This is a genomic window from Streptococcus sp. M334, assembly GCF_000187745.1.
Classification (GTDB): Bacteria; Bacillota; Bacilli; order Lactobacillales; family Streptococcaceae; genus Streptococcus.
The window spans coordinates 49,278-106,948 of the sequence record NZ_GL732487.1; the positions used below are offsets into that span (position 1 = coordinate 49,278).

Annotated in this window: 50 protein-coding genes, 1 other RNA gene and 2 pseudogenes (1 of these 53 only partly in view); 21 read left to right on the forward strand and 32 right to left on the reverse strand. The window is 39.1% G+C overall.

Annotated elements, in window-relative coordinates; translation table 11 throughout:
- From HMPREF0851_RS08960 to HMPREF0851_RS08990, 8 genes are all read right to left on the reverse strand, one after another.
- Window positions 1–874: N-acetylmuramoyl-L-alanine amidase family protein (locus HMPREF0851_RS08960; RefSeq protein WP_000771088.1), on the reverse strand; the 874-nt coding region annotated here is incomplete at its 3' end.
- 98 nt (window positions 875–972) lie between these two features.
- Window positions 973–1,662: a DNA-binding response regulator gene (locus HMPREF0851_RS08965; protein WP_000518022.1), complete on the reverse strand. Its 690-nt coding sequence runs from the start codon at window positions 1,660–1,662 to the stop codon at window positions 973–975.
- Window positions 1,663–1,673: 11 nt separating this feature from the next.
- Complete coding sequence (gene gndA, locus HMPREF0851_RS08970; RefSeq protein ID WP_000158769.1) at window positions 1,674–3,098, reverse strand: NADP-dependent phosphogluconate dehydrogenase; 1,425 nt, start codon at window positions 3,096–3,098, stop codon at window positions 1,674–1,676.
- 75 nt (window positions 3,099–3,173) lie between these two features.
- On the reverse strand, window positions 3,174–4,574 hold the full coding sequence (gene mapZ, locus HMPREF0851_RS08975; RefSeq protein WP_000163146.1) for a cell division site-positioning protein MapZ: 1,401 nt from the start codon (window positions 4,572–4,574) through the stop codon (window positions 3,174–3,176).
- Between the two features lie 12 nt (window positions 4,575–4,586).
- Window positions 4,587–5,744 carry a THUMP domain-containing class I SAM-dependent RNA methyltransferase gene (locus HMPREF0851_RS08980; RefSeq protein WP_000711363.1) on the reverse strand — a complete coding sequence of 386 codons (1,158 nt, stop codon included), beginning with the start codon at window positions 5,742–5,744 and terminating at the stop codon, window positions 4,587–4,589.
- 84 nt (window positions 5,745–5,828) lie between these two features.
- Window positions 5,829–6,210: RNase P RNA component class B (rnpB, locus tag HMPREF0851_RS15695), an RNA gene on the reverse strand.
- A gap of 20 nt (window positions 6,211–6,230) precedes the next feature.
- Entirely contained in the window at window positions 6,231–6,560 is a 330-nt protein-coding gene (gpsB, locus tag HMPREF0851_RS08985; protein WP_000907308.1) for a cell division regulator GpsB, read from the reverse strand.
- Between the two features lie 72 nt (window positions 6,561–6,632).
- A complete protein-coding gene (locus HMPREF0851_RS08990; protein WP_000196205.1) occupies window positions 6,633–7,160 on the reverse strand; it encodes a DUF1273 domain-containing protein in 528 nt (175 codons plus the stop codon).
- Window positions 7,161–7,225: 65 nt separating this feature from the next.
- On the opposite strand from HMPREF0851_RS08990, the gene recU reads away from it, so the two are divergent.
- Together recU and pbp1a are read left to right on the forward strand one after the other, a co-directional pair.
- Window positions 7,226–7,822, forward strand: a complete 597-nt coding sequence (recU, locus tag HMPREF0851_RS08995) for a Holliday junction resolvase RecU (RefSeq protein WP_000248750.1) — start codon at window positions 7,226–7,228, stop codon at window positions 7,820–7,822.
- Window positions 7,819–9,996 (forward strand): penicillin-binding protein PBP1A, encoded by a 2,178-nt coding sequence (pbp1a, locus tag HMPREF0851_RS09000; protein WP_001041323.1) that lies wholly within the window; start codon window positions 7,819–7,821, stop codon window positions 9,994–9,996. Before recU ends, pbp1a begins: the two co-directional genes overlap by 4 nt.
- Window positions 9,997–10,134: 138 nt before the next feature.
- On the opposite strand, the gene HMPREF0851_RS09005 is transcribed toward pbp1a, so the two are convergent.
- From HMPREF0851_RS09005 to HMPREF0851_RS09025, 5 genes are all read right to left on the reverse strand, one after another.
- Complete coding sequence (locus HMPREF0851_RS09005) at window positions 10,135–12,114, reverse strand: peptide ABC transporter substrate-binding protein (protein WP_000857587.1); 1,980 nt, start codon at window positions 12,112–12,114, stop codon at window positions 10,135–10,137.
- Between the two features lie 525 nt (window positions 12,115–12,639).
- Complete coding sequence (glf, locus tag HMPREF0851_RS09010) at window positions 12,640–13,740, reverse strand: UDP-galactopyranose mutase (RefSeq protein WP_000272528.1); 1,101 nt, start codon at window positions 13,738–13,740, stop codon at window positions 12,640–12,642.
- Window positions 13,741–14,072: 332 nt separating this feature from the next.
- On the reverse strand, window positions 14,073–16,031 hold the full coding sequence (locus tag HMPREF0851_RS09015) for a peptide ABC transporter substrate-binding protein (protein ID WP_001093126.1): 1,959 nt from the start codon (window positions 16,029–16,031) through the stop codon (window positions 14,073–14,075).
- Window positions 16,032–16,235: 204 nt separating this feature from the next.
- Window positions 16,236–18,203, reverse strand: coding sequence for a peptide ABC transporter substrate-binding protein (locus HMPREF0851_RS09020; RefSeq protein WP_000837400.1), 1,968 nt, complete (start codon window positions 18,201–18,203; stop codon window positions 16,236–16,238).
- A 171-nt stretch (window positions 18,204–18,374) separates the two neighbouring features.
- Window positions 18,375–19,985, reverse strand: a complete 1,611-nt coding sequence (locus HMPREF0851_RS09025) for a glycoside hydrolase family 13 protein (protein WP_001156773.1) — start codon at window positions 19,983–19,985, stop codon at window positions 18,375–18,377.
- A 152-nt stretch (window positions 19,986–20,137) separates the two neighbouring features.
- Here HMPREF0851_RS09025 and HMPREF0851_RS09030 point away from each other — a divergent pair, with 152 nt between their 5' ends.
- Both HMPREF0851_RS09030 and HMPREF0851_RS09035 read left to right on the forward strand, forming a co-directional pair.
- A complete protein-coding gene (locus tag HMPREF0851_RS09030) occupies window positions 20,138–21,622 on the forward strand; it encodes a DUF1846 domain-containing protein (protein WP_000743607.1) in 1,485 nt (494 codons plus the stop codon).
- 93 nt (window positions 21,623–21,715) lie between these two features.
- Entirely contained in the window at window positions 21,716–22,198 is a 483-nt protein-coding gene (locus tag HMPREF0851_RS09035) for an S-ribosylhomocysteine lyase (RefSeq protein WP_000032557.1), read from the forward strand.
- A gap of 210 nt (window positions 22,199–22,408) precedes the next feature.
- Here the strand turns inward: HMPREF0851_RS09035 and HMPREF0851_RS09045 are convergent, their stop codons facing one another.
- The 5 genes from HMPREF0851_RS09045 to rsmH form a co-directional block, all read right to left on the reverse strand.
- Window positions 22,409–24,514, reverse strand: a complete 2,106-nt coding sequence (locus HMPREF0851_RS09045; RefSeq protein ID WP_000794309.1) for an ATP-dependent Clp protease ATP-binding subunit — start codon at window positions 24,512–24,514, stop codon at window positions 22,409–22,411.
- A gap of 339 nt (window positions 24,515–24,853) precedes the next feature.
- Window positions 24,854–25,834, reverse strand: a complete 981-nt coding sequence (mraY, locus tag HMPREF0851_RS09050; RefSeq protein WP_000470841.1) for a phospho-N-acetylmuramoyl-pentapeptide-transferase — start codon at window positions 25,832–25,834, stop codon at window positions 24,854–24,856.
- A 1-nt stretch (window position 25,835) separates the two neighbouring features.
- A complete protein-coding gene (gene pbp2X / locus HMPREF0851_RS09055; protein WP_000872184.1) occupies window positions 25,836–28,088 on the reverse strand; it encodes a penicillin-binding protein PBP2X in 2,253 nt (750 codons plus the stop codon).
- A gap of 3 nt (window positions 28,089–28,091) precedes the next feature.
- A complete protein-coding gene (ftsL, locus tag HMPREF0851_RS09060; protein WP_000227824.1) occupies window positions 28,092–28,409 on the reverse strand; it encodes a cell division protein FtsL in 318 nt (105 codons plus the stop codon).
- 9 nt (window positions 28,410–28,418) lie between these two features.
- On the reverse strand, window positions 28,419–29,369 hold the full coding sequence (rsmH, locus tag HMPREF0851_RS09065; RefSeq protein ID WP_009014267.1) for a 16S rRNA (cytosine(1402)-N(4))-methyltransferase RsmH: 951 nt from the start codon (window positions 29,367–29,369) through the stop codon (window positions 28,419–28,421).
- A 165-nt stretch (window positions 29,370–29,534) separates the two neighbouring features.
- Between rsmH and HMPREF0851_RS09070 the strand changes: the two genes are divergently transcribed.
- From HMPREF0851_RS09070 to HMPREF0851_RS09100, 7 genes are all read left to right on the forward strand, one after another.
- On the forward strand, window positions 29,535–29,729 hold the full coding sequence (locus HMPREF0851_RS09070; RefSeq protein WP_001082471.1) for a helix-turn-helix transcriptional regulator: 195 nt from the start codon (window positions 29,535–29,537) through the stop codon (window positions 29,727–29,729).
- Window positions 29,730–29,744: 15 nt separating this feature from the next.
- A complete protein-coding gene (locus HMPREF0851_RS09075) occupies window positions 29,745–30,287 on the forward strand; it encodes a DUF3278 domain-containing protein (protein ID WP_000712347.1) in 543 nt (180 codons plus the stop codon).
- 10 nt (window positions 30,288–30,297) lie between these two features.
- Entirely contained in the window at window positions 30,298–30,540 is a 243-nt protein-coding gene (locus tag HMPREF0851_RS09080) for a hypothetical protein (RefSeq protein ID WP_000711751.1), read from the forward strand.
- A 9-nt stretch (window positions 30,541–30,549) separates the two neighbouring features.
- Window positions 30,550–30,873 (forward strand): hypothetical protein, encoded by a 324-nt coding sequence (locus tag HMPREF0851_RS09085; RefSeq protein WP_000838776.1) that lies wholly within the window; start codon window positions 30,550–30,552, stop codon window positions 30,871–30,873.
- 26 nt (window positions 30,874–30,899) lie between these two features.
- Window positions 30,900–31,478 carry a DUF3278 domain-containing protein gene (locus HMPREF0851_RS09090; protein ID WP_000711241.1) on the forward strand — a complete coding sequence of 193 codons (579 nt, stop codon included), beginning with the start codon at window positions 30,900–30,902 and terminating at the stop codon, window positions 31,476–31,478.
- On the forward strand, window positions 31,475–31,951 hold the full coding sequence (locus HMPREF0851_RS09095; RefSeq protein ID WP_000203049.1) for a glutathione peroxidase: 477 nt from the start codon (window positions 31,475–31,477) through the stop codon (window positions 31,949–31,951). The genes HMPREF0851_RS09090 and HMPREF0851_RS09095 overlap by 4 nt, the downstream gene beginning before the upstream one ends.
- Window positions 31,952–32,267: 316 nt before the next feature.
- Window positions 32,268–38,180: a YSIRK signal domain/LPXTG anchor domain surface protein gene (locus HMPREF0851_RS09100; protein ID WP_001083128.1), complete on the forward strand. Its 5,913-nt coding sequence runs from the start codon at window positions 32,268–32,270 to the stop codon at window positions 38,178–38,180.
- Between the two features lie 121 nt (window positions 38,181–38,301).
- Here HMPREF0851_RS09100 and HMPREF0851_RS09105 read toward each other — a convergent pair.
- Together HMPREF0851_RS09105 and HMPREF0851_RS09110 are read right to left on the reverse strand one after the other, a co-directional pair.
- Window positions 38,302–39,066: pseudogene (locus HMPREF0851_RS09105) on the reverse strand (IS3 family transposase); the annotation flags it as partial.
- A 440-nt stretch (window positions 39,067–39,506) separates the two neighbouring features.
- On the reverse strand, window positions 39,507–39,827 hold the full coding sequence (locus HMPREF0851_RS09110; RefSeq protein ID WP_000111944.1) for a helix-turn-helix domain-containing protein: 321 nt from the start codon (window positions 39,825–39,827) through the stop codon (window positions 39,507–39,509).
- A 141-nt stretch (window positions 39,828–39,968) separates the two neighbouring features.
- On the opposite strand from HMPREF0851_RS09110, the gene HMPREF0851_RS0103960 reads away from it, so the two are divergent.
- From HMPREF0851_RS0103960 to HMPREF0851_RS09155, 9 genes are all read left to right on the forward strand, one after another.
- Entirely contained in the window at window positions 39,969–40,229 is a 261-nt protein-coding gene (locus HMPREF0851_RS0103960; protein WP_001196275.1) for a hypothetical protein, read from the forward strand.
- A gap of 171 nt (window positions 40,230–40,400) precedes the next feature.
- Complete coding sequence (locus HMPREF0851_RS09115; RefSeq protein ID WP_000342115.1) at window positions 40,401–40,655, forward strand: hypothetical protein; 255 nt, start codon at window positions 40,401–40,403, stop codon at window positions 40,653–40,655.
- A 105-nt stretch (window positions 40,656–40,760) separates the two neighbouring features.
- Complete coding sequence (locus HMPREF0851_RS09120; RefSeq protein ID WP_000760488.1) at window positions 40,761–41,363, forward strand: hypothetical protein; 603 nt, start codon at window positions 40,761–40,763, stop codon at window positions 41,361–41,363.
- Between the two features lie 170 nt (window positions 41,364–41,533).
- Complete coding sequence (locus tag HMPREF0851_RS09125; protein ID WP_001218420.1) at window positions 41,534–41,914, forward strand: hypothetical protein; 381 nt, start codon at window positions 41,534–41,536, stop codon at window positions 41,912–41,914.
- A 10-nt stretch (window positions 41,915–41,924) separates the two neighbouring features.
- The gene (locus tag HMPREF0851_RS09130) at window positions 41,925–42,476 is read left to right on the forward strand and encodes a hypothetical protein (RefSeq protein ID WP_000809546.1); all 552 of its coding nucleotides are present in this window, start codon (window positions 41,925–41,927) and stop codon (window positions 42,474–42,476) included.
- 3 nt (window positions 42,477–42,479) lie between these two features.
- Window positions 42,480–43,202, forward strand: a complete 723-nt coding sequence (locus HMPREF0851_RS09135) for a hypothetical protein (RefSeq protein ID WP_000581665.1) — start codon at window positions 42,480–42,482, stop codon at window positions 43,200–43,202.
- Between the two features lie 336 nt (window positions 43,203–43,538).
- The gene (locus HMPREF0851_RS09145; RefSeq protein ID WP_000045592.1) at window positions 43,539–44,183 is read left to right on the forward strand and encodes a replication protein; all 645 of its coding nucleotides are present in this window, start codon (window positions 43,539–43,541) and stop codon (window positions 44,181–44,183) included.
- 33 nt (window positions 44,184–44,216) lie between these two features.
- Window positions 44,217–44,396: a helix-turn-helix domain-containing protein gene (locus tag HMPREF0851_RS09150; RefSeq protein WP_000248036.1), complete on the forward strand. Its 180-nt coding sequence runs from the start codon at window positions 44,217–44,219 to the stop codon at window positions 44,394–44,396.
- Window positions 44,397–44,488: 92 nt separating this feature from the next.
- Window positions 44,489–45,538 carry a site-specific integrase gene (locus tag HMPREF0851_RS09155; RefSeq protein ID WP_000190808.1) on the forward strand — a complete coding sequence of 350 codons (1,050 nt, stop codon included), beginning with the start codon at window positions 44,489–44,491 and terminating at the stop codon, window positions 45,536–45,538.
- A gap of 56 nt (window positions 45,539–45,594) precedes the next feature.
- On the opposite strand, the gene rpsI is transcribed toward HMPREF0851_RS09155, so the two are convergent.
- The 5 genes from rpsI to HMPREF0851_RS09180 form a co-directional block, all read right to left on the reverse strand.
- On the reverse strand, window positions 45,595–45,987 hold the full coding sequence (gene rpsI / locus HMPREF0851_RS09160) for a 30S ribosomal protein S9 (RefSeq protein ID WP_000075964.1): 393 nt from the start codon (window positions 45,985–45,987) through the stop codon (window positions 45,595–45,597).
- Window positions 45,988–46,005: 18 nt separating this feature from the next.
- Window positions 46,006–46,452 carry a 50S ribosomal protein L13 gene (gene rplM / locus HMPREF0851_RS09165; protein ID WP_001044624.1) on the reverse strand — a complete coding sequence of 149 codons (447 nt, stop codon included), beginning with the start codon at window positions 46,450–46,452 and terminating at the stop codon, window positions 46,006–46,008.
- Window positions 46,453–46,667: 215 nt separating this feature from the next.
- Window positions 46,668–47,867 (reverse strand): ABC transporter permease, encoded by a 1,200-nt coding sequence (locus HMPREF0851_RS09170; protein ID WP_001245369.1) that lies wholly within the window; start codon window positions 47,865–47,867, stop codon window positions 46,668–46,670.
- Complete coding sequence (locus tag HMPREF0851_RS09175) at window positions 47,864–48,757, reverse strand: ABC transporter ATP-binding protein (protein ID WP_000895301.1); 894 nt, start codon at window positions 48,755–48,757, stop codon at window positions 47,864–47,866. Before HMPREF0851_RS09175 ends, HMPREF0851_RS09170 begins: the two co-directional genes overlap by 4 nt.
- Window positions 48,758–48,949: 192 nt before the next feature.
- On the reverse strand, window positions 48,950–49,834 hold the full coding sequence (locus tag HMPREF0851_RS09180) for a helix-turn-helix domain-containing protein (RefSeq protein ID WP_001267156.1): 885 nt from the start codon (window positions 49,832–49,834) through the stop codon (window positions 48,950–48,952).
- Between the two features lie 237 nt (window positions 49,835–50,071).
- On the opposite strand from HMPREF0851_RS09180, the gene HMPREF0851_RS09185 reads away from it, so the two are divergent.
- Complete coding sequence (locus tag HMPREF0851_RS09185) at window positions 50,072–50,581, forward strand: hypothetical protein (RefSeq protein WP_001066468.1); 510 nt, start codon at window positions 50,072–50,074, stop codon at window positions 50,579–50,581.
- Window positions 50,582–51,175: 594 nt separating this feature from the next.
- On the opposite strand, the gene pheT is transcribed toward HMPREF0851_RS09185, so the two are convergent.
- From pheT to HMPREF0851_RS09215, 7 genes and pseudogenes are all read right to left on the reverse strand, one after another.
- A complete protein-coding gene (gene pheT / locus HMPREF0851_RS09190) occupies window positions 51,176–53,581 on the reverse strand; it encodes a phenylalanine--tRNA ligase subunit beta (RefSeq protein ID WP_000961557.1) in 2,406 nt (801 codons plus the stop codon).
- Between the two features lie 76 nt (window positions 53,582–53,657).
- Complete coding sequence (locus HMPREF0851_RS09195; RefSeq protein ID WP_000619947.1) at window positions 53,658–54,167, reverse strand: GNAT family N-acetyltransferase; 510 nt, start codon at window positions 54,165–54,167, stop codon at window positions 53,658–53,660.
- Complete coding sequence (gene pheS / locus HMPREF0851_RS09200) at window positions 54,167–55,213, reverse strand: phenylalanine--tRNA ligase subunit alpha (protein ID WP_000103742.1); 1,047 nt, start codon at window positions 55,211–55,213, stop codon at window positions 54,167–54,169. The genes HMPREF0851_RS09195 and pheS overlap by 1 nt, the downstream gene beginning before the upstream one ends.
- 271 nt (window positions 55,214–55,484) lie before the next feature.
- Window positions 55,485–55,934 carry a GNAT family N-acetyltransferase gene (locus tag HMPREF0851_RS09205; RefSeq protein WP_009014271.1) on the reverse strand — a complete coding sequence of 150 codons (450 nt, stop codon included), beginning with the start codon at window positions 55,932–55,934 and terminating at the stop codon, window positions 55,485–55,487.
- A gap of 4 nt (window positions 55,935–55,938) precedes the next feature.
- Window positions 55,939–56,358: a hypothetical protein gene (locus tag HMPREF0851_RS09210; protein ID WP_000867299.1), complete on the reverse strand. Its 420-nt coding sequence runs from the start codon at window positions 56,356–56,358 to the stop codon at window positions 55,939–55,941.
- 27 nt (window positions 56,359–56,385) lie between these two features.
- Window positions 56,386–56,511 (reverse strand): annotated as a pseudogene (locus HMPREF0851_RS16195) (phosphatase PAP2 family protein); the annotation flags it as partial.
- A 29-nt stretch (window positions 56,512–56,540) separates the two neighbouring features.
- Window positions 56,541–57,671, reverse strand: partial view of an MFS transporter gene (locus HMPREF0851_RS09215; protein WP_000991025.1) — the 3' portion only. 90 nt of this gene lie beyond the right edge of the window; 1,131 of the gene's 1,221 nt are visible here — the last part of the coding sequence; its start codon lies off the right edge, out of view; the stop codon is at window positions 56,541–56,543.

Sequence of the window (57,671 nt, forward strand, 5' to 3'; positions counted from 1 at the left end):
AACCTGTCTTCATATCACCATTTTTATTATCTAAATAATACCAAGTTGAACCATCTTGATACCAACCAGTTGCCATTGCACCTGATGAACGAAGGTAGTACCAACGGTTACCAACATATACCCAACCTGTCTTCATATCACCATTTTTATTATCTAAATAATACCAAGTTGAACCATCTTGATACCAACCAGTTGCCATTGCACCTGATGAACGGAGGTAGTACCATTTATTGCCAAGTTGTTTCCAACCAGTTTGCATGATACCAGTTTCTGAATCTAGATAGTACCAAGCTGAACCATCATTTATCCAACCTACACGTCTTTCACCACCAAGATTCTTATTCCCAGAATCTCCTGTTTTTGCTAGGTAATACCAGTTAGATTGATCATAAAGCCAACCTGTCTTTAAAGAATGATCTTGATCAAAGTAGTAGTATGCTAATTTAAGAACTTCGGGACCTTCCCAGCCTTCACCATGTTTTTTCCCAACGGTTAAGGAATCTTTTAGCTCTACTTCTTCCCAACCAACAAACTCTTGTAGCACTCCATTTTTGTCAAAGTAGTACCATTCTGGCATTGGGGAACCTTCTAATCTTATACCATTAGGGTAAGGACCAATTGTATATCCTTTAACTGGCATTGGAATGTACTGCCAACCAACAACCATTTCGCCATTATAATCAAAATAATAGGTCTTCCCATCAATCACTCGCCAGTCCGTCTCTTTGATGTCACCCTTCTTGTAGTAGGTTCTTCCGTTTTCTTGTACAAAATGCCAACCTTCTGAATCATCTGCAAATACTACATTTGTAGCTAGAAAACCAAAGAATATTGCTACTAATCCAACTTGCATCATTTTTTTCAAAAGTTTCATGTATATATCTTCCATAACTGATTATAGCAAATACCAAACTGCATGTCAATATATAGAACCCCCCTCAAAAAAGCAGTTACAAAACTGCAACTGCTTTTCTATTCTTGCATGGTGTAACCAACACCACGAACGGTTTTAATGTAGCTTTTCTGACCTTTTACATCAAGCTTGCTACGTAGATAACGGATATAGACATCCACGATATTGGTCTCTGTCGCACTTTCATACTTCCAGACACTTTCCAACAACTGCTCACGAGTCAGAACTTTCTTGCTTCCCATAAGAGTAGCCAAAAGGTCATACTCACGACGCGTCAGAGCAATCATCTCTTCGCCACGATAAACAGTATGATGTTCTACATCCATACGCAGATTGCGGTAAGACGTTGGAACCTTCATCTGACTACAGTGTTGGTCGATAAAGTCCCGACCTCGGAAAATCGCTGAAATACGAGCTACCAGATTCTCAATAATAACTGGCTTATAGATGTAAGAAACGGCAAAGCGTTGGATTGCCTCAATCTGATCTTGCAATTCTTCACGATGGTCCAAGACCATGATGACTGAGGCTGGCTTAGTCCGACTCAGCTTGTCTGCAAAATCCTGGGCTGTCATATCCCCCAGATGAGCATTCAATAAAATCAAGTCATAGTCTGTCTGAAAAGCCATGGAGAGGGCTTTTTGCCCCTCCTCAACCTGATCAACTCGGTATTGCTCTTTTTGGAGTTCCAAACTTAAAAAATGAGCTAGATTTCGTTCTTTCTCAAGTAATAAAATCCGTTTCCCCATGGCAGACCTACTTATTTTTCGTCATACCAAGAGTAGTGGAAGGTTCCTTCTTTGTCTTTACGTTGGTAAGTGTGGGCACCAAAGTAGTCACGTTGTGCTTGGATCAAGTTAGCTGGAAGGTCAGCTGAACGGTAGCTATCAAAGTAAGTAATAGCTGCTGAGAAGGTTGGTACTGGTACACCAGCTTGAACAGCAAGGGCTACGATATCACGTACTGCTTGTTGGTACTTAGCAGTAACATCCAAGAAGTATTCATCCAAAAGAAGGTTGGCAAGGTCTGCATCACGGTTGTAAGCATCTGTAATCTTTTGCAAGAAACGAGAACGGATGATACAGCCATCGCGCCAGATAGATGCGATATCCGCAAATGGCAAGTTCCAGTTGTTTTCTTTAGAAGCTACACGCAATTGCGCAAAACCTTGTGCGTATGAAATGATTTTTGAGAAGTAAAGGGCTTGACGGATCTTTTCAATCAACTCAGCCTTGTCTCCTTCAAATTTGAAGGCAGCTGGTTTTGGAAGAACCTTGCTAGCATGTACACGTTCTTCTTTGTAAGTAGAGATGTAACGTGCAAATACTGACTCAGTAATCAGTGACAATGGTACACCAAGGTCAAGTGATGATTGGCTAGTCCATTTACCAGTACCCTTGTTACCTGCAGCATCAAGGATGTAGTCTACGATTGGTCCAGCTTGGCCTTCATCATCTTTACGGCTCAAAATATCAGCTGTGATTTCAATCAAGTAGCTGTCCAATTCACCCTTGTTCCACTCAGTAAAGATTTCAGCCATATCTTCTGCAGAAAGACCTAGCAAGTGTTGCATCAAGTCATAGCTTTCTGCAATCAATTGCATATCCCCATACTCGATACCGTTGTGAACCATTTTCACATAGTGACCAGCTCCATCAGGACCGATGTAAGTCACACATGGTTTGCCATCTTCTGGTGCTTTAGCTGAGATTTCTTCAAGAACATCCGCAACTAATTCGTAGGCTTCTTTTTGTCCACCAGGCATGATAGAAGGACCTTCTAGGGCACCTTTTTCACCACCAGAAACCCCAGTACCGATAAAGTTGATACCTGAGTTTGCCAATTCTTCATTACGACGGATTGTATCTTTATAGAAAGTGTTTCCTCCGTCGATCAAGATATCACCCTTGTCAAGGTGCGGAAGAAGGGCTTGAATTGTAGCATCTGTACCAGGTCCAGCTTGAACCATAAGCATAATACGACGAGGTTTTTCGATTGAGTTTACAAAACTTTCAACGTCATAGCTTGGTACAAAGTTCTTTTCAGGATGGCAAGCAATCACATCTTCCGTTTTTTCTTTACTACGGTTGTAGATAGCAACTGTGTAACCACGAGATTCAATATTAAGGGCAAGGTTACGACCCATTACGGCCATACCTACGACACCAAAGTTAGCTTTTGTCATTTGACACTCCTCTTGTTTAATTTGTTTTATTTTATCATTTTTACTTTTGAAAAGAAAGAATTTTGTAACGACTGCTTAGTAGTCCAAGTCATCCGCATGTCCAGAACCATTTCCAACAAAGTAACCTGTCTTACAGTTAAGGGTAAAGAGATAGGTTCCATCTGGCTTGTAGAGGTTGTAATAACCATTGCCATTAACGATATTGACACGTTCAAGGATGTATTGGTTACCAGTGATATAACCACGTGAGCGTGAAGTCGCTAAAATTTGTTCCAAAACACCATCCGCGAAATCCCAAGCAGAATTATTGCTATCATCAATAGCTGATTGGTTGTAAGAAACACGACTGGCACTTCTTTGAACAGCAACTCCTGCACTTGATACACCCATATTGACTTCACCACGAGAACTTCTAGTCTCATTTGAAGTCGCATTTGAACTACTTGAGCTTGTCTCACTAGTAGTATTTGAGCTGGCTTGACTTGAGTTTGAACTGCTAGCTTGACTTGAACTTGAAGCACTTGTTTGCTGGCTCTTTCCTAGACTGATAGCCTTATCTAGCACTTTATCAAGCTCCGTATTTCCAGTTTTAATATCTGTAAATTTAGCATCCGATTTAGCTTTAGCGTTAGTGTCCAAAACACCATCAACAATAGCTGGCTTCTCAAATTGTGCATTTACATCTTGAATAGCCTTGATTTGCGTTGCTAGACTATCATACTTAGATTTGGCAAGAGTATGTTCACGACCACCTTCCAGCTTATCCAGCAAGGTCTTGAGTTGGCTCAACTTATCAAACTGGCTATTTTTCAAAGCCGTTTTATTACTATCTGTATAGAAGCCATCATATAAATTATTGAATTCTTCTACATCTGACTGCGTGTTCGTAGTTGATTGAGAAGTCTGGATTTCTTTAGTCGAACGAGCTACTTGACGATAGACATAATAAGCACTGACACAGATAATTACTGATACAAGCGCCAAAGCGGTTAAAACAAAGCCTTTTTTGCTTTTCTTTTCTGACTCTTCTTGTTCCAGACGAGAAAGGTTTTGCTCCTCTTCCACTTCTTCAGTCATTTCTGTTGGATTTTCATCCTCTAGCAATAGAGGATCCAAGCCTTGCTCCTCATCGTCCAGAGGCAAGGGTGGCAAGATGTCTTCAGAAGATGGAACTTCCTCCGAAGAAGCTTCTGACTCTTCTACAGCCTCACGCATCTCTTGAATTAAATCATCCAGACTCTGAGTTTCAACTAACTCCTCTTTTTTGTATTGGCGGGTCACAAATTTATCTGCCTCAATTTCATCTTTATGTTGCTTCACATACTTGTCTAAGATAGAATCTCCAGGCAATACACCTGCTTCCACCTCTTCATTTTTTCGCATAGCTTGTCCAACCGTTAGCTCTTTGGCATCATCAAAATCAAATTGCGGTTCTTGATCTTCATTTTTATGACGATTCCGTCTTTTCTTAGTCATGAGTTTACCTTTCTACTTTACTTCTTGGCGTTTGACACGCTGCCCAAAATATTGATACAGATCCACTTTCAAGGTTCCGTTGTATAACTTACGCTTCTTGTCTGCTTGACTACCGTACTTGGTCTCAAAGGATTCATCACTAGTTAGGATAAATTTGCTCCACGTTTTCAGCGGTGCAAATACTTGCCCCATTTCAGCATAAAGCTTGGCAACTCCTGCATCATCTGATAAACGTTCTCCATAAGGCGGGTTAGAGATGATCACTCCATTGATTTTATCAGAACGTAAATCCTGCACGCGCATCTGCTTAAAGGTAATGTCGCCTGCCACCCCTGCCGCCTGAGCATTGGCCTTAGCAATTTCCACCATACGTGCATCAATGTCACAGCCCATAATATCTAGTTCCATCTCACGATCCACTTTCTTAGCTGCTTCTGTACGCACTTCTTGAATTAGTCGATCGCTGATCCAGTTCCATTCCTCAAAGGCAAAGGAGCGACGAAGACCAGGAGCCATCTTTCTAGCAATCATAACTGCCTCGATACAGAAGGTTCCTGAACCACAGGTCGGATCAATCAAAGGCTTGTCTGGATACCAATTAGAAAGTTGCAAAATGGCTGCCGCCATGTTTTCCTTGATCGGAGCCCCACCTTTTTCCGTACGATAGCCACGTTTAAAAAGGCTAGACCCTGTCGTATCAATCATGACAGTTGCCGCATCTTTGAGAATAGATACCTCAATCTTAAACTCTGGCCCATTCTCCATCAGAGGAACACCTTCTGGACGGGCGTAGTGTTTCTGCAACTTCTTAACAACAGCCTTCTTTGAAATAGCCTGTACACTGGGCTCATTGTGAAGTTTAGATTTAACACATTTGGCTTTTGAAATCGGGAATCGAGCTCCAAGTGGTAAATAATTTTCCCAATCTAGGGCAAATACTCCCTGAAACAGCTCCTCAAAAGTCTTAGCAGGGAATGTTCCTACAATAATCTTGATACGGTCTGCTGCCCGAAGCCAGAGGTTAGTTTCGATGATAGCTCTTGCATCTCCTTGAAAACGAACACGGCCGTTTTCAACCTGACAATCATAGCCCAACTCTCTCACTTCTCGTCCCACAACAGCTTCAAGACCCGCTGCAGCAGTCGCGATTAAATTAAATTCTTTTTTCATTTTCAGTCTTATAAGACCTTTCTATATGTCCACTTTAAAAAATGAGGTTGAGAAAGTTTTCTCAGCCCCAACCTATATGCAATTTTCTATAAGCCATGTTTTGTTCCAGAAGTGACTAGGACCACTTCCTTCGATAATCATCTGTCTACCACTAACAGCATAGAGCTGATAGCAGTCAGAGTACTACGTTCGTTTCCGTGCACTCCATGCCCCGACCAAAATTTGGGTTGCTAGCTTGAGGGGTTTACCGCGTTCCACTCTCTCCGTTTCCAGAAAGACTTCGTCACTGTGGCACTTTCAAGCCTACTCTGACCTATCCAAAGACTTAGCCATTTCAACTGCCGTAACGATTTCTCGTCCCTAGGCTTATGGTTTCGCCTAGCACAAACACTACAGGCATCACAGCCTGTGCTAGCATGGACTTTCCTCATGAAAAGAAATTCTCTTCATGCGATTATCCAAAAATTGCATTTTTCAAATAAGCTCTTATAAATCAGAGTTATCTAAAATTTGTTTACCAAATACTTCTTTTTCGAGACGATTCAAGCGTTTCAAAATATCAAAATTCGTCATAGAACTTGTAGTCGCCACTTCAATAGGCTCTGATTGAACTGGTGAGGATTTCGGTTTACGAGCTAATTCTTCTTTCAACTCAGCAATTTCTTGACGGAGAGACTTGACTAGGGCAGCATAAGTTTCATAGTCCTTGATGACATCGTCCAAAAATTCATCAACTTCAACCTTACTATACCCACGAACTTCACGTCCAAACTCTTGCTCAAAAATATCTTTTGCTGAAAAAATAATACCTGCCATCTCTCTCTCCATTCTCAATTTCTAATAGTATTATTATATAAAAAAAGGCAAACAAAAATCAAGGTCAAAGGCTTACTTTTCAGAAAAATTTTCTACCAGCTCATTTAAGTCTTCAAAGGTTAGCCTTTTTATACGATAGCCTTCCTGATTTGTCATCAGCTTGTCCATAAATTTTAATTTGGTCTCATTTTCTGGGTCATAGAAAAAATAAGCTAAATCAGTATTTTCCAGTAAAAATCGTTGGTAATCACGTAGTTGCCCCTTGTTTTCATACTTGGGATAGGCATATTTAACGAAATCTACCTGCTTGAATTGGCTAAGTTTCATCTGATTGTCTTCATTCCAATTTCCCCCGTGCGTTTCAAAATCAAAAATAGTCGCTAGGCTGAAATCATACTCGTCTTTCATTTCATTTGCGACATCAAGAACCCAGGATTCAAATCCCAAGCTCCCAGTAAAGACCAGCCATTTAAGCCCCTCTTCTGCTAAGTTTTCTAAATCTCTTCTAATCGCTTTCTTTATAATTTTTAACCTGATATCTTTTTCGTTAAAGACACCCAAATCAAAGCTAGAATAGCCCATAATTAAAGCTCTAGTCATTTTTACACCTTTCTTTATATTTTATGGTATAATAGAGTGATGTTATTGTACCAATAAGGAGAAATATGGTCAACTATCCTCATAAAATTTCATCAAAAAAAAGCCAAACATCTATTTCTCAACCAAAAAATTTCGCAAATCGAGGAATGACTTTTGAAAAGATGATTAACGCTACCAACGACTACTATCTGACACATGGTATGGCAGTTATCCACAAAAAACCGACGCCTGTTCAGATCGTTCGAGTAGACTATCCTCAACGTAGTCGAGCCAAAATTGTAGAGGCCTATTTTAGACAAGCTTCCACAACAGATTACTCTGGCGTGTATAGAGGACATTACATTGACTTTGAAGCCAAGGAAACACGACAAAAAAATGCTATTCCACTAAAAAACTTCCATCTTCATCAGATTCAACATATGGAACAAGTTCTGGAACAGCAGGGCATTTGCTTCGTTCTACTTCATTTTTCTTCTCAACAAGAAACTTACTTGTTACCGGCACTTGATTTGATTCGTTTTTATCATCAAGATAAGGGTCAAAAATCAATGCCACTTGGATATATTCGGGAAAACGGATATTTAGTAAAGCAGGGAGCTTTCCCTCAAATTCCCTATCTCGACATTATCAAAGAACATTTACTAGGTGGTAAAACAAGATGAACAAACAAATTATTCTGCGATTCTTAAAGTATATGGGAATTACATTCCTTACCTTATTTATCGCTTTATTTCTATTAGGTGGTGGTGTCTTCCTCTACTTTGTTAGCAAGGCTCCAGCCTTATCTGAAAGTAAATTGGTTACGACAACTTCCAGCAAGATTTATGACAATAAGAACGAACTGATTGCTGACCTTGGATCTGAACGTCGCGTAAATGCTCAAGCCAATGAAATTCCCACTGATTTGGTTAAAGCTATCGTCTCAATCGAAGATCACCGCTTCTTTGATCATAGAGGTGTTGATACTATTCGTATCATGGGAGCTGCATTGAGAAACCTCCAAGGACAAGGGGGACTCCAAGGGGCTTCAACCTTGACCCAGCAATTGATTAAATTAACTTACTTTTCTACTTCAACTGCTGACCAAACCATATCACGTAAAGCCCAAGAAGCTTGGCTAGCCGTTCAATTAGAGCAAAAAGCAACCAAGCAAGAAATCCTGACCTACTACATCAACAAAGTCTACATGTCTAACGGTAACTATGGAATGCAAACCGCAGCCGAAAATTACTATGGAAAAGACTTGAAGGATTTAAGCCTGCCACAGTTAGCACTCCTAGCCGGAATGCCTCAAGCACCAAACCAATATGATCCATATTCCCACCCAGAAGCTGCTCTAGAGCGTCGTAACTTGGTACTTTCAGAAATGAAAGAGCAAAATTACATCAGTGCAGAAGAGTATGAAAAAGCTATTAATACGCCTATCACTAACGGGCTTCAAAGCTTGAAGTCAGCCAATAGTTACCCAGCCTATATGGACAACTACCTCAAAGAAGTAATCGACCAAGTCGAACAAGAAACGGGCTACAACCTTCTTACCACAGGTATGGAAGTCTATACTAATGTCGACAAAGATGTTCAAAAGCGACTTTGGGATGTTTACAACACAGATGAGTACGTTGCTTATCCAGATGATGAAATCCAAGTAGCATCCACTATCGTAGATGTAACAAATGGTAAAGTCATTGCTCAATTAGGTGCCCGTCACCAATCAAGTAATGTATCTTTCGGCATCAACCAAGCTGTTGAAACCAACCGTGACTGGGGTTCTACTATGAAACCAATTACTGACTATGCTCCCGCTTTAGAATATGGAGTCTACGACTCTACTGCAACTATTGTACATGATGTTCCTTATAACTATCCTGGTACCAATACTCCAGTCTACAACTGGGATCATGGCTACTTTGGAAATATTACAATCCAGTATGCTCTTCAACAATCACGTAATGTCACAGCGGTTGAAACTCTTAGTAAGGTTGGTTTAGACAGAGCAAAAACCTTCCTCAACGGCCTTGGTATCGACTATCCAAGCATACACTATGCTAACGCCATTTCAAGTAATACAACAGAATCTAACAAACAATACGGTGCAAGTAGTGAAAAAATGGCTGCTGCTTATGCCGCCTTTGCTAATGGTGGTATTTATCACAAACCAATGTATATCAATAAAATCGTCTTTAGTGATGGTAGTGAAAAAGAATTTTCTGATGCTGGTACACGAGCTATGAAAGAAACCACTGCCTATATGATGACCGAAATGATGAAAACTGTTTTAGCTTACGGAACTGGACGTGGAGCCTACCTACCATGGCTTCCACAAGCAGGTAAGACAGGTACTTCTAACTATACTGACGACGAAATTGAAAAGTATATCAAGAACACTGGCTACGTAGCACCAGATGAAATGTTTGTAGGTTATACTCGTAAATATTCAATGGCTGTTTGGACAGGATACTCAAATCGTCTAACTCCAATCATTGGGGACGGCTTCTATGTTGCAGCTAAGGTTTATCGCTCAATGATAAGCTATCTATCAGAAGATGACCAACCTGGAGATTGGACAATGCCAGAGGCCTTATATAGAAGTGGAGAATTTGTCTTCCAAAATGGAGCAAGAAATAGTTGGAATACTCCAGCCACACAACAAACACAGTCAGTAGAGAATTCCTCTACAACAACTGAAAGTTCTACTACACAGACAAGTACGACGGTTGGTCAACAACCCAATAATGCTCCAGCAACTAATCCTAATCAAGGACAAGCTGGGCAGACTATCCAACCAGTACAACCAACACCACAAAATCCACAAGTTCAACAGCAACCACAACAGTAAGATGAAGAGAATCCTGAGAGTAGAAACTCAGGATTTTTTCTACAAAAATTAGCTTCATTATCTCTGAAAGTGAAGATAGCCATCAATTCATTTTCGAGAAACCAAAAGAAGTTAGCCAAAACTAACTTCTTATTTGTTCTATTTCACATGTTTTGCGAGTTCTTCTTGCGCTTTTTTATTGGATTCTGCTTTTTCTTTCATCCATTTTTCTTGCGCTTTTTGGTATTCATCTGCAGTGACTGCCTTGTCTTGAATTTCAAGGTATTTATACAAGAGTGGCTCACTTGTACCTTTATTTCCTGACAATGCAAATGGTATTGTAAATGGTACCATCTTAGACAAGATTGGACGTCCTGTACGAGATGTAGTTGGAATAATCAAGGCACTGTCTGTCAACCAAGCTTGGGCCGCAGCATATTTATCATATCGTTTAGAAACATCTGTAGCCTCATCACCAGCTTCTGTAACCAATTTTTCGTAGTCATATAGACCTACTTTTTTAGCAGCTACATTATCTTTCCCTGAGTCAAACCCTAAATATGTTTTAGTACTTTCTCCTACAGATGGTTTGATAATATCAAGGTAGGTTGATGGATCGGCAAAGTCAGGACCCCAACCGACATTATCTGATAAATCCCAGTCTTCGCCAGCAGCATTTTCAGCAAAATATGTAATATTGTTTACTTCGTCTTTTTGTAGTTGTTGAATATCAATAATGACATTATCAGTTCCTAAAGTTGCTTCCAAGGATTGTTTCATAGATTGGACACGTTGAACTTTTGTAGTTGCTGTCTGGTCAACTGGCATATCCAAATGAATTGGGAAAGTCACGCCTTCTGCTTGTAAAGCTGATTTAGCTTTGGCAAATTCAACCTTGGCTTTTTCTGGATTGTAGAGACCATCTTGGGCATCAGCAAGGTTCACATCCTTCCATTCATCCCCATAAGTCACCAATTTTTCTTTGACCATATCGCCAAAGTTTTTCCCATCTGCTTGAACAAATGTTGGTGGAACAAAAATATTACGCAAGATTTTGCTTGCTCCAGTTTGTCCATTTAGCTGAGAAGCATAAGCTGTACGGTCAAAGCCAAAGGCAATAGCCTGACGGAAATCCTTGTTCAATAATGCTTTTTTAGTAGAAGACTTTTGTTCTTCGCTAGTCTTGGATGTGTATTTATAAGATTGACGGTCAATGTTTGTTCCCACTAGATACGTAGTAGAGTCTTGTTGCGTATAGACAATATTGTCCTTCATCTCTTTCTCAAGTTCTGCGAAACTTGCACTTGTTGGATAGAGACGAGCTGCTGTAAGGCTACCATCTTTAAAGTTTTCTGCAGGTTTACTAGTATCTTGACCATCCCAGAATGACAATTTAACTTTGTCAATATGTACATTGTCTTTATCCCAGTAGTTAGGATTTTTCGCAAATTCGACAGAGGATTTGGTCACAATAGATTTCAACAAATAAGGGCCATTATACAATAGGCTACCTGGATCCGTAGCTTTAGCAAAATCATCCCCTTTTGAATTCAAAAACTCTTCATTGACTGGCGCAAGTACACCCATAGTTGTTTTAGAATTCCAAAAACTTTCAGGTTTGTTCAAGGTGTATTGGACTGTTTGATCGTCAAGCGCTTTAATCCCGACTTGAGCAAAGTCTGTAATTTCACCTTTTGCATATGCATCCAGACCTTTGATTGAATCCTGTACCAAGTAAAGGGCTTCTGCTTTCTTATCTGTTGCATATTTAAGACCCGTCACAAAGTCCTGAGCCTTAACAGGAGCATACTCTTCTCCCTCAGATGTATACCACTTGGCATCCTGACGAATCTTATAAGTATAGGTCAAGCCATCCTTAGAAACTGACCAGTCCTCTGCCATTGAGGGAATAAGGTTCCCATATTTATCATTTTCAAGCAATCCATCAATCACATTACTAGTAATGTCAGCAGTCGCTGCCTTACCAGTTGTTAAGTAGTTGAGATTATCTGGGTGTGTCTCGTAGGTAAATGCAAAGGTCTGCTCACCTTTAGCGCCTGAGCCCCCTGAACAAGCAGCTAAAACACCTGCTGCTAATAAAGTTACTCCCGCAAGAGCCAATACTTTTCTTGTTTTCATAGTACTCTCCTTTGTTTTTCTGTCCATTATAGACCCTTTTTCAAACCTTGTCAACAGAATTTTCAGAATTTTTGAAAATTATTTTTTAAACAATAAGTTTGCAAAAATATGAATAATATTAAATAGTTCTTAACTAATTCACATAACAAAGAATTTGTTGATAATATCTCTAAATATCAAATAGTATTCTGTTTTATACTTATTTAAAATCAAAAAGAGTAGAAATTATCCTTTTTTGAGAATATATATGATATATTTTTAGCAAAAACTCTAGCATTGATTCCATACAATACAGGAATACTTATAAGAACTGTTGAATTTTAAAGTACATACTTGGACTACGATATTTCTTGGGAAAACTGCCAACAAAAAGACGCTCTTTGATTTTACATAAGTATAAATTGGCCATCTACATAAAACAAAAAGCCAACATAGATTCTCTTCTGACCGACAGAAAACAATCTTGTTCGCTTTACTTCTAAAAATCTTAAGTAGCAAAGATTCTAAAATTATAGAATCATTGCATTAATGTCTCAACTCTTCCTCTACAACATTCAGGGCCCGTTCAATGACTACATGCATGTCGTAGTATTTATAATCTGCTAAACGACCACAGAAAATAACCTTGTCATTTGTTGCCTCTTCTTCCTGATATTTGGCAAATATAGCATTGTTTCTCTCATCATTGATTGGATAATAAGGTTCATCTCCACGTTTCCAATCAGCTGGGTATTCACGAGTAATAACCGTTTTCTCCTGTGTACCATACTCAAAGTGTTTATGCTCAATAATGCGAGTATAAGGAATTTCACGTTCTGTGTAGTTAACAACTGCGTTTCCTTGATAGTTTTCCTCATCTAGAACTTCATGCTCAAAACGAAGACTACGGTATTCTAACTCACCATGTTTATAATCGAAGTATTGGTCAATCATCCCTGTAAAGACAACCTTTTCAGCAGAAGCTTCTAATTCCTCACGATTGGCAAAAAAGTCAACTCCAAGTTCTACTTCCACATCCTTCAACATATTTTCGATAATGACATTATACCCACCGATTGGAATCCCTTGGTAACGGTCGTTGAAGTAGTTATTATCAAAAGTCAAACGAACTGGTAGACGTTTGATGATAAAGGGTGGAAGGTCAGTCGCAGAACGCCCCCATTGCTTTTCAGTGTATCCTTTAATCAACTTTTCATAAATATCTGGACCGATCAACTTGATAGCCTGTTCTTCCAAGTTTTTAGGTTCAATGTCCTTCATATGAGCCGTTTGATCAGCAATCTTATCTTTGACTTCTTGAGGAGTTTTTGTCCCCCATATAGCATAGAAAGTATTCATATTGAAAGGTAGATTATAAAGGCTACCCTTGTAATTAGCTACAGGCGAGTTGATATAGTTGTTAAATTCAGCAAATTGATTAACATAATCCCACACTTTTTTATTAGAAGTATGGAAGATATGAGCACCATATTTGTGAACGTTGATTCCTTCTACATTCTCACAATAGATATTCCCACCAATGTGGTCACGTTTATCAATTACTTTTACTTTTTTTCCACGCTTAGTCGCCTCATAAGCAAAAATTGTTCCCGACAAACCAGCACCAACGATTAGATAGTCGTACATAGTCTCTTCCTTATCACTTATCTTTACATCTCCTTAACTATAGTAAAAGAGAGAATCTTATACTCTTCGAAAATCTCTTCAAACCACGTCAGCGTCCATCTGCAACCTCAAAACAGTATTTTGAGCTGACTTCGTCAGTTCTATCTACCACCTAAAAGCTGTACTTTGAGCTAACTTCCCAGTTACTCTTTGATTTTCATTGAGTATTCGTTTCAATCTATTTTAGCACAAAACAAATCATTTCTCAGTTTTCAATAGCCGAGTGATTTAAAAAGACAAGCACCAAAACTGATGTTTGTCTTTATGATTTTCCTTAAAAAAGCTATTTTTCATTATTTAACATGATTTTCTGCTTCTTTTTGAGCTTTTTCGATTGCTTTTTTACTTTCTTGCTCCCATTTAGTCTTTGCTTCTTCATACTGTTTGGTCGTAACAGTATCTTTTTGCAGTTTCATATACTTATAGTTATAACCGTCCCCCTTGATACCGACCAATGAGTACCCTCTTGTAAATGGTGTCACTTTTGTCACAGAAGCAGTCCCACCTCCTGACATAGCTGACATAATGAGAGAGTTATCAATCATCCAAGCCTGCGCTTCAGCATATTTCTCGTAACGTTTAGCTACATCTTTATTTTCACTATCCGCATCTTTGAGAATTTTAGTGTAAGTATCCAAACCTAGGCTAGCAATCTTCGCTTTATCTTCCTTGGCATCTAGACCAAAAATCTTGAGATAGAATCCATCCTCTGCATTGAATGGATTGAGGTAAGTAGATGGATCCTGATAATCCGCTACCCAACCATCAAAACTTAAATCATAATCTCTTGCATCGGGAGTAGGAGCTAAGAAGGCTACATTATTATACTCATCTGTAGAGAGTTGTTGAACATCAACAACAAGATTGTCAGTACCTAAAACTGATTCAAGAGTCTGTTTCACAGAATTCATACCAGTCACAGCATTTTTATTTGTCTGGTCCACAGCTATATCCAAGTGAATTGGGAAGGTAACACCTTGACTTGCCAAGTCTTTTTTGGCTTCTGCAAATTTTGCTTGGGCTTTTTCTTTGTTAAAATAGGCATCCTGCGCATCTGCTAGGTTCATACCTGCCCACTCTGTGCCATAGTTGACCAATTTAGAAGCGACTACTTCTCCAAAGGTCTTGTCTCCAACTTGGACAAATGTAGGAGGTACTAGGATGTTACGAAGAGTCTTGCTAGCTGCTTCTTCCCCATTTGACTGAGCAGAATAGGCTGTGCGGTCCAAGGCAAAGTTTACTGCTTGACGGAAGTTTTTGTTCAAGACAGCTATCTCAGTTGACTTCTTCTGCTCATCTGTCGTTTTAGCAGTGTGATTGTAAGTCTTACGATTGACATTGAAATTAAAATACCAAGAAGTCTTGTCCTGCAAACTATAGACGATATTATCCTTATATTTTTCCTTGGTCTTAGCAAAGTTTGAACTATTTGGATAAACTCCAGCGATAGAATAGGCTCCACTTTCAAAGTTACGGATGGTCAATTCTTGGTCTGAACCATCAAAGTAAGCCAACTTGACATGTTCAATCGATACTTTGTCATGATCATAGTAATGCGGATTTTTCACATACTCAATAGATGATTTTGATGTGAAATCTTTTAACAAGTAAGGACCACTGTAAAGAATGCTATCTGGAGATAGGGTCCCAAAATCTTTCCCTTTTGAATTTAAAAACTCTTCGTTTACTGGGAAAAGAATACTATTCGTTGTTTTTGAATTCCAGTAAGGCTCTGGGCGTGTCAAAGTATACTCAATAGTCTGGTCATCAATAGCCTTGACCCCAACCTTAGAAAAGTCAGAATCCGCTCCTGTAATATAATCATTCAAGCCCTTGATCGAATTTTGAATCAAGTCAAGCGCCTGTGATTTATTATCCACAGCATACTTGATACCTGTCACAAAATCTTGTGCCTTGACTGGGGCGTACTCTTCACCGTCAGCTGTGAACCATTTGGCATCTTTTCTCAATTTGTAGGTATAAGTCAGACCATCGCTCGAAACAGACCAGTCTTCTGCCAAAGATGGAACTAGATTTCCATAATTGTCATTTTCAAGCAAACCATCAACTAGGTTGGTTATAATCGATGTATTATCGGCGTAGTAGTCTAATAAATAGTTAAATGTAGTTGGATTTCCACTAAAGGTTGATGAGTAAGTTTTTGTATCTGAACCTGATTGACCGCAAGCAGCTAAAAGCAAAGCAGTCGCAAAAGTCAATCCTGTACCAAGGACACGCTTTTTTGTATTCATCTTCTTTCTCCTTTATGTTAGTTTTTGTAACATAAGTTTATTTTACCAAAATCATGGTAATTTGTAAAGTTAATTGAATTTCTAGAATGGAAGTTTATAAACTCTAGGCATAAAAAAACAAAGGATTTCTGTCTTTCATACAGTCCTCCCTTGTTTTTTATGCGATTTATTGATTAAAAATTATTTGTAAAAATAAGCCTGGACTCATTTTACGTGTTTTTCTAAATCCTTTTGATACTGAGCATTCGATTCTAGTTTTTCCTTTTGCCACTTTTTGAGTGCTGCCTCATACTCTTTAGTTGTGACAATATCATTTTGAAGTTCCATTCCTTTAAAAATAAATGGATCCCCTTTGATACCAACTTGTGAATAAGCTTTAGTAAATGGTACAGCACGACTTACCATAGGAGAACCTCCTGAAGACGCCACTGGAATAAGGAGAGAACTATCTGTTACCCAAGCTTGAGCCTTAGCATATTTCTCATAACGTTTATCAAGATTGGTCGTCTCAGAAGCAGCATCGTCCAAGAGCTTCTTGTATTCATCCAAGCCAACTTTCGCCATGACTTCAGGATCCTTGCCCTTTGTTATACCTAGGTGTTTCAAGGCAGAACCCTTCTTAGCATCTAAAATATTGAGATAGGTTGCTGGATCTTGGTAATCTGGTCCCCAACCTGTTCCGTTCAAATCATAGTCTTTTTGGGTTGGAACTTTCGCTTGAGAAGTGATACTTTCCTTCTCATTGTCTGTCATTTGAAGAACATCTACAATGACATTCTCCGTTCCAAGCGTTTCTTCAATTGATTGTTTTAGCGAATTGGTTTGTTGAACCGCAACTACATCTGTCTGTTCTACTGGCACATCCAAATGAATCGGGAAACTTACTCCCTTAGTTTGCAATTCTGACTTCGCTTTTTCAAATGCAGATTTAGCCTTTGTAGGATTGTAAATTGTATCCTTACCATCTGTGAGAGTCACATCTTTCCACTGTTCTCCATATTTCAGTAGTTCATCTTGAGCCAACTGTCCGAAGGTCTTCCCTGCTACTTGAACATAATTATCTGGCACTAGACTATTACGAATAATCTTATCCGCACCTTCTTCACCGTTTAATTGAGCTGTATAGGCGTGGCGATTGAAGGCAAAATTAATCGCTTGACGGAAATTTTTATTCAGCATAGCTTCTTTGGTAGAAAGCTTTTGTCCTTCATCTGTCTTGGCTGTTTTATTATATGATTGACGATTTACGTTAAAAGTAAAGTAATAACTAGTTGCTTCCTGAGGGCTATAAATAATCTGATCGCCATATTTCTCTTTGGTAGAAGCAAAACTTGAACTATTTGGGAAAAGTCTCGCTGTATTGTATGCTCCTGTAGCGAAACTACGGATAAGGGATTCTTGATCTGATCCGTCATAGAATGTTAATTTTACATTATCAATCTTGACATTTTCCTTATCCCAATAGTTAGGATTTTTTTCATATTCAATCACAGATTTAGAAATCAAAGATTTCAAAAAATATGGACCATTGTAAAGAATACTTGATGGGGTCGGCGCTCCGTAATCCTTGCCTGTTGCATTCAAAAACTCTTCATTTACAGGAAGCATGGTTGCTGTTGTTACTTTCGAGTTCCAAAAACTTTCTGGTTTATTAAGGGTATATTCTACCGTATAATCATCAAGAGCTTTAACACCTACAGTTGAAAAATCATTGGTCTCACCACTAACATAGGCCTCCAAACCTTTGATTGATTTTTCAATCAAAGAAAGACCATCTGACTTAGCATCTGCTGCATGTTTCAGACCTGTAACAAAATCCTGAGCCTTAACTTCTGCATACTCCTCTCCTTCAGAAGTATACCACTTCACACCCTTACGAAGTTTGTACGTATAAGTCAAACCATCAGCTGAAACAGTCCAATCCTCTGCTAAAGACGGAACAAGATTCCCATATTTATCATTCTCTAAAAGACCATCAACAACATTACCAATCACGTCAGAGGTCGAACTTTTACTCGTAATGCTATAATCCAAGGAAGACGGATCTACTGCATAGACATAAGAAAAGCTCCTCGGGGCATCTGCTTTCTTATCACTTTTCCCACAAGCTACCAAAAGAAGGGCTGCACTCAAGGTTACTCCCGCTCCTAAGAGCCACTTTTTCGATTTCATAGGCAATCTCCTTTAATAATATGTTATTTCCACCATTATACTCTATTTTATTCTAAATGCAAGAGCTTTCGACAAATTTTTTAGAAAATTCTAACAAATGTTTTTAAAAGAGTTTTCTAAAAAACTTTTAGCAAAAAACCTCAAACTCTATAAGCTTGAGGTCCCCACTTTTTAGTCAGTCAATTCCACACAGAAAGCATCCCATGGAGCTAAGATTTGTTTTTCAAAAACTTCTTGAGCCACAGTATTTTCAATCAGGACTGATTTAACTTTTCCTTCTACTGCCAAGTCTTGTTTTTCATTGGACAAGTTGGCCACAACTAGGAAACGGCGGTCACCGTCCTTACGAATATAGGCAAAGACCTTATCAGCCGTATCAAGTAATTCAAAGTCAGCTCGAATCAGCCAGCTATTCTCCTTACGGATTTGAACTAGCTTCTGATAGGTATAGAAAATAGAATCTGGATTTGCCAGCGCTTCTTGAACATTGATTCTTTGATAGTTTGGATTCACTGCCAACCAAGGTTGACCTGTTGAGAAACCAGCGTTTTTGCTCTCATCCCATTGCATAGGGGTACGAGCATTGTCACGTCCAATGACACGGATACTGTCCATGATTTCTTCCATAGGAACACCTTTTTCAAGAGCCTCACGCGCATAGTTGAGGGATTCAATATCTTCTACTTGGTCCAGTGTTTCAAACGGATAATTTGTCATCCCAATTTCCTCACCTTGGTAGATATAAGGAGTTCCTCTCATGAGATGAAGTAAGATTGCAAAAGCTTTGGCAGATTTTTCTCGGTATTCTTGGTCATTCCCCCAGATTGAGACGATACGAGGGAGGTCATGATTGTTCCAGAAAAGCGAATTCCAGCCATCCTCAACTCCTAACTCTGTCTGCCATTTGTTGAAAATCTCTTTCAACTTAGGGATATTCAGCTCTTTTTGATAGTGCCACTTAGGTTGCCCTTCCTGATACTGAAGACAAATGTGTTCAAACTGGAAGACCATAGACAATTCTTGCCCCTTTGGATCAGAGTAGAGCTTGGCAATCTCTGGCGTTGCTCCCCAGGTTTCCCCTACTGTCAAGAGATTCTTATCTCCAAAGGTCGCCTGATTCATCTCCTTGAGATAGGGGTGGAGCATGGGACCGTTATTAACTACTTTCTCATCAGGAATTTTGCCAATCATGTCAATGACATCCATGCGGAAACCGCCAATTCCTTTATCAATCCAGAAGTTCATCATCTCATAAATTTTCTGGCGAAGTTTTTCATTCTCCCAGTTGAGATCCGGCTGTTTCTTGCTGAAAAAGTGAAGATAGTATTGACCAGACTTTTCATCGTATTCCCAAGCAGACCCACTAAAGATAGAATCTAGATCATTAGGCTCATCTCGCCAGATATAGTAGTCACGCTCAGGGCTATCAGGATTTTCACAGGCCTCGACAAACCAATCATGTTCATCCGAGGTATGATTGACCACCAAGTCCATGATGATACGAATATCACGCTTCTTGGCTTCCGCGATTAGTTGGTTCATATCCTCCATGGTCCCAAAAATAACTGCAATCGCTTGATAATCAGCAATATCGTAGCCATTATCATCCATAGGACTGTCATAAACTGGAGAAAGCCAAATCGCTGTAATTCCTAACTTGGCTAGATAGTCTAACTTACTGGTAATTCCTAGCAAATCGCCAATTCCATCTCCGTTGCTATCCATAAAGCTCTTAGGATAAACTTGATAGACTACGGCATTATGCCACCATTTTTCTTGCATCTTCTTACCTCATTATTTTCATAATCTATAGTCTATGATAGCGCTTTTCAGAATTTTGTGCAAGCGTTTGCCTAATCTTTTTGATTCCTTTTTTAACTCCATAGTTTCCTAACTTCCAATTTTTTATTATAATAGAGGTCAGAGGTAAAAAAATGAAAAAACAAGCTTTTAGTTCTGAACAATATTTGAATCTACAGCGCGACCACATTTTGGAGCGCATTAACCAATTTGACGGCAAGCTCTACTTGGAGTTTGGTGGCAAAATGTTAGAAGACTTCCACGCTGCCCGTGTTCTTCCTGGCTATGAACCTGACAACAAAATCAAGCTCTTGCAGGAATTGAAAGAGCAAGTTGAAGTTGTAATCGCCATTAATGCTAGCAACATCGAACATTCCAAAGCACGTGGTGACTTGGGCATTTCTTATGATCAAGAAGTTCTTCGTTTGATTGATAAATTCAATGAACTGGGGATTTTTGTTGGTTCCGTTGTCATCACACAGTACGCTGGTCAACCAGCTGCAGATGCCTTCCGCAACCAACTTGAGAAAAACGGAATTGATTCCTATCTTCATTATCCAATCAAAGGATATCCAACAGATATGGATCATATCATTTCTCCAGAAGGCATGGGGAAAAACGACTACATCAAAACCAGTCGTAACTTGATCGTCGTAACCGCTCCTGGACCTGGTTCTGGAAAATTGGCAACCTGTATGTCCAATATGTACCACGACCAAATCAATGGTATCAAGTCTGGTTACGCTAAATTTGAAACCTTCCCAGTTTGGAATCTTCCTCTTCATCATCCTGTCAACTTGGCCTACGAGGCTGCTACAGCTGACCTTGATGATGTCAACATGATTGACCCTTTCCATCTCCAAACCTATGGAGAAACCACTGTCAACTACAACCGTGATATAGAGATTTTCCCAGTGCTCAAGCGTATGTTAGAACGTATTCTTGGTGAATCTCCATACGCTTCTCCGACAGATATGGGTGTTAACATGGTTGGTTTCGCTATTACAGATAATGAGGCTGCTATCGAAGCCTCTAAACAAGAAATCATCCGTCGCTACTATCAAACAGTGCTTGATTTCAAAGCTGAAAAAGTGGGCGAATCTGCTGTCAAGAAAATTGAGTTGCTTATGAACGACCTCGGTATCACACCTGCAGACCGCAAGGTTGCTGTCGTTGCGCGCCAAAAAGCAGAAGAAACTGGTGGACCCGCCCTAGCCCTTGAATTGCCAAATGGGGAAATCGTCACAGGTAAGAACTCAGAACTCTTTGGCCCAACTGCCGCTGCCTTGATTAACGCTATCAAGAAATCAGCTGACATTGCTAAAGAAGTGAAACTAATCGAGCCTGAAGTTGTTAAGCCAATCCAAGGTCTTAAAATCGATCATCTCGGTAGCCGCAATCCACGCCTGCATTCAAATGAAATTTTGATTGCCCTTGCTATCACAGCTACAGAAAATCCTGATGCTGCTCGTACCATGGAAGAGCTTGGTAACCTCAAAGGAAGCGAAGCTCACTCAACCATCATCTTGACAGATGAAGACAAGAATGTCCTTCGTAAATTGGGTATCAATGTAACCTTTGACCCATACTACCAATACGACCGCTTATATCGTAAGTAACGATTTGAACCTCTCCACTCTCGGAGAGGTTTTCTCTCTGTCTCAGAGCCGGCTTTATGTTATAATGAAAGAAGAAAACTGAAAGGATCTACCATGTCAAAAGAAGTTATTGTTGAAAGTTTTGAACTTGACCACACTATTGTTAAAGCTCCCTATGTTCGCTTGATTGGGGAAGAAACAGGGCCAAAGGGAGATGTTATCTCCAATTTTGATATTCGCTTGGTACAACCAAACGAAGACTCAATCCCTACCGCTGGCCTTCACACTATCGAGCACCTCTTAGCAAAACTCATCCGTACCCGCATTGACGGTATGATTGACTGTTCACCATTTGGTTGTCGCACAGGCTTCCATATGATTATGTGGGGGCGTCATACCAGCGCTGAAATTGCGGCTGTTATCAAGGATTCGCTCAAGGAAATCGCTGAAACTACTACTTGGGAAGACGTCCCTGGAACAACCATCGAATCTTGCGGTAACTACAAGGATCACAGCCTCTTTTCTGCTAAAGAATGGGCAAAACTCATCTTAGAACAAGGGATTTCAGATGATGCCTTTGAACGCCATGTCATCTAAACACAAAAAGGAACCAGTTTTTCAGCTGGCTCCTTCTTTTTTATTCTCAAAATTTTGTCTTATACTCAATGAAAATCAAAGAGCAAACTAGAAAACTAGCCGTAGGTTGCTCAAAGCACTGCTTTGAGGTTGTAGATAGAACTGACGAAGTCAGTCACATATATACAGCAAGGCGAAGTTGACGTGGTTTGAAGAGATTTTCGAAGAGTATTAGGCTTTTTCACGAATAACTAAACCACCATCTTCCATATCTGCTTCTAAGTGTTTGGCATCTAAATGATCCAAGTGGAAGTCCGTTACCTTATCACGAATTTCTTGTTCAACCACGCGACGGAGAGGACGAACACCCATGACTTCGTCATAGCCTTCTTCTGTGATATAGTCCTTAGCTGCTTGACTGACTACCAAGTCAATGTCTTTCTTAGCCATGGTTTGGTTGACTTCAGCCAACATTAAATCTACAATCTTAGAAAGATCTTCCTTAGTCAAGTGTGAGAACTCAATAACTGCATTAAATCGGTTGAGGAATTCTGGACGGAAGAATGGTTTCAAACGGTCCATCAATTCTGGTTTGTCCGCATCTTCTGTCAAGTTGGCTTCATAACCAAATCCAGCATTTGATGTTGCAATAATGACAGTGTTCTTGAAGTTTACTGTATTTCCTTGACCATCTGTCAAACGACCATCATCTAGAACTTGGAGGAGAAGGGTAATGACTTGAGGATCAGCCTTTTCAATTTCATCCAAGAGAATGATAGAGTAAGGATTGCGACGAACACGTTCTGTCAAGGTATTGCTATTGTCATCATAACCCACATAACCTGCTGTTGTACCAATTAGCTTAGAAACGGCAGTGCGGTCACTGTATTCAGACATATCCAAACGAATGATTGCATCCTTGGTACCAAACATATCAAGCGCCAATTGCTTAGCAAGTTCCGTCTTACCAACCCCAGTTGGTCCTACAAATAGGAAGCTACCGATTGGGCGATTGCCTTCATCAAAACCGGCACGGTTACGACGGATAGCACGAGCTACTGCTTCTACCGCCTTGTCTTGGCCGATTACCTTATCTTGCAAGCGATGAGCCATATCTTTCAAACGTTCGATATCAGATGCTCCCATTTGTGACACTGGAATACCCGTCATTCGTTCTACAGATTCAGCCACATCATTGACAGTCGCAGTCACTTTCATATCTTCTGTGTGGTTTTCGATTCTCTTTTCCAATTCTGCAATGCGTGTTTTATAGTTTAGAGCTGCTTCAAAATCTTCTGCCTCGACTGCTTTTTCTTGCTTGTCTTTTTCTGCTTCAATTTCACGTTCAACAGCATGCACATCTGTTACAGGATGTTGAGCTGCCAAGTGAGCTGCCGTTACATCGACAAGGTCGATAGCCTTATCTGGCAAGCTACGTTGAGGAATATACTGAACAGAATAATCCACTGCTGCTTTCAAGACTTCATCTGGCAAGATGACATTGTGGTGTTGTTGATAGAGGTCACGAATTCCTTGAAGGATTTTAAAGGTATCTTCTGCTGAAGGAGCATTTACCTTAACTTCGTTGAAACGACGAGCAAGAGCTGCATTCTTCAAGATAGTGTTACGGTATTCGTCTTGAGTTGTTGCCCCAATCACTGTCAATTCCCCACGAGAGAGGGCTGGCTTGAGAATGTCTGCAAGCCCTTTAGAACCACTGTCACCTCCAGTAGATCCAGCACCGAGGATTTGGTGAATTTCATCAAAGAAGAGAATGATATTTCCCGCTTCTTTCACTTCATTGACTAGGTTTTGAACATTTTCTTCAAAGCTACCACGGTATTGAGTACCAGCTTCAAGACCTGAGATATCAATGGAAATAACTTCCTTATTCTTAATGGCAGCTGGGACATCTCCGTTCACAATGGCTTGTGCCAAACCTTCGACAACGGCTGTCTTACCAACACCTGCGTCTCCGACTAGAACAGGATTGTTCTTGGTACGGCGTGAAAGAATTTCAGATGTTTCTTGAATTTCCTTGTTTCGTCCGATAACAGGATCCAACTTGCCCTCACGCGCTTCTGCTGTCAAGTTTCGACCTAGTTTAGCAAGGACACCGTCTTGTTTCATACCTGAAGCGTGTTGTGGCATTTGTCCATCAGTTTCTGCATTTCCTGGCAATTGACCAGTTGCACGATAATGAGCAAATTCCTCTGGTGTGACTTCGCGTCCATTAATCAAGTAACGGCGATTTTCAGAACTATATCCTCGCATACCACCCATCAATTGGTTAAATAAATCATCCATGTTGTTAAAATTATTAAAGTTGTTTTTCATATTCTTTACCTCTTTTTGTTTACTTAGTTATGATTACTGACATTGACTATCTTTGACCTTTGTCTTAAAAAATTTAGACTAGCTAAATCGCTACTCTAGGTACTATTTCTGGTTTTTCTTTTTCAAGTAGGAGTAGACTATCTTTACTTCTGAAGATTTCTAGATTAAACATAGACCCCACCTCTTTCTATTTCACTTTAAATAAGTATTCTAGTAAGGCTTTCATTTACCTTACGTTTATAATATACTACATTAGTCAGAAAAGGTCAAGAGATTTGACTTTAATTGACCAATATTTTTTAAACAGCAAAAACACCCTGAAACATCAGGGTGCCATTCTTACATCAAATATAAAATTGCTAGGATCAGGAGACTTGCTAGAAGTCCCACTCCCCAAAAGAAGAAGTCAACCTTCCACTCACTCCAAGGATTTCCTTTACCAGACAATCCTCCAAGCTCAAAATGGTGATGCACAGGCGTCATACGGAAAATACGTTTGCCACCAGTCATTTTGAAGTATCCAACTTGCATCATAACCGAAGTTGTTTCAAAAACATAAACAATTCCGATAATCAAGAGAGTCCATTCTTGGTGGAGAGCCATAGAGATAGCTGCCAACATTCCACCTAAAGCCAAACTTCCCACATCCCCCATAAAGACCTTAGCAGGCTTGTGGTTAAAGACGAAGAAACCGAGCAAACCACCAATCATGGCAAGAATCACTAGAAGGATATCCATCTGACCTTGCACATGGGCAATAACTCCATAAGCTGACAAGCTAATCACCACTGAAATACTAGCTAGACCATCTATACCGTCTGTCAAGTTCACTGCGTTTGAAAAACCGACTAGCCAGAAAAGAGCGAAGACAATATAGACAATCCCTAGATGCACTTGGTAGCCAAAGACTGAAAGCATGTCGCCACCGCGCTCATAGAAAAGATAAAAGATAACTCCACCTAAAAGCTGAAGAGCCAATTTCTGTTTGGGATTTAGCCCCTCATTGATTTTACGAAAAACCTTGAGGAAGTCATCTAAAAATCCGACAAGTCCATAAAGGACCAAGATGAACAAAATCATTCCCACATTATTGGTCAATTGTTTTGAAAAAAGAGCGACGAGGAAACTCACCACAACTGCAGCCATGAGGAAAACAAGTCCCCCCATAGTTGGAGTTCCAGCTTTTGCCCGGTGCTGTTTGACATCCTCATGCATTTGCTGGCCTGTAATTTGCGCCTTTCTATAAAATTGGATAAAGGCCGGAATTCCTACTAAAGTTAGTAAAAATGTCACAATTCCAGCACTAATAGAAATAAACATATTAGTCTCCTAAAGTTAATTTAATTTTTTTAATGTTTTTGATAGCTGTATTAGTCCGAACATCTTGCTTCTGAACAACGGAACCTGAACCTTCAAATTCCAGTTCAATATCCAACCATTTAGCAAAGGTCTCGGCAGTCTCTTTTTTCCAGCCATACATGTCTGGAATTTCTTCTACCTTATCCGATAAAAGGAGAACTTGTTGGTTTGGTGCAAGATTGGTCCCTTCGTCTACAGAAGTCTCTTTAATCTTTGTTCCAGTACCTACAACGATTGGTTGCACAATATTTCGGCGTAAGGCTTCCGCCAACTCACCAGGTGAAATATCCTTGATGCTAGGCATTGCATAAGAAGATTCTGTCGTAACTTTATCTAAATTTTTGGCTGGAGATTGAAGATTGAGAGATTCTTTCATAGCTGAAGCCCGCTCCAAGATTGGGTTGGCAAATTCTCCCAACTGGATACCTGAATAATGTTCAGGTTGTTGAACCGTTACATACAAGATAAAATCAGGATTTTCAGCAGGGTTCATAGCCACAACCGAGAAAATGTAGTTGGTAGAACCAACTAAGTAGCCTCCATTTTTCTCGTCAGCGATTTGGGCTGTACCAGACTTGAGGGCTACATTTTGACCTGGAACATTGACAGTTGCTTTTCCTGTACCATGATTGTACATAGTTCCATATCTAGGATCCGTTCCTACCAAGACCATGTGAGTACGAGTTTGGCTAGCTGCATCTTTCGAAACGGGATTTCCTACGATTTCTTTTTGAGATTTACGAACGGTTTGATCATTTGGATCATACAAGGCCGTAATAAATTTAGGTTCCAGCATGACGCCATCATTGGCAATGGCTGTAAAGGCACGAATCATTTGCGTCTGCGTTACAGAAATCCCCTGACCAAATGCACTCATGGCAATATTGACAATATTATCAGCTGGAAGTTGACCAGCGTATTCATCTGTCAAGCCAAAGCGAGTTGGGACCCCAAATTTAAAGCGGTTTAGATAATCCAACCAAGTAGTATCTCCCATTTTTTGTTCAAGTAGACTCATTCCAACATTACTGGAGTGAGCGAAACCTTGTAAGAAAGTCATCATCCCACCAGTAGTCAAACCATCATTAACATCCCAATCTCGAATCGTCACATCCGCTATTTTTAATTCACTGCTATTGAAGTATTCTCCACTTGGGAAGGTATTATTATCAATAGAAGAAGCTAACGTCATAACCTTCATGGCTGATCCTGGTTCATAGTTACTTTGATAAAGAATATCACGCCAAACAAAGTCCTCAGTGATTCCTTCTTTAGTATCTGCATTAAAGGTAGGTCGTTGGGTGGTAGCGAGGATTTCACCGGTCTTTGCACTGACCAAGGTCGCGGTCATGTACTTACCTTTTACTTTTTCTAGAAAGGCATCCATCTGAGTTTCCATGAAAGATTGGAGCGGACTAGACAATGTTGTATAGACATCCTTACCATTCACAGTCTGCTGCGATACCTGTTCCGTACCTGGGACGATATTTCCTAAACGGTCTTTTTCATAGGTAATAATCCCATCTGTCCCTGCAAGAATAGTATTCAAGGAACTCTCTAAACCAGAAGTTCCTAACAAACTCTTGCTACCATCCTCATTTTCATGAAGTTGGGCTAAACCAATAAAACTAGAAGCAAATTGCCCATTTGGATAGCTTCTGTTAGGACTAGTTGTAAAGTCAATCCCTTCAACACTAGCCTCTTTTAATTCTTTTTTAATCGCCATCATATTGGCATAAGTAATCCCATTTCCTTTTGTACCAAAGGAAACCTGAGTCAGATTTGGTTGAGCCAGTTGCTCTTTCACATAAGCTTCATCCATATCCAAATACTTATGGAAGACTTCAGCTACCTTATTAAACTGCGAATCCTCTACATAAAGAATTTTTCCAGTTGCTGACTTGTATTTTTTATCAATAACAGCATATACGTTATAAGAGGTCGCATCTTCAGCGATAGGCACTCCATTTCGGTCATAGATAGTCCCACGCTTAGCAGGGACTGTGCGAGTTGTTTGGTGAACCTTCTTAGCTTCTTTTACCAAGTCAGTACCAAATTTACTACCACTCCCGATAATAACAGCAAAATTGACCAAAAAGATAGCGAAAAGTACGACAGCTAACAAACTGATGTACTTGCCGACTATTCTACGGTTTTCTGCTGGAGATTTACGATTTTTTACCGCAAATCGGGTTATTTTTTCTGTCCATTTCATATCTTACTCCGCTGTTCGGATATTTTCATTATTCAATTTCAAATCTTTTTTATCTGCAATTTCTTTCAAGCGCTCGGAACGAATCAATTCATTCACTTCCTGCTTAGCATCGTCCAGTTCTGTCTTCTTCTCCTCTATCTGCGCATTGATTTTTGTCAAATCACTTTGCACTTGCAAGAGTCGTGTCTGCATAAAGATAATACTCACTGCTAAGACGAGAGCTGTAAAAGCGATGGAAAGATAAAAAGCCTTCTCCACACGGGAGAATTTTTTGATACGATTCTGCAAGAATTGACTGGTTGTTTCTTTCTTATCTACCATTTTTTCCTCTTACTTGTGAATTTTTCTGGCCACGCGCAACTTAGCTGAGTGCGAGCGGTTATTGGCTTCTAATTCTTCTGCACTTGGCAAGATTGGCTTACGGGACACCAATTCCATCTTGGGCTTGAGGTCATCTGGGATGAAGGGCAAGCCTTTTGGAACTTCAACCGTTGAAGCTTCCTTGAACAATTGCTTGGTCAAGCGGTCTTCTAGCGAATGAAAGGTAATCACTGAAATTCTACCATCTAGAGCCAGCATCTCCATAGCCTGCTGGATAGATTCATCTGCCGCCCCCAGCTCATCGTTAACTTCAATTCGAATAGCCTGGAAAATCTGCTTGGCAGGATGACCCTTCTTCTTAAGCTCCTTGGCAGGTTTGGCCGACTTGATAATCTCTGCCAACTCAGTCGTTGTCTCAATTGGCTTGACTTCACGCGCTTGTTCAATCTTACGCGCAATCTGTTTAGAGAATTTGTCCTCGCCATACTTGAAGAAAATACGAACCAAGTCATGATAGTCATAGTGATTCACCACTTCATAGGCTGTCAGACTAGCATCCTGATTCATGCGCATGTCCAGTGGCGCATCCTTTTTATAAGAAAAACCACGCTCACGCTGGTCCAATTGAGGACTAGACACTCCCAAGTCATAACAAATTCCATCAATTTCCTGAACACCAGCTTCGCGCAAACGTGCCTGCAAATGACGGAAGTTATCCTTGATAAAAGTTACCATTCCCTTTTCAATGTAAGGTGCCAAGCGTTGTTGTGCATTGTCAATGGCATTCTGGTCCTGGTCAAAGGCATAGAGATGGCCTTTTTCACTCAATTTACTTAATAAATATTCGCTATGGCCCGCTCCACCCAAAGTCGCATCAACGTAGATACCGTCAGGCTTGACTTCGAGCATATCAATCGTCTCGTGGAGTAAGACCGTTACATGATGAAATTCTTTTGTCATATCTTATCTATTTTACCACAAATCTGATTAGCTTGCACTTGTCAGACAAATAGGTCAAGAAAAGTAAGATTTCTTTAAGAAATATGTCAAATATGCTTGACATTCGCTCTATAGAAGAATATAATATAGTCAAATATATACGACACAAATCAGAAAGGAGAACAGATGAATCGTGTGAAAGAATTTCGCAAGGAACTGGGCATTTCCCAGCTCGAGCTCGCCAAGGATATCGGTGTCTCGAGACAAACCATCAACATGATTGAAAACGACAAGTACAATCCAACCCTGGAACTCTGTCTCAATCTCGCCCGTAGCCTCCAAACTGACCTCAATAGTCTCTTTTGGGAGGATAATTTTTAAAAAAGGAGCCAACTCATGAAAAAAGAAACCTTCACTGAAAAACTGATCAAGCGTACATACGGTATTTCTGATCCCCTTGACGAATACAAACGACGCGAGGCTGATCGTATCGGCAATCAAGTCTTTATCTTCCTCTTTTATCTGATGATTTTCGGAAATCTTATTCCACTCCTTCTGGCCTATAAATATCCTCAAGAAGTGGCTCTAATCTATCCTCCTCTGATTTTAGTGATTGCCCTCATCGCTGCTGGCTATGTCACCTACCAAATGAAAAAAACAGGGATTACAGCTATTGATCCAGATATGCTGAGTGAGAAAGAAAGTAAGCAACTTCGCTACCCTGGTCTGAAAGCAGGTTTGTTCTTTGGTCTATGGATATTTTTTATAACTCCTCTTCTCGATATACTCATAGGTGAAGGTCAGGACTATTTTCAGTCTCTTCTCACTATAAGAAATGGTATATCAAGCATTCTCGGTTCTATCTTCTTCGGGGCAAGCATACAGTTCCTCATCTCCCGTCGCATTGCAAAAGCCAAGAAAAATCAGGATGAGGATTAGGAGGTGCCCTATGAAAAAAGAAAAGAAACAGTCACGTTATCCTGGTCTGAAAGCAGGTTCGATTTATGGAACAGTGATATTTTTTATAATTCCACTCATTGATACCCTAACAAGTGAAAATCCAAATTTTATCACTTCTCTTCTAAATACAAAACATATTTTTAAAACTATACTGGGAGCTTTCTTTTTCGGAGTGATGATGCATATTGTCGACTCACTTCGTATTGCAAGAGCTAAAAAAGACCAGGATTAGGAGGTACCTATGAAATCATTACTAACTTTACTGACCTATCATATTTTGTTCAGTTCTCTGCTCATCTTCATCATCGTTTCAGGGAACTTAATCAGAGAGATATTCCTCGTGCTAGTCTTTGTTCCAGCCCTTAACAAAGGACTGACTTATCTAAAGATTGACTCCCAAAAAACACGCATACTCAACTTAGCACTATGCTTTATGATTCTATCTTTACCACAACTGATGCTCATCTCAAGCGGTTGGAAATATTATTTACTGTTCACTATCGCTATCCTTTCTTCTATCACTTATCTTTATTATCTCTATCAATTCGTAAAAGAAAGTCAGTAAAACTGCTCATTTAGGAGGTTACTAGTATGAAAAAAGAAGACTTAACCACTCGCCTACTTCGAAATCTCTTTCACATCCAAGGCCCTTTTGATGAATGCCGACAAGAGATTATCTACAAGGCTTGTGCCCGTTCTATGGTTCAAATCGTTTATTCTTCCTTCTTTCTCTTCTTGTTTTATCTATTATTTGGACGCTTCATAGAAGCCGTTCGCTATGCCATGCCCTACGTATACTCTGGACTCATTTTTTTCATTACCTTAAAAACTCAAAGAGCCGTCAAAGAACTCCACTTGGAAAAAGATGACAAGTCAGAAATCATCCTCAAAACCTACAGCAAAGCTCAAATCAAATTTCGAAGTTGGGTTGTGTTTATCGGTCTTCAGATTGGCCTCTTTACCTTACTCATCTTTCATAAGGTCTTCGTTCAGCAGATGTCCTTTTCAGATTTTGGGAAGTTGCTCATGCAATTCGATAAAAGTGTCCCTTTCCTGATGTATGGCCTGATTATCGGTAGCATTTTTGGAACCCTGACCTACGGATTTCTATCACTACAGGAGGAGAAAACTCCTAAAAATACCAAACAGAAGGAGAAAAGCAAGCAATGACTTCACTATACGATTTTTCAGTCTTGAACCAAGACAATCAAGAAACTACACTAGAGACCTATCGTGGTAAGGTTCTCTTGGTTGTCAACACTGCTACTGGATGTGGTTTAACGCCCCAGTACCAAGGACTTCAAGAACTCTATGATCACTATCAAGAACAAGGTTTTGAAATTTTAGACTTCCCTTGCAATCAGTTTATGGGACAAGCACCAGGCAGCGCAGAAGAAATCAACACCTTCTGTAGCCTACATTATCAGACCAGCTTCCCACGTTTTGCCAAGATTAAGGTAAACGGTAAAGAAGCAGATCCCCTCTATGTCTGGTTGAAAGACCAGAAATCTGGCCCACTAGGAAAACGAGTCGAATGGAATTTCGCTAAGTTTCTCATCGGTCGAGATGGGCAAGTCTCTGAACGCTTCTCTTCAAAAACAGACCCAAAACAAATTGAAGAGGTCATACGAAATCTACTCTAAACTTCGTTAAAATCCATCCTTCTATGTTCCACAAAATAGCAGGATGGATTTTCTTTAAATTAATTGGACTTTCTTACATTTCTCTATTGCATTTCTTGGAATAATTTAGTATATTTGTCATGTTAATGTTTTTAGGTCATTTTAAAGATTAAGATAGCAATTTAAATTTTTTTATCTTAAGATGAAAACGCTTAAATAGGAGGAAGGTTATACTCAAACTATTGCACAAATTAACTATCATTAAAGAAAATCGTTTCCAAGTCATACTTGGGCTCAGACAGTAGCTGACTGTCTTTATTCAAACTAGGAGTACATTATGAATCGATACCTTTTTGAAAAAGGGCAAACTTTTAGCATCAGAAAATTAACCGTTGGAGTTGCTTCGGTTATGGTTGGACTCGCTTTTTTTGCATCTGGAACAGCACTAGCTGACGAAGCAAAAATTGAAGCTACAAGTTCTCAACCAAACGTAGAAAAATTGGTCGAGGCTGAAAAAACTAAACCAGAAGTTAAAAATGAAAGTCCTGTAACCTCTACACCTCAAAAATCAGAGCAAGCAGAGAAAACTGTTAAACCAGCAGAAGAAAAATCTGTAGCAGATACTAAGACTACTGACTTACTTCCTGAAGAAATCCACGATCAAGCTTATCCTGACACGCCCGTAAAAAACATAGATACTTCAGCAATCGTAGACAAGAAGGATAGTCCTAAAGTTGAGACAGAAAGCATTCTAAAAAACAAGGAAGAACTTCCAAAAGAAGCTGAAAATGGTAATCGTGCGATCATCAACGGTGGTCTAGATTTGAAGCACGTCCCTTATGAAGGACAACCTGCTACTGCTGCTAGTATGATTTACACTATTTACAATGGTGCTTCCCAACGCTATATCGTGTCTGGTTCTGGTATTTTTGTGGCGCCAAATGTCATCTTGACTGTCGCTCACAACTTTTTAGAATCAGACCGTGATACAAAAGAAGGACATATTCGAGGTGGAGATTCTGCTAAGTTTTACTATAACCTCGGTTCTAATTCTGCTGTTCGCAATTCTCAACCTGTAACGGGTAATACTACTCTTTTCAAAGAAGAAGATATTCATTTTTGGAACAAGAAAGAATTTGGAAAAGGATATCAAAATGACTTGGCTGCTGTTGTAGCACCTGTTCCTCTTCAAATCGCTAGTCCAAATAAAGCTGCTACCTTTATTCCCTTGGCAGAAAATAAAACCTATCAACCAGGAGATCCTGTTAGCACGATTGGATATCCGAATGATTCAAGCTCACCAGAGCTCAAAAAACCAATTGTCGCTGGTCAACTTTACAAGGTAGATGGTGTTGTGAAGTCTGTTGATAAGTATGATGATAAAGGCTCAAAAGGCATTACCTATCATATGACTTCTGTTTCAGGCCTTTCAGGTGCTGGTATTATCAACGGTGATGGTAAAGTAGTCGGTGTTCACCAACACGGCACAATTGAAAACGGCATCCCTGACAAAGACCGTTTCGGTGGTGGGATCGTCCTCTCACCTGAGCAAGTCAAATGGGTAAAAGATATTATCGCAAAATATGGTGTCAAAGGTTGGTACCAAGGTGATAACGGGAAACGATATTACTTTACTCCTGAAGGAGAAATGTTCAGAAATAAAACTGCTGTTATTGGTGAAAATCAATATTCTTTCGATGAAAATGGTGTTGCGACACTCATTAAAGGAATCGATTACGGACGTGTAGTTGTTCAACACGTAGATGAAACTGGTAATCCAATCAAAACTGATGATATTTTTGTTGAAAAGACTGAAGTTGGAACAGCTTTTGACTATGACTTCAAAAAAGAAATCGCTAAGACCGACTTCTATACAAAAAATCAAGAGAAATACCAGATTGTCTCTATTGATGGTGTCGAAATCAACAAACAACTCAAAGATGAGTGGACCTACAACGTCGTCAGCAAAACAGCTCCAGGAACACGGGTCATCAAGGTGGTTTATAAAGTGAATAAAGGTTCATTTGCCATTCATTATCGTTTGAAAGACTCAGGGCAAGAATTAGCAGATGTTGTTACTGATAATAATGACGGAAAAGAATACGATGTTTCCTTTGTAAATATTTTTGAAGCAAAAGAAATCGCAGGCTACCGCGCAATCACTCCACGCTTAGAAGCCAGCATCCAGCACAAGGGTGTGAATGATGTCGTCTTTGAATACGAAAAAATCTCTGATAGCTCTAATCCGACTTCAAATGTTTTACCTGCTGCTCATCCAGAAGATAAAGAAACAGAAATCAGAAATCACGGCCCGCTTCCAAGCAAGGCTCAACTTGATTATCACAAGGAAGAATTAGCTGCCTTCATCCACTATGGTATGAATACTTATACTAATTCTGAATGGGGACATGGAAATGAAGACCCTAAAAACTTCAATCCAACTAACTTAGATACAGATCAATGGATCCGTACTCTAAAGGAAACTGGTTTTAAACGAACTATTATGGTTGTCAAACACCACGATGGTTTCGTTATTTACCCATCTAAATATACAAATCATACCGTAGCTGCAAGTCCATGGAAAGATGGAAAGGGTGACCTTTTAGAAGAAATCTCTAAATCGGCTACTAAATACGATATGAACATGGGTGTTTACCTATCACCATGGGATGTTAATAGCCCTAAATATAAGGTAGCTACTCAAAAAGAATACAACGAATACTACCTCAATCAACTAAAAGAAATCCTTGGTAATCCAAAATACGGTAATAAGGGTAAATTTATCGAAGTCTGGATGGATGGAGCACGCGGTAGCGGTGCCCAAAAAGTAACCTACACTTTTGATGAGTGGTTCAAATACATCAAGGAAGCTGAGGGAGATATCGCTATCTTCTCTGCCGAACCAACAAGTATCCGTTGGATTGGAAATGAGCGTGGTATCGCTGGTGACCCTGTATGGCATAAGGTCAAGAAAGCAAACATCACCGAAAATGTTAAGAACGAATACCTTAACCACGGTGACCCTGACGGAGATATGTACTCTGTAGGAGAAGCAGATGTTTCCATCCGCTCTGGCTGGTTCTACCACGATAACCAGCAACCAAAATCCCTCAAAGAATTGATGGATATCTACTTCAAGTCTGTTGGTCGTGGAACGCCACTTCTTCTCAACATTCCACCAAACAAAGAAGGTAAATTCGCAGATGCTGACGTGGCTCGCTTGAAAGAATTCAAAGCGACTCTAGATCAAATGTATGCGACTGACTTTGCCAAAGGAGCAACTGTAACAGCAAGTTCTACTCGTCAGAACCATCTCTACAAAGAAAGCCACCTTACAGACGGTAAAGATGATACTAGCTGGGCACTTTCAAATGATGCTACAACTGGTAGTTTCACAGTTGATTTAGGACAAAAGAGACGCTTTGACGTCGTAGAACTCAAGGAAGATATTGCCAAAGGACAACGTATTTCTGGATTCAAGATTGAAGTCGAAATCAACGGACGTTGGGTTCCATATGGTGAAGGTTCAACCGTAGGCTATCGTCGTTTGATCCAGGGTCAACCTGTAGAAGCACAAAAAATCCGAGTTACGATTACTGGCTCACAAGCCACACCAATCCTAACCAACTTCTCAGTCTATAAAACTCCGAGCACTATCGAAAAGAATGATGGATATCCTCTTGGACTAGAATACCACTCAAATACAACGGCTGACAAGGAAGGTACAACTTGGTACAACGAATCAGAAGGTATCCGCGGTACTTCTATGTGGACCAACAAGAAAGATGCCAAAGTCACCTACCGTTTCACAGGAACCAAGGCTTATGTTGTATCAACCGTAGATCCAAACCATGGTGAAATGTCTGTATACGTGGATGGTCAAAAAGTCGCAGATGTACAAACCAAGAACAGTAGCCGTAAACGTAGCCAAAAAGTTTACGAAACTGGTGATTTAGCGCCTGGAGATCACACTATTACTCTCGTTAACAAAACAGGTGAACCAATTGCTACAGAAGGAATCTACACTCTAAACAATAACAGCAAGGGTATGTTTGAGCTTGAAGCAACTTCTTACGATGTCGAAAAAGGAAAACCTATTACTGTTACAATTAAGCGTGTTGGTGGAAGCAAGGGAGCTACTACCGTTCGCTTCATTACAGAACCTGGAACAGGTGTTCACGGTAAGGTTTACCAAGATACAACTCAAGATGTGACCTTTGCAGATGGTGAAACAGAGAAAACTGTTACCATTCCAACTATCGATTTCACCGAACAAGCTGACTCAATCTTTGACTTCAAAGCCAAACTCACTTCTGCGTCTGATGGTGCCCTACTCGGTTTTGCTACCGACGCAACTATTCGAGTAATGAAGGCTGATTTATTGAAGACGAATCAGATAAATTACGACGACCAGGCTAGCCAATTAGATTACAGTCCTGGCTGGAGACACGAAACCAACTCTTCTGGCAAATACCAAAACACTGAATCATGGGTATCATTTGGACATCTGACAGAGGATCAGAAGAAAAAGACAACTGTGACTGCTTATTTCTATGGTACAGGATTAGAAATCAAAGGATTTGTTGACCCAGGTCATGGTGTCTATAAAGTATTTCTTGACGGTAAGGAAGTCACCTATCAAGATGGAATGGGAAATGCATCCACTATTGATGGCAAGAAATACTTTAGCGGTCACGCTACCCAACGCCAAGGTGACCAGACTCTAGTCAGCCTAAAAGGACTTGATGAAAACTTGCACGCAGTAACTCTCCAACTAGACCCTGACAAGAATGATTTAACCAAAAATATTGGTATGCAAGTGGATCAATTCATTACAAAAGGCGAAGGTAGCGAGCTATACAGCAAAGCAGAAATCCTTCAATCTATCTCTAAATGGAAGGAAGACTTGTCTAATTTTGATCCTGCTGGATTGAAAGATACTGCAACTGCACGCCAAGCGTTTAAGTCTAATCTTGATAAACTCACTGCACAATTAATTTCTGATACGGTAAATATACAAGATTTGATGTCAACAGTCACTGCTTTGCAAGATATTCTTAGCAAAGATGAAAATTACCAAAAACCTGGAGACGAAACAAGCCCAGAACAACCAGTTGAACCAAAACAACCGGAACAGCCTGAAATCAATTATGATAAGGCTATGGCTAGCTTGACTGAAGCTATCGAGAAAAAAGTGGCTGAACTCGGTACTAACAACGATGCTAAGAAAAAATTAGTTGAAATTACTGATAAAGCAATCGCAGCTATCCAAGAAGCGAATACTCAAGAAGACGTCAACAAAGCCCTCAACAACGCCCTTGAACAAATCAAGCAATTGCAACCTAGCCAGCCAGAACAACCAGTTGAACCAAAACAGCCTGAAAAACCAATTACTTCTTCAAATCCTGAAGAAGGGGTTAAAAAGCTTGTCTTCCAACTCCCAAGTTTGGATATTGTTAAGAAAGCAGTACCATTCAAGACTATCCGTCGCGAAAATCCACAATTAGACAACGGGAAAGAACAAGTTCTAGCAGAAGGGAAAGATGGTGCTATAATCGAGTATATCGAAGTAGATGGCAGCAATCGCAAGGTAGTTCAAACTGAATCAACTCCAGCTCTAGACCGAGTGATTGAAGTTGGAACGAAACAAAACTCTGTAGGAACAGATACTCCACCAGTTGTGACTCTTCCTGAGTACCTTCTACCAAAAGAACCTGAAAAACCAATTACTTCTTCAAGTCCTGAAGAAGGGGTTAAAGACCTTGTCTTCCAGCTCCCAAGTTTAGATATTGTCAAGAAGATAGTACCATTCAAGACTATCCGTCGCGAAAATCCACAACTAGACAAAGGGAAAGAACAAGTTCTAGCAGAAGGGAAAGACGGTTTGTTAGTTGAGTACGTCGAAATAGATGGTAGCAATCGCAAGGTAGTCCAAACCAAATTAACTCCAGCTCTAGATCGAGTGATTGAAGTCGGAACTAAACAAAGTTCTGTAGGAACAGATACTCCACCAGTTGTAACTCTCCCTGAGTATGTTCTACCTAGAGAAACTGAAAAACCAGCTCCTGCAGTTATAACAGAAGATTCACCAAGAAAAGATGAAAAAGCACCTGTTGCTACTACAGTTAAACAAGAAAAGGAAAAACAACTCCCAGAAACTGGAGAACAAGAAGCAAATGCCTTCTTATTCTTGGCTGCTATTACTTCAGTATTGTCTCTACTCATCTTCCAAAAGAATTTCAAAGACTAATTAAAATCTTTACTTAATTCTTTTCAATGATTCTAGTTCCCCCCAAGAGTCTGGGACAATAGTCTCTTGTCTTCAAAAAAAGCAACGGAGTGTACTGACCCCAAAAAGTTAGACAATTAATTTATCCGAAGGATTTAGTTCTGTATTGCACAGGGCTAAGTCCTTTTAGTTTTACCTTAATTCGTTTATTGTTGTAGTAATCAATATAGTCTACAATAGCTTGTTCCAATTGCTTAAGCGACTGAAACGACTTCTCATAACCGTAAAACATTTCCGATTTCAAAATCCCAAAGAAGGATTCCATCATGCCATTGTCTGGGCTGTTACCCTTGCGTGACATAGATGCTTGAATTCCCTTACTCTCTAAAAACCTGTGATAAAAATCGTGTTGGTATTGCCAACCTTGGTCGCTGTGTAAAATGGTATTTTCATAGTATTTCTCTGTAAATGCCTGTTCCAACATCGTTTTTACTTGTTCTAAATTAGGCGAACAAGAAAGATTATAAGCGATGATTTCGCTGTTAAAACCATCTAAAACTGGAGATAAGTAAAGCTTTTGAGTACTTGCTGGAATGGTAAATTCTGTCACATCTGTGTAGCACTTTTCCATTGGTTTAGCTGCTTCAAATTGGCGTTGAATAAGGTTGTCTGCTTTCTTGCCAACATCTCCTTTATGAGAAGAATACTTGCGTTTCTTGCGGATTCTAGCTTGTAAATTGAGCACTTTCATCAAGCGTTGAACTCTTTTATGATTGACCACATAACCACGATTTCTTAATTCTAAATGAATCCGACGATATCCGTAATTTCCTTTGTGTTCGGTAAAAATAGCTTGAATTTCAGTTTTAAGCTTTTGATCCTTATCTGGTTTGTCTAGCTGTTTCAGCAGACTATCTCAATAAAGCAAAATAAATCATGATTTTAAAAATTTAGAAGAGGTTATCAGAAGGTTATCACAAAGCTATTTGAGCTCAAAAATCGACAAAAAAGCACTTTGCAAAATTTTTGCAAAGTGCTTTGAAACGTTGATATAATCGTATTGATTAACGTTTTGAGAATTTTTATACTATAAACTATGGATACTCTATCTAAACAAATCCCTCTATATCAACATTTTAGAACTTGAAATTTCCATGAAAATGGATTAAAATCCTCCGCTCTGGATAAAATTAACACCAATTAACACCGTAAAATAGACTAGTCAGCTATCTCGATTTCGAGATAGTTTTTCATTCATCAAAGATTATCCATTCAATCAGAGCAAATTTTATACTTAAGCCTACATCAATTTCTAATTATTCTTTCTCACTTAAAATTGCATCAGTTTCAATTAGGTATATCCAGAATGTTATTAAATATATTTATATATTTGTCTGAATTTTGATTTGTCTGTAGCTTACCTACTAACTCTGATAAGTCTGGACTAATATCTTCAGAAAAAGGAAGGAAGAACTCTGAAGGAGAAATTTCTAAGCCGTCAAGTATTTTTAGTAAAGTTTCAACAGATAAATTTCTCTTATCATTTTCAACAAGGTTCATAAAGGGAAGACTTAGTTCGCTTCGCTCAGCAAGTTCTTGTTGCGTAAGTTTCAATTTTATACGATAACTCTTAATTTGAGAACCGATAGATAATTTTTTTACAGACACTAAAAATCCCCTTTTACTCTTTTTTAACTATTGTATAAATAGTTGGTAAAAAGATATATGCAATATTGTATATATTTTTTATTTTATATTTACAATTAAATAATTTTGTGATAGGATATAAAATAAGGAGGTTTAATTTAAATGGCATTACTTATTCAAGAAGTCGCAGACGAGCCAGGATGTGCTGGGTGTGGGTGTGGCGCAATTTTAGTTCCAATAGTAATAGTCTACTTATTCAGAGATTCGATTATAAGTGGTATTATATCGTTATTATCAGGATTACTCACAATCGCCCTATGGTTGCTTGGATTTGTCTTAGTTGCAATCCTAGGTTTCTATCTTATAAAATACCTAATAGAGTTTCTAAAAAATAGAGAGCAGAAAAACCATGATAATAATTAGAGAAAAGCCACTTTTTCCCATCGGTATAATTTTAGGAGCTATCCTTACCACTCTCCTGTTAGTAATAATTTTATTAAGCAATAGCGGTTTCTTTTCAAAAAATCATACTTACAAAAAAGAGAGATAGTAACTCTACACAATGTAGATTTCGAATACAAAGAATCCATTACTTTGGATGATAAAAATGGCAACCATATATTAGAAGAGTTAACCAGAAAAGACTTTAAAAACACAATAGAATATAAAGGAAATACCTATGAATATTTTGAAACCTATTATAACGATTTTACAGATTACATTTATCTTGATAGGTATCGTAAAATAGAAAAAGGTACACCAGAAGAAAAATGGGGAAACTCCTACAAAAATATGTTTCTTAATGTAGTAGCTGATTTTGATGGCAAAGTTATAAAAATAGCTCATTAATTATAGCAATTCTAATTTATAGAGTTGCTTTTTTATATTTTTTATTTAAAAGTGTGAGTTATTCAAAGAAATTTTTTGATATTATACCTTTAGGAGGATTTTCATATGAAAAAATATAACAGTTTATACTCTACAAAACGTAAACTACTTTCTTCATATTTTGCTATGTCTGACATAATTATCGAGATTGATAATAAGAAATATATGGTAAACAATCTATTGAATCAATCTGAATTTCAATATTTATCGGACTTGCACAAAATTCGGAGAGTGTTGCTCTATATTAGCAATTATGAATTTTCCAATTACTTACATTATGAGCAAGAAAAAAGTATGTCAAGAAAAAAGAGAAAACTATTAGATGAAAATATATATAAAACACTCTCAGATTTTGATAAAGATTCAATAGGTTTTCCAAGAAAGAAAAATGGAACAACCTATTCTAGTAGTTTTATTGAAAAGCTCTTATCTTTAGATAAAATCAATGATGAATTTGTCTATAATACAGTCACAAGTGAAAAATTCTTAAAAATTTTAATTGATTCTATTGAATCTGACTTAGGCTATAATAATAAGAAATTGCAGAGTCACTTTATTAATTCAGTAGTTAATTTGGCATATTACAATTCGGATAAATCAATAACTAAAAAGAATTTTAAAGAAAAATTTTATAAAGAAGCTTTAAAGAGTGCAAAGCCAATAAGATAATAGAGACAGAGAAAAATCTGTCTTTTTTTATTTTATTTTTTTGAAGTGTGATTTTTTGACTTACCTATTTTGAGATAATAAATTCATAAAGATACATAGACCGTCCTATTACATATGTTTGAGGTAACGATTAGGCGGAAATCTCCTCAGAAAGGCAAAGGTAAAAGCAAATGGCATTATCAATCGGAGTCAGCGATTCTTCTAAAGATTTCGCTAAACAAATCACGAGGGAAACAACTGTTCCTAAATCCATTCAAACAGTTGACTATACAACTGGTGTAATAAATGAGGGAAAAGAAAATGAATTCCCTTACGCAAGTTTAACAGTTGTTGACCCTACACTGTTCCAAAAGTTCGAAAGTATCGGACAAGAACAATATTGTCCAACCTTTAAGGTCAAATTAAAGGGATATAGAGGAGAAGACTTAACTCCTCTAATCGGTAAAGAACTTACCTTTCCAGAGTATGAGGTTGCCTTTGTCTTCGACAAGTTCAAGCAGCCTATCGGTTTGTCCCTTGTCCTCGAACTATCAGATATTTCAGTAATTTAAGGGGAAACTTATGAAACAAATTAAACAAATACTTGAAAAAATCACTTCTCTAAAATGGTACTTCCAACTACTTATAGCTTTAGCTATTATAGTATCTGTATTTGCCTTTTATAAGCTACTATCTTGGATTTTACCTTTTATCTTAAGTGGGTTGCTGTTAATCGGGGTATTTACAGAGGGAGAAGCATTCTCTATGATGTGGAATAGCTATAAACAAAGCAAACAAGTACCTGCAAACCCTCTGTATGCTAATATCTATCATTGGCTAACTGAAACAGGTGTTAATGAACTTCCAATCGCTACCCTTCAATTTACTCAAGGTGTAGAATTCCCTGATATTACTCAAGGTATCTTCTACATTCATCTTGAAAAAGCAGTTAGCGGTCAAGAACTAGCAGATTTCGAAATAAAAGCAAGGCAAACTGTCAAAATGATGTCTAACGGCTCTGTTGATTGTGTTGTTAGTGTTGCAAAACACGACCCGTTCCTTGCTATTAAAGTTCGGTTGATTTCTGCCAATGAAATGCTAAATCAAAACCAGCATACGGAGGAGGACTTTTAGAACATGATTCATAATGTTTTTGAGGTCAACAACAGAGGTCAACCCACTCCTGTTTCTATTGATATAGACCGACACTATGCCTTAGTCGTTGCAGGCCCATCAGGCTCGGGGAAGAGTACGTTTTTAAGAAGAATTATCGGTCTCATTTCATTTTATGATACAGATGCTGAAGCTTATTTCATGGACTTTAAAGCAGATGAAGAAATGTTTCCAATGACTAGTGACCATGTCGCAAGAGGTTTTAACTGTTTAGAACTTTTTGAAACAGTCTACAAACGTTTTGAAGCTAGACTTGATAAGCAAGAACAAAACTCGCATAATCTTTACCTGATTTTTGATGAGTGGCAAGCTTTCCTAGCTTATCTAGAACAGACTGATAAGAAGAAACATAAAGATATTTTATCAAAAATGTTGATGATGAATAGTATGGGTAGAAGTCTAGGTTTACGAATTATTCTGTCTAGTCAGCGGTTCTTAATGGTAGATTTACCAGGTCGGTATAACTTCAACTGTATAATTTCATTATCTACTAGTTTTCTCATGTCTACGAATAACAGGCAACTCCTTTTTCCTGATATGGAAAAAGATGAAGTTGTAGTAAAACCTAGAGGATATGGATATTTTCAGCTAGAGGGGGAACCTGTCAAGATGTTTCGTACGATTCAAGTAAGGGACGAGGAACGGTTAAATCAACGGATGCAGGAGCTATTTTCAAGATATAACTAGCGTTTTTTCTGCTACACTTGTTAGGTACGACAGTAAGCTTGTTTTGAAGTTACATCATCGGTATAGTGTCGGCACGACTTCATTAGCAGAAAAATGACTGCTTGCAAGGGCTAGAGGGTGGAGATTTTTCAAGCGTAACGATGCCGAAGGCAAGGAGTGAAGCGAAGAAAAATACTACCCGTCCCTTGTTAGCTGGCAAGCGTTCTTGGTTCGATGATTTATCATCGGGCAGGAGAGGCTGGGGTTTGTGGGGCAACGCCCCAAGAGAAGATTCATTGGGGTTACTACGACCCCCAATGAATCAATAATCAATAATCAAAAAAGGAAGAAGCTAAAATGTCAAAATCTAAAGAGAAACGTTCAAATAAGTGGGCATTCTTGCTTTATCAAGATAGTGCTCCTGAAAACTACCTTGATATTCTTGAAGAAATGCACATCCCATTTGTCTTGAGCCCTTGGCATGATAAAGATGTCGACAAGGAAACTGGAGAGTTCAAAAAGGCTCATAAGCACGGAGCATTGTTCTTTGAATCGCTTAAAAGCTATTCTCAAGTTTCCGAACTCCTAACAGAAAAGTTGAATACACCTGCTCACGTTGAAATAGTCATGTCCCCAAAAGGTATGTATGATTATTTCACACACGCAGAAAATCCTGATAAGACACTTTATAATATCGAAGAAATAGAAAGTGGTTGTGGCTTTGAATTGGATAAATTTCTGATTGAGCACAATTCGGGTCTATTTTTAGAAACAGTTATTGATGTTATTACTGAAAATAATTTTACAGAGTTTGAAGATTTAGTACGGTATGCTAGATTTAATGATAATTCTCTACTCGGTCTAATCATTGAGCGGACTTATTTTTTCACAAAATTTTTAGACTCAAGACGTCACAATCCCCAAAACAAAGCAAAAACCTCATCAGAGCAAACTTTGGCGAGCAGGTCTGATGAGGATAGCACAGAAGATGGTATCTCCTGATACCTCTCATTATATCATAGAAAGAGGTAAATTATGGTTAATCAGCCATTACTATTAACAAGACAACAAGCTTCTGAACTACTTGGCATTGACCCAAAATCTTTTGACAAGTACATCAGAAATCATCCTGATTTTCAATGTTTTATGATTGGTAAGCAGGAACGCTACCTGAAATCTAAACTTATAAGATTCATTGAATCTCACTGTGATTAATGGATAACGATTGATAAAATGAGATTTTTCATATATGCTGTATGTGACTAGTCTATTTTATCAATCATTTTTCATATAGAAAGGCTGATAAAATGGCAACTATTGCGAAACGTGGAAATTCTTTCCGTGCAACTGTATCACTCTACAAGAAAGGACAATACAAACGAGAAACCAAAACATTTTCTAACAAACAAGACGCTGAATTATGGGCTCTTGAAATGGAACTCGAAAAAGGACGAGGGAAAGATATTGCTGAACGCTCTACCCTATTTACTGACTTTTATCGTAACTGGGTTAACTCTGTAAAACAGAATGAGGTTCGTGAAGCTACTTTCGTCAATTATAAGCGAACTCTTGTAATCGTGGACGAACTGTTTGAGGGAATGCGACTAAAACACTTGGATGATTTAGTCATGCAGAAAAAGCTTGATAAATACGCTGAAACTCACTCCAAAAAGACAACCAAAGAACTTGTTTTAAAAATCAGAGGTTCACTCAAATACGCATACTCTAAAGGATTGATTACAAATGACTTTGGTTCACTCTTAAAAGCAAGAGGTCAAGAACAACCTAAGCGTAATGTCCCTCTATCAGTAACTGAGTTTAGGGAACTCAGAAAATATTGCCTCGACCACCAAGAAGAGGACGAGTTCAATATTCTTGTACTTCTTGCCTTAGAAACTGGTGCAAGGCGAGGTGAACTACTTGGATTGAAGAAAGAAGATATTTTTGAGTATGGTATCAATATACGCAGGTCAATCAGTCCTATTAGTGATGATACTCAACTAAAAACAAAACACTCAAAACGGGATATTTCTATCAACCAAGATATCTACTTCGCTCTAATGTCTCTAGCAAATAAAAAAGAGAATTATATCTTCGACTGGAACGGATTCAGACAAGCAAGCCAACTCCAAAAACTTTTGAAGAAACTAGACCTGAGCAAAACAACTTTTCATGGTTTGCGTGACACTCACGCTTCTTTTCTTTTTTCAAAAGACATTAGCCTAGATTATATTTCTCGCAGGCTCGGACACAATTCAATTCTAACTACACAGAACTATTATCTTGAACTGATGCCAGAAAAAAAGCACCAGCAAGATGCTGATGCTTTAAGTCTCTTAAACGACTTATCAATATAATTAACACCAACTGACACCAAAAAGGTGCCATAATCGTTGGTATAATAAGGTATTGATTAACGTTTTGAGAATTGTGATGCTTTACGAGCTTTCTTAAGACCTGGTTTCTTACGTTCAACTTTACGTGAGTCACGTGTAAGAAGTCCTGCGCGTTTCAATGAATCGCGGAAGTCTGGGTCTACTTGAAGAAGGGCACGAGCGATACCGTGACGGATAGCTCCTGATTGACCAGCGTATCCACCACCTACAACGTTAACGAAAACGTCGTATGAACCTGCAGTTGAAGTAACTGCGAATGGTTGGTTGATTACAAGACGAAGGTCAGCGTGTGGGATGTACTCTTCAACATCTTTTTTGTTAACAGTGATTTTACCAGTTCCTGGAACAAGGCGAACGCGTGCAACAGCGTTTTTACGACGTCCAGTACCTGCATATTGTGCTTGTGACATACTTTATTGTTCCTTTCCTTAGATAAGTCCTGAAATATCAAGAACTTCTGGTTGTTGTGCAGCGTGAGTGTGCTCAGCTCCAACAAATACTTTCAACTTCATACCTTGAGCGCGTCCAAGAGTATTGTGTGGAAGCATACCTTTAACTGATTTCTCGATCAAACGTACTGCATTTTTAGAACGAAGTTCACCTGCAGAGATTTGTTTCAATCCACCTGGGTGGTTTGAGTGAGTGTAGTAGATTTTATCAGTTGCTTTTTTACCAGTTAATTTAACTTTTTCAGCATTGATAACAATCACAAAATCACCTGTATCAGTGTGTGGTGTAAATGTTGGTTTGTTTTTTCCGCGAAGTACGCTAGCAACTACTGCAGAAAGACGTCCAAGTGGTACATCAGTTGCGTCAACTACGTACCATTTACGTTCAACTTGGCCTGGTTTAGCCATAAATGTTGTTTTGTTCATGATTTCTCCTATATATAGTTCGATTTTTGTTTACGGTGATGGGTGTTCCTTCCCATCGAAAAGTATTTGGAAGGTTCCGGGGCCTTTCAAATGGGGTAAACAATACCGCTTACTATGATACCAAATTTCACCCCTAAAAGTCAATAGATATGAAAAATATTTTTCTGAATTCCACTCTTTTTATCTCTAAAAAACCTCGCTTTCGCGAGGCTCTTCTATTTATAAGCTAAGGCACGTTTAAAGGTTTTCCAAGGGCCTAAATCATCTGTTTGCAAAACGAGACTAGCATACATACGCCCGATAAAGACTGTTGCAGTTACTGCAAAAGCAATCGTAATCGCAAGCGAAATCCAAGCTTCTAAGCCATTTGCATAACCATTTATAGCTCTAAATGGCATGAAGAATGTCGAAATAAAGGGAATATAAGAACCAATCTTCAAGATGAGATTGTCACCAGCTGCACCCAGAGCTGTAACTCCAAAAAAACCACCCATAATCAAAATCATCAAAGGCGACAAGGCTTTTCCTGCGTCCTCAGGACGAGAAACCATAGAACCTAGAAAGGCTGCCAAGACTACATACATAAAGAGACTGATCAAAATAAAGAGCAAGGTATTCAGTGAGAAGGCATCTCCCAAGTGATCCAAAACACCAGACTGAGCCAAGAATGGCAAATCTTTAAAGAGCAAAATGGCTGCCAGACCACCTACAACATAAATCCCGATATGCGTTAAAATCACTAGAAATAGAGCCATCATCCGTGCATAGAAATAGTGACTAGCCCTTATGCTAGAAAAGACGACTTCCATAATTTTGGTGCCTTTTTCACTGGCAACTTCCTGAGCTGTCACACCCGCATAGGTAATCAGAATCATATAAAGAAAGAATCCTAAAGCGCCTGCTGCAATTGTTTGAATAAACTTTTTATTTTCCTTGGCTTCATCAATCTTTTCTGTAAATTGAATTGTCTGCGCTAAGCGTTTTTCTTGCTCTTGAGACAAGGAAGCAGTTGAACGATTAAGCTGATTTTGCAGTTCGTTTAGTGTACCTGTAACTGCAAATTTAATTCCATTTTCAAGCGATGTTTCGCCATGATAAACTGCCTTTAGAACACTATCTTCTTGATCAATAGTCAGATAGCCTTTTAATTTCTCATCTTTAATCGCTTCTTTGGCACTTGCTTCGTCTTTATAGTCAAAGTTAACACCATTTACATTCTTCAGTCCTTCTGCTACAGATGGAACTGTTGTCACTACTGCCACTTTACTATTTTTAGCCATAGAAGAACCTTGGAGATGCGCAATTCCTACAGAGATTCCTAAAAAGAGGAACGGCGAAATCACCATAAAGAAGAAACTCCACGATTTGACATGTCGAAGATAGGTTTCCTTGATTACAACCCACATATTTCTCATACTTCCACCCCTGATTCTAGTTTAAAGATTTCATCGATAGTCGGCGCTTGTTGGTCAAAGGTTGCGATATATTGCCCCTGAGTCAAGATTGGGAAGAGTTCCCTTCCAGCGCTCTCATCCTCTAAGATCAATTTCCAACTGCCTTGCTTGGTCAAGCTCACCTGTTTGACATGAGGAAGGTTTTCCAATTCTTCTTTGCTTCGTTCACTTGAAACAAAGAGACGCGTTTTCCCGTATTGATTACGGACATCCTGGACTGGTCCATGCAAGACCACACGGCCATCTCGAATCATCAGAATATCATCACAAAGTTCCTCGACATTGGTCATGACATGGTCAGAAAAGATAATGGTTGCTCCGCGCTCTTTTTCCTGAAAAATGACTTGCTTGAGCAATTCTGTATTGACCGGGTCCAATCCACTGAAAGGTTCATCCAAGATAATCAAGTCTGGTTCATGAATCAGAGTAATGATGAGCTGAATCTTCTGCTGATTTCCTTTTGACAGACTCTTAATTTTATCTGTCAGCTTCCCTTTCACTTCCAACCTCTTCATCCATTGAGGAAGTTTTTCCTTGACCTCCTTGGCATCCATGCCTTTTAGAGTCGCCAAGTAGCGAACTTGTTCAAGAACTGTCAATTTAGGCATGAGACTGCGTTCTTCAGGCAGATAGCCAATCCGAGCGTAGGTATCCTGACGAATATCCTGACCATCTAGACTGATTTCTCCTTGATATTCTAAAAACTTCAAAATACTGTGGAAAATCGTTGTTTTTCCGGCACCATTTTTCCCGACTAGTCCCAAAATACGACCTGGTCGCGCTTGAAAGTCAATACCAAACAAAACTTGCTTGGACCCAAAACTTTTCTCTAGACTTCTTACTTCTAGCATCTTTCACCTCCGAAATGTCTTGCACTCATTATACTCCTTTTTGATAGCCTTTACAATGGTTTCTGTCCATTTTTATCATCCTCATTTTAGTAAAAAAATCTTGGAGCACTTTTCGTGATAAATCCATTATACAGTGGTAAACCCCAATTTATCTTCTCTGCTCCTCAACTGTCAGTTTTTGATCCTGAATTGTTATTTGAGTAACTCCTTTTTCCTCATAAAGTTTTCTTCCCCTAAGACTTCTGGAAAAAAGCGAATAATTTCTTGACAACATTTTTTATAAGAAACCAGTTCATCTGTCATTTCAAGAAGGAGTAATCCTTTATCTACTAATCGGTAGTCTTTCTGAAGTATTCCCTTATAAACCCAGCAAAAACCAAGATAATCACTTCTATGTGTTAATTGAGCCGTTTTTAAAGCAAGTTTAATAAGTTCCAATGATTTTTCTCTATAGTCATTATACAAGAAAGTTACTGCTAGATTAGAAAGAATGGTAAATCTCGCTTCCTTAATGTTAACGTATGATTCATACCGTTTTAAAGTCGCCAATATCTGGTCAGTCAAAGTTAAGACACTTTCCATAGAGACATAAGGTAAAATTCCTACCAATAAGGTTAAATCCCCTAGATACCACTCTTCATAACTTTGTAATTCTTTCCAAATTTGCTCAGCTAAAAGTTGATTATTAACTTCTTTGTCATCATCCTGTAAATATAACTGTAATAATTGCATCCTCCTAAAAATAGGTATATCATCACATGTTTTTAAGTAACTTCTACACTGTATTACAAGATCTTCAATTTGCTCCCTAGTCATTAGTGTGGTTAGTTCTTGTAATTTCATCATAATGTTCATCCGTTCATTAGGTTGATAATAATCACAAATATATTGAAACTCTGCAAAAGTCATATCCATTTGTCTTAAGAGATATTCCATATTCTCAAATTTTGGCGTCGCCTTATTGCTCTCAAATGCAGCAACCGACTGCCTACTAACCATTTTCCCTGCCACCTGAGTTTGAGATAAATGCTTATCTTCTCGTATTTTTTTAAAAATCTTATAATAATCCCATCTCATCTACTTACCTCCAAAATTTCAGGCGCAAAAAAACTTGTCATATGTAAAAACGCTTACATTTTTTATTGTATACTATCTATAAATAAAAAACAAGGAGGAATATCATATGAGAATCGTACATTTCATCGCAAAAACTAGAATAGCAAGTATCTTACCTCTTCTGGTTTTGTTATTTAGTAAACCACTCTGGCCGTGGCTTCCATAAATTAAATACATGAATAAATGAGGAAAAATAAAATGAATAATACCAACAAGCTAGCAAAATCTATCATTCTTTTCTCTGTTATAGGAGCTCTATCATTGCTCAATACACACGAGATTTATGCAGATGAAACAAATACTAATACAGAAACCATAGGTCAAAGTCGAAGCTATGGAGGACTTACTTATCAAAAAACAAATGTACGGTATCGAAAAGAATGGTCTAACTATACACCTGTTAGCTACACAGTGACTACAGGAAGAGCAGGTGCTAGTATATCCGTAAATCAAAGTAAAACTTTTGGTACAAGTATATCGGGAGATGTAAAAGGTATTAATATCGGAGCTCAGGCCTCTATATCTAGTGGTGTCGGTTACACATTAAATGTCCCTCCAAGAAGAAGCGCTTACGTTGGATTTAGGGTTTTATATGAGGTCGAAAGTGGAACTAGAATTGCTAGATTTTACGACGGTGGAGAATTTAGCAGAAATTCATATACTGTAAAACGACCAATTAGAGGAGAATATAGATTAATCTATAGATAAAACATATGAACACCAATATAATAGGAAAGCTCTGCATATTACTATCATTTCTACTCGCAATTATATGTCTATCCTATCAATCTATTTTTTTACCTGAAGGAGAATTGTACGAACCTTACATTTTATCTCGAAATTTGTTAATCATTTCAATCTTAAACTGGACTTTTTTACTTGGCCTCTATTTAATATATAGAGAGGGTAAAAATAAGAATGTCAATCACTAAGGGGCAGGAACTCAAATTATTAAATGCTAAGAAAAGGTAGTTTGACTTTATTCATTCTTAACAATCTTCAACCGATAGTTTAAAACCGTATTTTGAAATTTCAGATATAATAGATTGAAATAAAAGGTGAACAAATCGATTAGGAAAGTCAAATTAATTTCTAGAGATGTTTTAGCAATCACGATATACTACTCTAGATTCAATCTGCTGTCAACTGATCTTTATTTATAATTGTCATACGTCAAAGAGAAACTGACCTTGTTTAAAGCAATCAAAAAAAACGAATAAAACAAAATTCTGACTCTCCAGAAAACTAGTTTTATTCGTTTTTTATGTTTAAGTCTAAATTTTTATTTCAAACTCTAATAACTTAACGCACTTCTGCATTGACTTTTTCTTCAAGAGACGCTTGGATTTTTTCCATGTAGCGTGCGACTTCTTCATCCGTTAAGCTATCTTCTGGATTTTGGAAAGTCAAGCTATAAGCCATTGACTTCATACCAAGTCCCAATTTTTCTCCTGAGAAGACGTCAAAGAGTTTGATATCTGTCAAACGTTTCACGCCTGCAGCTTGGATAGCATCTACAACTTCTTGGTGAGTCACTTCTGCCTTGAGGAGAAGGGCAACGTCACGGCTGACTGCTGGGAATTTGGTGATTTCCACAAATGGATTAGCAGGTTGAAGCGCAGTTTCGATGGCTGAAAGGTTAAGCTCAGCCACATACGTTTCTGGAATATCGTAAGCCTTAGCAGTGACTGGATGCACTTGGCCAAGGAAACCAAGAACTTGGTCACCGAGTGAAATGACTGCTGTACGACCTGGATGAAGGCTAGGGATTTCAGATGTTGCTGTATAAGTTACTTGGAGTCCCAAACGAGCAAAGAGGGCTTCAAGGATTCCCTTAGCATAGAAGAAATCAACTGGAACTGCTACTGTTTGGAAATCTTTTTCTGCAACCAAGCCTGTCAAGGCAAAGGCAAAGCTGTTGATCTCATTTGGAAGTTCTTCTTTTGGATTGCCAGTCTGTTCAAAGACTTTTCCAATCTCGTAAAGGGCCAAGTTTTTGTTCTTACGAGCTACGTTATAAGCCACCGTATCAAGGATACCAGAAATCATATTTTGACGGAGGACAGAACGGTCCACTGTCATTGGCCACATAAGTTCTGTAAGGTTACTTGGTTGAGCTGTAAACTCTACTGCTTTTTCAGGAGTTGTCAGAGCATAGGTAATGATTTCTGTCAAACCTGCTCCTTCAGCAATCGTACGAACTTGACGGCGGAGTTTTTGTGTCGCAGTCAATTCACCAGCTGTACCATCGTCTTTTGGAAGGCTGGTTGGCAAGCGATCATAACCGTAGATACGAGCGATTTCTTCAAAGAGGTCCGCTTCGATGGTGATATCCCAACGACGACGTGGGACGCTGACTGTAAAGCTGTCTGCATTCCCAGAAAGACCAAAGCCAAGACGACGGAAGACGTCTTCTACATCCGCGTAAGAAAGTTCTGTACCAAGGACACGGTTAACATCAGCAAGAGTTGAAGAAACTTCTACATCAGAGGTATCAAGTTCACCCGCTGAAACGATACCCTTACGCACAGTCGCACCTGCAAGCTCTGCAATCATGCTAGCCGCCGCATCAAGAGCCTCATTAACTGTTGCCACATTAATCCCTTTTTCAAAGCGAGAAGATGACTCAGAACGAAGGTTGAGGCGACCACTAGTCTTACGAATTGATTTTCCGTTGAAGACTGCAGCTTCAAGGACGACACGACTAGATTTCTCAGAGATTTCTGTTGCTTGACCACCCATGACACCTGCAAGGGCTACTGGCTTGTCTGCGACAGTGATAACTAAATCATTCACGTCCAAGTCACGTTCTTCACCATCTAAAGTCACCAATTTTTCACCAGCACGCGCTTCACGTACACGGATGTCACTCCCTTCAAATGTATCCAAGTCAAAAGCATGCATAGGTTGACCAAAGTAGAGCAGGATATAGTTTGTCACGTCCACTACGTTGTTAATAGGACGGATGCCTTCGTTCATGAGGAGATTTTGCAACCATTGTGGACTTGGTGCGATAGTCACATTATCTAAGATACGAGCGGCATAGTAAGGCGCCTTGTCTGTTTCAATGCCCACAGAAAGGGCATCTGCTGCAGCTTGGTCTGTTTCTGAAAGAGTAAATTCTTTAAAGTTGACTGCCTTATCATAGATAGCTGCCACTTCGTGAGCCACTCCACGCATAGAAAGGGCATCCGCACGGTTGGGTGTGATAGACAGTTCGATGATTTCATCATCCAAGTCTAGGTAAGAAAAGACTTCCTCACCCGGAACAGCATTTTCTGGCAAGATTTGGATGCCATCTGCGAATTCCTTAGGCACAACTGAGTCAGAAATCCCCAATTCACCAAGCGAACAGATCATTCCAAGTGACTCTAAGCCACGAATTTTCCCTTTTTTGATTTTGTAGTTGTCAGCGATGCGAGCTCCTGGAAGAGCCACCATAACCTTGATACCAGAACGCACATTTGGGGCACCACAAACGATTTGACGGGTTGCTTCTTCGCCAACGTTAACCTGACAAACATGGAGGTGAGTTTCTGGCACATCTTCGCAAGACAAGACCTCACCGACGACAATTTTTGAGAGACCAGCATCAGGTGATTCGACACCTTCGACCTCGATCCCTGTAGTTGACATTTTCTCAGCCAACTCTTGTGATGGCACATCAATGTCCACCAATTCTTTTAACCATTTATAAGATACAAGCATAATTTAGTTCTCCAGAATGACAGTTGCCACTCTAGTTCTTTTCCTTTCCTATCATTTCAATAGAAGAATCCTCTTCTTACCTTAATTTCTTTCTCAGTAACCAATCCGTATCTACTTTTTGACCAACCATAAAATGATGTTGGCTAAATTTTTCAAAACCATATCGGTTATAAAACGCTTGAGCTTTTGTATTATGCTCCCAAACACCTAACCAAGCCCAGAAAAAACTATTTTTTATAGCAAGTTCAAGAGCGAATTCAAACAGTTGCTTACCGAGTCCAAATCCTTGGAATTTTTGTAGCACATAGAGGCGTTGAATTTCAAAAGCGTTCTCTAATTCTCTCTCCGTTTGAGCATTTCCCCAGTTGACTTTGAGAAAACCAGCTATCTCCTCTTCGTGCATAATGAAATAGGTTTCGGATTCTGGATTTTCCAACTCACTTGACAAAACTCTCAGACTATAAGCCTCTTCAAAGTATTCCTGTAACTGTTCTTCTGTATTATCATGAGCAAATGTTTCACGAAAGGTTTGTTTGGCTATTTTAGCCAACACCTCAACATCTGCCATTTCTACTTTTCTAATCATTATTTAAACTGTTCTGAGAAGCGGATATCTCCTTGGTAGAATCCACGGATATCGTTGATTCCGTAACGGAGCATAGCTACACGCTCTTGTCCAAGACCAAAGGCAAAGCCAGAGTAAACAGTCGCATCGATACCACTCATTTCAAGGACACGTGGGTGAACCATACCGGCACCCATAATTTCGATCCAACCTGTTTTCTTACATACGTTACAGCCTTCTCCACCACACTTGAAGCAAGAAACATCCACCTCAACAGATGGCTCTGTGAATGGGAAATAAGATGGACGCAAACGAATTTGACGCTCTTCACCAAACATTTTTTGGACAATCAACTGAAGGGTTCCTTGAAGGTCTGCCATAGAAATGTTCTTCCCAACAACTAAGCCTTCAATTTGGTGGAACTGGTGACTGTGGGTCGCATCGTCTGTGTCACGACGGAAGACACGCCCTGGCGAAATCATCTTCAAAGGACCTTTAGAGAAATCATGGGCATCCATAGCACGCGCTTGAACTGGAGACGTGTGAGTACGGAGTAAGATCTCTTCTGTGATATAGAAAGTGTCCTGCATATCACGAGCTGGGTGGTCTTTGGGAAGGTTCATACGTTCAAAGTTATAGTAGTCTTGCTCTACTTCAAAACCATCCACGACTTGGTAACCCATACCGATGAAGATATCTTCGATTTCTTCACTGGTTTGTGTCAAAACGTGACGGTGACCAGTCGCAACTGGACGACCTGGAAGTGTCACATCGATACTCTCGCTAGCCAGTTGAGCCGCGACTTTCTTTTCTTCCAAGAGCTTAGCTGTTTCTTCAAAGGCAGCTGTCAAGACATCACGAGCTTCATTGACGTGTTTCCCGATAATTGGACGCATCTCAGCAGAGACATCTTTCATTCCTTTGAGGATTTCAGTAAGCGATCCCTTTTTACCAAGGACTGAGACACGCAAATCTTGCATCTCTTTTTCATTTTCAGCAGTAATCTGCTTCAAGCTAGCCAGCGTTTCTTCACGAAGCGCTTTTAATTGTTCTTCAATAGTTGACATAATTCCTCCATCAGTCGCTTATCAGATAAAAAGAAAACCACATGCCAAAAACTCCACTCGGAGCGTTGACACGCGGTACCATCCGTTTTCATCTGACAAGTCAGACCTTCATTTCTAAATCCATGCGCAAGTGAATTTACCCAGCTTTCATATAGAGAGCTTGCAGTCACGGCTCTCCTCCCTGATATACTTCCCTTGAGTTACTAGTCTTGCAGATTTCTATTCAATTACTACATAGTTTATCAGATTTTTAGTTAAAAAACAAGTTAGATTAGACTAATTTCAATACAAAACTCGTTCCTTTTTCTGTTGCTCCATTTTCCACAAATCCAAGCGACTTGAAACACCTCCTAGAAGCATGATTGTAGGTGTAGATTTCCTTGACTCTCAATTCTTTCCATCCTTTTACTCGAGCAAATTCAATCAAAGCACTTAGAATCTTTTTTCCAAGTCCTCGATGTTGGTAAGCGGAATTCCCAATCACAATGGGGAGATTATCCTGAGATAGTGTAACATCCCCAATTGGAAACCATTCTCCCTTCTCCTTGACTTCAATCCAAAAAAGTTCACCATGCTGATCCAAATGGGAATACATAGCTTCCAAAGTTTCTTGACTATAAGGTCTCTTCACACCATCTACGAGGTGAACCAAGTTCACATCCTGATACCAAGCAAAAGCTTCCTCACAATGATTGACCTTACAATAAGGAACAAGACGCAGTGCATTATCTATTTGTAAAATCCGTTTCATCTGCTTTCCTTTTCAATAAGAGAGTTGCTGCTTGATTAAAACCATCGCACCAGTTATACCATTTTGCTTCATACTCATCTTGAGCTAAGATATGATTTTTTAAATCCAGAACAGAGTAAATCTTTCTTTCCTCACAAGCTTGCACATAGAGATGATATAGTTCATCACCGCCGTCTCTATCAAACTCAGCAGAAATCGTATCCCTACCTGCCAATAAAGCCTGATAAGCCCTGTGATGCCCATCTGTAATCAACAAGTAATCTCCAAAGGCAAGAATACTGATTGGATCGACTTGGATTGTTTCTGCCGACTGGTAAAGCATCTGAATATCTTGCAACTTCTTTTCTGATAAGTATAGTTGAGTCGGATGAAGATCTGCTATATTGACTTTCATTTCTTTCTCCTCAAGGGAATTTGATACTCACTTCTGCTTACCTTTAAATCGCCATTGGAAGCGGAGCTTGTCATAGAAGGGAAATTCGATAAACAGGACTCCCAAGCCCACACAGAGACTGGCAAGAACGTCTGATGGATAGTGAACTCCCACCCCAAAAGAGACAGTAGTTCATACTACTATTACTCTATTTTCATTGCTTTCACAATTGCTAAGGCAGTCAATACAAAAATAAAAAGTGGAAGCACTGTGATTTTTAGGTTTGTAGCACTCGCTAAGGCAACGATGAGCATGCTAAGAATTCCTGGGACAACAACATTAAACGCTCCAAGTACTGACTGTATGGTTCCCATGACCTCCTCTGGAACCATCGAAAACACAAGATTGAAAATCCGAGGTCCCATCATTCCTACCGCAACTGCGCATAAGAAGACAACCACCAATAAAAGAAGGAAATGATTGGTCAACCAAGAAAAGAGAATACAGAGATGCATAATTTCTTCAAAGTAGACAATCATTTTTATGGGAATATTTTTTAGGATACCTCCACTCAAAAAACTTCCCACAATCGTTCCTGAAAAAGTAACCACTGACAATACTGCAATGGATTGCCCAGTGTCAAAGAAGATAAATGGATGATGAATCAACATCAAAGTCGTTAAAGGGGTAATAATGCTTAAAATCATTTGATTCATAGCAGCAATGAATATTAATTTGATGATGGCTGGAAAACTTGCCAATATCTTCATTGAATGGAGGAAATGCTCTCCAAAAGATTTTGCGGTTAATCTTTTACTAACCTCCATCTGTCCCTCAATATCTCTCAAAGAAGTACGAATAAACACCACACCCAACAGTGCAAAAAGAAAGGTCAAAGCATTCAAACCCACAAACATCTGAAGACTGATGACCCCAATCAAAACTCCACCTGTAAGGTTGCTAAGAATATTAACTACACCAGCAGTTGCCTGTCTAAACCCCATAGCATCTGTCATATCATCTCCTATAATCCTCACATACAAAGGAGAAATCATAGCACCTGCAAAATAACTCATGGTATCTGATAAAAGATTGATGCCACAAATAAGAAAAACCATCCCCATAGAAAAGTTCTTATCCGTTACAAACAGTGTCAATAGAGTATAAAGCAGAAACTTACTTGCCAATATAGCAATATATTTTGCAACACGATTTTTTTGAAAATCGGCAATAACGCCTGTGAACAACTGAGAAATCTGCGGCAAAGTCTCCGAAACTGTTATACAAAGAACAGCTAATGAAGCAAATTTATATCCCGATACATAAGAAATAAA

Coding starts and splice junctions, on each gene's coding strand:
- HMPREF0851_RS09180 (WP_001267156.1), bottom strand. CDS start 49,834: ATGAGATGGGATTATTATAAGATTTTTAAAAAAATACGAGAAGATAAG.
- gpsB (WP_000907308.1), bottom strand. CDS start 6,560: ATGGCAGGTATTATTTTTTCAGCAAAAGATATTTTTGAGCAAGAGTTT.
- HMPREF0851_RS09080 (WP_000711751.1), top strand. CDS start 30,298: ATGAAAAAAGAAAAGAAACAGTCACGTTATCCTGGTCTGAAAGCAGGT.
- HMPREF0851_RS09130 (WP_000809546.1), top strand. CDS start 41,925: ATGAAACAAATTAAACAAATACTTGAAAAAATCACTTCTCTAAAATGG.
- HMPREF0851_RS09100 (WP_001083128.1), top strand. CDS start 32,268: ATGAATCGATACCTTTTTGAAAAAGGGCAAACTTTTAGCATCAGAAAA.
- HMPREF0851_RS08990 (WP_000196205.1), bottom strand. CDS start 7,160: ATGACTAGAGCTTTAATTATGGGCTATTCTAGCTTTGATTTGGGTGTC.
- HMPREF0851_RS0103960 (WP_001196275.1), top strand. CDS start 39,969: ATGGCATTACTTATTCAAGAAGTCGCAGACGAGCCAGGATGTGCTGGG.
- HMPREF0851_RS09090 (WP_000711241.1), top strand. CDS start 30,900: ATGAAAAAAGAAGACTTAACCACTCGCCTACTTCGAAATCTCTTTCAC.
- mraY (WP_000470841.1), bottom strand. CDS start 25,834: ATGTTTATTTCTATTAGTGCTGGAATTGTGACATTTTTACTAACTTTA.
- HMPREF0851_RS09095 (WP_000203049.1), top strand. CDS start 31,475: ATGACTTCACTATACGATTTTTCAGTCTTGAACCAAGACAATCAAGAA.
- HMPREF0851_RS09030 (WP_000743607.1), top strand. CDS start 20,138: ATGAAAAAACAAGCTTTTAGTTCTGAACAATATTTGAATCTACAGCGC.
- pheT (WP_000961557.1), bottom strand. CDS start 53,581: ATGCTTGTATCTTATAAATGGTTAAAAGAATTGGTGGACATTGATGTG.
- HMPREF0851_RS09170 (WP_001245369.1), bottom strand. CDS start 47,867: ATGAGAAATATGTGGGTTGTAATCAAGGAAACCTATCTTCGACATGTC.
- rsmH (WP_009014267.1), bottom strand. CDS start 29,369: ATGACAAAAGAATTTCATCATGTAACGGTCTTACTCCACGAGACGATT.
- gndA (WP_000158769.1), bottom strand. CDS start 3,098: ATGACAAAAGCTAACTTTGGTGTCGTAGGTATGGCCGTAATGGGTCGT.
- HMPREF0851_RS09020 (WP_000837400.1), bottom strand. CDS start 18,203: ATGAAATCGAAAAAGTGGCTCTTAGGAGCGGGAGTAACCTTGAGTGCA.
- HMPREF0851_RS08980 (WP_000711363.1), bottom strand. CDS start 5,744: ATGAAAAAAGAATTTAATTTAATCGCGACTGCTGCAGCGGGTCTTGAA.
- HMPREF0851_RS09005 (WP_000857587.1), bottom strand. CDS start 12,114: ATGAAAACAAGAAAAGTATTGGCTCTTGCGGGAGTAACTTTATTAGCA.
- rpsI (WP_000075964.1), bottom strand. CDS start 45,987: ATGTCACAAGCACAATATGCAGGTACTGGACGTCGTAAAAACGCTGTT.
- HMPREF0851_RS09195 (WP_000619947.1), bottom strand. CDS start 54,167: ATGATTAGAAAAGTAGAAATGGCAGATGTTGAGGTGTTGGCTAAAATA.
- HMPREF0851_RS09175 (WP_000895301.1), bottom strand. CDS start 48,757: ATGCTAGAAGTAAGAAGTCTAGAGAAAAGTTTTGGGTCCAAGCAAGTT.
- HMPREF0851_RS09210 (WP_000867299.1), bottom strand. CDS start 56,358: ATGAAAGTCAATATAGCAGATCTTCATCCGACTCAACTATACTTATCA.
- HMPREF0851_RS09085 (WP_000838776.1), top strand. CDS start 30,550: ATGAAATCATTACTAACTTTACTGACCTATCATATTTTGTTCAGTTCT.
- HMPREF0851_RS09075 (WP_000712347.1), top strand. CDS start 29,745: ATGAAAAAAGAAACCTTCACTGAAAAACTGATCAAGCGTACATACGGT.
- HMPREF0851_RS09120 (WP_000760488.1), top strand. CDS start 40,761: ATGAAAAAATATAACAGTTTATACTCTACAAAACGTAAACTACTTTCT.
- HMPREF0851_RS09125 (WP_001218420.1), top strand. CDS start 41,534: ATGGCATTATCAATCGGAGTCAGCGATTCTTCTAAAGATTTCGCTAAA.
- HMPREF0851_RS09015 (WP_001093126.1), bottom strand. CDS start 16,031: ATGAATACAAAAAAGCGTGTCCTTGGTACAGGATTGACTTTTGCGACT.
- HMPREF0851_RS09150 (WP_000248036.1), top strand. CDS start 44,217: ATGGTTAATCAGCCATTACTATTAACAAGACAACAAGCTTCTGAACTA.
- HMPREF0851_RS09145 (WP_000045592.1), top strand. CDS start 43,539: ATGTCAAAATCTAAAGAGAAACGTTCAAATAAGTGGGCATTCTTGCTT.
- HMPREF0851_RS09035 (WP_000032557.1), top strand. CDS start 21,716: ATGTCAAAAGAAGTTATTGTTGAAAGTTTTGAACTTGACCACACTATT.
- pbp1a (WP_001041323.1), top strand. CDS start 7,819: ATGAACAAACAAATTATTCTGCGATTCTTAAAGTATATGGGAATTACA.
- mapZ (WP_000163146.1), bottom strand. CDS start 4,574: ATGACTAAGAAAAGACGGAATCGTCATAAAAATGAAGATCAAGAACCG.
- HMPREF0851_RS09135 (WP_000581665.1), top strand. CDS start 42,480: ATGATTCATAATGTTTTTGAGGTCAACAACAGAGGTCAACCCACTCCT.
- HMPREF0851_RS09045 (WP_000794309.1), bottom strand. CDS start 24,514: ATGAAAAACAACTTTAATAATTTTAACAACATGGATGATTTATTTAAC.
- rplM (WP_001044624.1), bottom strand. CDS start 46,452: ATGAACAAAACAACATTTATGGCTAAACCAGGCCAAGTTGAACGTAAA.
- pheS (WP_000103742.1), bottom strand. CDS start 55,213: ATGTCAACTATTGAAGAACAATTAAAAGCGCTTCGTGAAGAAACGCTG.
- ftsL (WP_000227824.1), bottom strand. CDS start 28,409: ATGGTAGATAAGAAAGAAACAACCAGTCAATTCTTGCAGAATCGTATC.
- HMPREF0851_RS09025 (WP_001156773.1), bottom strand. CDS start 19,985: ATGCAAGAAAAATGGTGGCATAATGCCGTAGTCTATCAAGTTTATCCT.
- HMPREF0851_RS09185 (WP_001066468.1), top strand. CDS start 50,072: ATGAATAATACCAACAAGCTAGCAAAATCTATCATTCTTTTCTCTGTT.
- recU (WP_000248750.1), top strand. CDS start 7,226: ATGGTCAACTATCCTCATAAAATTTCATCAAAAAAAAGCCAAACATCT.
- HMPREF0851_RS09155 (WP_000190808.1), top strand. CDS start 44,489: ATGGCAACTATTGCGAAACGTGGAAATTCTTTCCGTGCAACTGTATCA.
- HMPREF0851_RS09070 (WP_001082471.1), top strand. CDS start 29,535: ATGAATCGTGTGAAAGAATTTCGCAAGGAACTGGGCATTTCCCAGCTC.
- pbp2X (WP_000872184.1), bottom strand. CDS start 28,088: ATGAAATGGACAGAAAAAATAACCCGATTTGCGGTAAAAAATCGTAAA.
- glf (WP_000272528.1), bottom strand. CDS start 13,740: ATGTACGACTATCTAATCGTTGGTGCTGGTTTGTCGGGAACAATTTTT.
- HMPREF0851_RS08965 (WP_000518022.1), bottom strand. CDS start 1,662: ATGGGGAAACGGATTTTATTACTTGAGAAAGAACGAAATCTAGCTCAT.